Genomic DNA, 57,671 nt, shown 5'->3' on the forward strand with positions numbered 1-57,671 from the left:
AAGAGAATTCTAAGGCGCGCGGAAGAACTCTCGTTAAGGAACTCGGCAAAATGACCCCGTAACTTCGGGAGAAGGGGTGCCTCGGTAGGGTGAATAGCCCGAGGGGGCCGCAGTGAAAAGGCCCAAGCGACTGTTTAGCAAAAACACAGGTCTGTGCGAAGCCGCAAGGCGAAGTATACGGGCTGACGCCTGCCCGGTGCTGGAAGGTTAAGAGGAGTGGTTAGGGACCTCGGTTCCGAAGCTATGAATTGAAGCCCCAGTAAACGGCGGCCGTAACTATAACGGTCCTAAGGTAGCGAAATTCCTTGTCAGGTAAATTCTGACCCGCACGAATGGCGTAACGACTTGGGCGCTGTCTCAACGAGAGATCCGGTGAAATTTTAATACCTGTGAAGATGCAGGTTACCCGCGACAAGACGGAAAGACCCCATGGAGCTTTACTGCAGCTTGATATTGGACTTTGGTACGATCTGTACAGGATAGGTGGGAGCCTTTGAAGCCTGAGCGCCAGCTTGGGTGGAGGCATCGTTGGGATACCACCCTGATCGTATCGGAGTTCTAACCTGGTACCGTGATCCGGTATGGGGACAGTGTCAGGTGGGCAGTTTGACTGGGGCGGTCGCCTCCTAAAATGTAACGGAGGCGTTTAAAGGTTCCCTCAGAATGGTTGGAAATCATTCGCAGAGTGCAAAGGCATAAGGGAGCTTGACTGCGAGACCTACAAGTCGAGCAGGGACGAAAGTCGGACTTAGTGATCCGGTGGTACCGAATGGAAGGGCCATCGCTCAACGGATAAAAGCTACCCTGGGGATAACAGGCTTATCTCCCCCAAGAGTCCACATCGACGGGGAGGTTTGGCACCTCGATGTCGGCTCATCGCATCCTGGGGCTGAAGTAGGTCCCAAGGGTTGGGCTGTTCGCCCATTAAAGCGGTACGCGAGCTGGGTTCAGAACGTCGTGAGACAGTTCGGTCCCTATCTGTCGCGGGCGTAGGAAATTTGAGAGGAGCTGTCCTTAGTACGAGAGGACCGGGATGGACGTACCGCTGGTGTACCAGTTGTCTCGCCAGAGGCATCGCTGGGTAGCTATGTACGGAGGGGATAAGCGCTGAAAGCATCTAAGCGCGAAGCCCCCCTCAAGATGAGATTTCCCAGTATGTAAGACCCCTTGTAGACGACGAGGTTGATAGGTTCGAGGTGGAAGTGCAGCAATGTATGCAGCTGACGAATACTAATCGGTCGAGGGCTTAACCAAAACCCTAAAATGTTCACTTTATGTAAGTTTCGTATCTAGTTTTCAAGGCGCAAACACGCTTTGACTGTTTGGTGATGATGGCGGAGGGGATCCACGCGTTCCCATCTCGAACACGACCGTTAAGCCCTCCAGCGTCGATGGTACTTGAACCGCAGGGTTCTGGGAGAGTAGAACGTTGCCAAGCAGTTTTCCCTGATAGCTCAGTTGGTAGAGCACTCGACTGTTAATCGAGTTGTCACAGGTTCGAGTCCTGTTCGGGGAGCCAATGCTTCCATAGCTCAGTCGGTAGAGTGCATCCATGGTAAGGATGAGGTCACCGGTTCGATTCCGGTTGGAAGCTCCAGTAATTTATTAGTAAGGCCCGTTGGTCAAGTGGTTAAGACACCTCCCTTTCACGGAGGTAACAGGGGTTCGAGTCCCCTACGGGTCACCAATAATCCCCACAAAGTGACGTAAAGCTATGAAGCTTAATCCGAATACTTTGCGTGGGCACCAAATTCATTATCCCATGGAGGCTTAGCTCAGCTGGGAGAGCATCTGCCTTACAAGCAGAGGGTCGGCGGTTCGATCCCGTCAGCCTCCACCATTAACTTCATAAGCCGTTGTAGCTCAACTGGTAGAGCAACTGACTTGTAATCAGTAGGTTGGGGGTTCAAGTCCTCTCGACGGCATGTTTTCGATGGGGATTAGCCAAGCGGTAAGGCAACGGACTTTGACTCCGTCATGCCAAGGTTCAAATCCTTGATCCCCAGTTCTTCACTTGAGTCATTAGCTCAGTTGGTAGAGCACCTGACTTTTAATCAGGGTGTCGTAGGTTCGAATCCTACATGACTCACTTGCCTTATTTACAGCATGCGCGTATGGCGGAATTGGCAGACGCACTAGACTTAGGATCTAGCGGGTGACCGTGGGGGTTCAAGTCCCTCTACGCGCATCAAATCCTCAGCAGTATTCATACTCCTGAGGTACCCATGCGGAAGTGGCTCAGCGGTAGAGCATCGCCTTGCCAAGGCGAGGGTCGCGGGTTCGATCCCCGTCTTCCGCTCCATTTTATTAAGCGCCCTTAGCTCAGCTGGATAGAGTATTTGACTACGAATCAAAAGGTCGGGAGTTCGAATCTCTCAGGGCGCGCCATTTTTCATATGTTATTACCTTATCGGGACGTAGCTCAGCTTGGTAGAGCACCTGCTTTGGGAGCAGGGGGTCGCATGTTCAAATCGTGTCGTCCCGATAGACACGCGGGCGTAGTTTAATGGTAGAACTTCAGCCTTCCAAGCTGATCGCGCGGGTTCGATTCCCGCCGCCCGCTTCAATGAAAAAAGACCACCTTCAGGTGGTCTTTTTTCATTGAACGGGAAAGAAGAGAAGCCATATAGGTTCGATCGTCCGTGAATTTGTACAGGCTGTAAAAGACGTAATACATAAATTACCACGCTCTGGCGTGGCTTTTTTTTATTTTAATACTATGTGTAGAGGGCGGATTGTGGTAAAATATTCTGAAATGAGTTTTTATAACATCTAGCTTTTGTAGAGAGAAGCATTAGTGCAACATAGTGAATAGATGAGGTGGAGAGTAATGTTAGAGAATGATATTGTCCTACAGAAGCAAGCAACGAATAACCTGCTGCGCAGGGACGTACGCTTCTTGGGCCACATACTAGGTGAAGTTCTGGTTCATCAAGGCGGTAATGATCTGCTTGATGTTGTCGAGAGAATTCGTGAGATGAGTAAGTCTTTAAGAGCACACTATGTAATCGAGATATATGATGAATTTAAGAAAACGATCTCCTCCTTGGATCCGGAGATTCGTCATCAAGTGATTCGTGCATTCGCTATTTACTTCCAACTTGTTAATATTGCTGAGCAGAACCATCGGATCCGTCGTAAAAGAGATTACGAACGCTCATCTGGTGAGTCCGTACAGCCAGGTTCCATAGAGAGTATTGTGCAAGAGTTAAAGAATAATCATATTCCATATGCAGAGGTTCAAGAAATTCTGAAAGCTATCTCCTTGGAACTAGTAATGACAGCACATCCGACAGAAGCCATGCGTAGAGCTGTACTTGATATTAATCTGCGTATTTCGGAAGATATGATGAAACTCGATAATCCTATGTTGACTTATCGCGAGCGTGAACAATTGCGTGAGAAGCTGCTCGGAGAGGTTCTTAATCTTTGGCAAACGGACGAGCTGCGTGATAGGAAACCAACGGTTATTGATGAAGTTCGTAATGGTATGTATTATTTTGACGAAACTTTGTTTGATGTACTACCAGAGATCTATCATGAGCTTGAGCGCTGTTTAAATAAATATTACCCGCAAGACTCCTGGCATGTGCCGTCTTTCTTGAAATTCGGTTCATGGATTGGTGGGGACCGTGACGGTAACCCATCGGTTAGAGCGAATGTGACTTGGGAAACACTAGGTTTGCATCGTCAACTGGCTTTGCAAAAGTATGAAGAAGTGCTCAAAGAAACACTTGAGAATATGAGCTTCAGTAAAAGCATTGTGAACGTTAGCGACGATCTACTTGAATCTATTCAATGCGACCGTGAAGCTATGGGGAATATACAGGACGTTTGGCGTAATGAGAAAGAGCCATATCGCATCAAGACGACTTATATGATTGAGAAGGTTCATAACACTGGCAATCCGAATGTTCCTACAAGCCAGAAATACAACAGTCCGGAAGAGTTTATTAGTGATTTGAAAATCATCGAGGCTAGCTTGAGGATGCATTTTGCTGACTATGTAGCTGACAAATATATTAAAAAGCTTATTCGCCAGGTTGAGCTGTTCGGCTTCCACTTGGCTGCTCTGGATATCAGACAGCACAGTAAAGAGCATGAGAATGCGATGACTGAGGTTTTGGCGAAAATGGGCATCACGAGTGATTACAGTATGCTGTCGGAAGAGGAGAAAATCAGTCTCTTAACGGATGTTCTGAATGATCCAAGACCGATTACATCTACGTATTTGGATTACTCGGAAAGTACTCAGGAGTGTTTAGATGTTTATCGTACTGTAGGCAAAGCACAGAAGGAATTCGGTCGCAACTGTATTAACAGCTATCTCATTAGTATGACGCAAGGAGCTAGTGACCTCTTGGAGGTAGTTGTCTTTGCAAAAGAGGCTGGATTATATCGCAAAGAGAGCGATGGCAGTGTGACGAGTACGTTACAGTCTGTACCTCTTTTTGAGACGATCGATGACCTGCATGCGGCTCCTGGGATTATGAGCACGTTGTTAGCGATCCCTGCTTACAAAGCTAGCCTTGACCCTGTGACACAACTCCATGAGATTATGCTGGGCTACTCAGACAGTAATAAAGACGGCGGTGTGATTACAGCGAACTGGGAGCTTCGTATGGCGCTTCAGGATATTACGGAAGCAGCTAAACAATATGGTGTGAAGCTGAAGTTTTTCCATGGCCGTGGCGGAGCATTAGGTCGTGGCGGTATGCCGCTTAACCGCAGCATTCTGGCTCAGCCGGTTGAAACGCTTGGTGGCGGCATTAAGATTACGGAGCAAGGCGAAGTATTATCTTCCCGTTATTCCTTGCAAGGCATTGCATACCGCAGCTTGGAGCAAGCGACTTTTGCGTTAATTACGGCATCCAAATTATCCCGTTCTCCGCAAAGAAATCCACTTGAAGACAAGTGGGAGAACATTATGCGTGGTATTTCGGAACAAGCACAGACGAAGTATCAGGATCTCATTTTCCGAGACGAAGACTTCTTAACGTTCTTCAAAGAATCCACACCGCTTCCAGAGATTGGTGAGCTGAATATCGGTTCACGTCCATCCAAACGTAAAAATAGCGATAAATTCGAAGATTTGCGTGCGATTCCTTGGGTATTCTCTTGGACCCAAACGAGATATTTGCTTCCGGCTTGGTACGCGGCGGGTTCGGGTCTCCAAAGCTTTTATCAAGGTAAAGCGGCGAACTTAGAAACTTTGAAAGAAATGTATGAAAATTGGTCGTTCTTCCAGACGATGATTGATAATTTGCAAATGGCTCTAGCTAAGGCTGACCTTCAAATTGCTAAGGAATACGGCAACCTGGTCAAAGAATCGGCAATTGCAGAGCGTATCTTCAATCTCATTAGGGAAGAATATGAACTGACTTCGTCCATCATTTTACAAATTACGGGTCAGCAAGAGATTTTGGATAATGTTCCTGTTATTCAGGAGTCCATCCGTCTGCGTAATCCCTATGTAGATCCGCTGAGCTATATGCAGGTTGAGCTGCTTACTGAGCTTCGTGCACTACGGGAGAACAACGAGGATGATGCTATCCTGCTTCGTGAAGTGCTGCTTACGATTAACGGAATAGCCGCTGGGCTTAGAAATACAGGCTGATAAAACTTAGAGCGTAGGAAGTAAGATACAGGATGATAAAGTCGGGGGCCACGTCTAACGTAGGCAGCTCGACTTTTCCTGTCCTTATACGAAATGCCCATAGACGGGAGTTGTGCAACAACATGGGGCGATGGTTAGCAATGGTCCTTGTTATAATCGGGGCGTCAAGCTATGGCTTGCTTTCCTCTTTTATCAAGATGGCCTACGATCAAGGATTTACAGAAGGACAAATTACACCGGCACAAATGACGATGGGAACGTTGTTCGTATGGATGTTGATTCTTTTTCACAAAAAATCATGGGTCAATCCCTTTAAAGGTCCTTGGATTAAGCTTGGTTTGATAGGTATTTTTGGATTGGCTTTAACGACGGTCTTTTTCAATATTGCTTTAAAAGAGTTGAATGCTTCTTTATCGATTATTCTTCTGTTTCAGTTCACATGGATGACCATAACAATGGATTGTATCGTGAAACGAAGGCTTCCAAGAAAGGCAGAAAGCATAGCGATTGTCTTAATATTGGTGGGTACATTACTTGCTGTAAATGTGTTCGAAACGAACTGGGAACAATTTAGTTTACTGGGGATTTTATATGGGTTGTTGTCGGCTTTGACTTACAGCATTTTTCTCTTTTTCACTGGACAAGTGGTTAGTACCCTGCCTCCTCTTATGAATTCGGCTATTATGCTTACCGCGGCGATGCCTGTTATGTATATTCTGTATCCACCGACGGTTTTTGTACATGAGAATGGAAGTACGCTGCTGTTATGGGGACTTATGCTGGGCTTCTTGGGACAGGTTGTGCCTACGGTGTCGTTTAATATCGGAATTCCGCGAATCGGTAGTACGCTTGCTGCTATGCTTGGATCGGTGGAGCTGCCAGTAGCCGTTATTGCTGCTTACCTACTTATAGGAGAGCCGGTAAATGGGTTACAATGGTTAGGGATGGGACTGATCATAGGAGGCATAATTATTTCTGAAAACAAATCATAATTTCTGCGTATGTATATGTAGATCGAATTGTCGAGAAGCCGGAGGAAATCGAATTGAACTTTGTAGAAGCACGTCTGGCTAAGGTGGCCAGGAATGGGGATCGGAATGCTTTTGCAGAGCTTGTGGAGCTCTATAAGGACAAGATCTTTCATTTGGCTTACCGTATGCTGAATAATAAGCAAGAAGCCGAGGATGCTGTGCAGGAGACGTTCTTGCGGGTATTTACCAATCTGCACCGATACGATGAGAATCAGAAGTTTTCGACTTGGATTTTCCGTATAGGGACGAATCTGTGTATCGATAAGCTGCGTCGAAGAAAGAACACCTACTCGCTTGATGCGGAGATGCCGGATGGAGAGGGCAATGATTATTATGCCATGCTACCAAGTCATGAGGACACACCTGAGAAGCAAGTGATTGTGTCCGAAACACAGGAACAGATACGTCAGGCTATTGAAACGTTACCTGAAAAATATAAATCCGTTGTGATTCTGAGATATCTGCATGATATGTCTTTGCAGGAGATAAGCGACGTACTTGATATGCCAGTTACAACGATCAAAACGCGTGTACATCGTGGTCGGGAGTACTTGCGTAAAAGGTTAGAGCAGGAGGATCAAGTTGGTAGCACAAATCCTGTTCATATGTGAAACATATTTGAAATTCAAACGTATGGTATACCACAACATGCAAAAGTCTAAGAAAGGGGTGGCTGAATGATGAATTGTAAAGAAGCCCTCCCGCTCATACATGAATATCTCGACGGTGATTTGAACGGATCCGATTCTCAGCGATTGAAGGAGCATTTGATATCCTGCCAAGCATGTCATGCTCTTTTCAGACAATTGGAGAAAACGGACGCGATGGTTAGAATGCTGCCTCCCGTTAGAGTATCTGATACGTTAACTGCACAAATCATGAGCGGACTGCCTCCAGTGAAGAAGCGCAATTCCTGGATGGACTTCATTCGCAAGCATCCTGCTGTATCAGTAGCTGTTGTTTTCGCTACTGTCATGTTCGGAAGCTTCATGTCCATGTGGAATGATGATACGAATTTGATGGTGAAGGGAAGTAACCTTCAGGACGTTGTGATTGAGGGTAATACAGTTACTGTACCGCAAGGGCATACTGTGAAAGGTGATCTCGTTGTTCAGCGGGGTAAACTGAAAGTTGAAGGCGATGTAACAGGAAACTTAACCGTTATTGATGGTTCTCTCAATCTAGCGTCAACCGCGCATATCTCTGGGCACGTCACGCAAGTCGATGAAGCATTGGGCTGGGTCTGGTATAAATTAGGCGAGTTCGTAGGCATGCTCTCGCATTAGCTTGAAACGTTTTCCAAATGGCTTTTTGCCAGAGGAGGACGTTTTTTTCTTTACATACTAATAAAATGAACCAAACTCGTTTTGATAACGTCTTGTGTAGAGAGAAAAATAGAAGTATATCTGGGTTTATGTTATGATTCTATTATAGAGAGATCACTGTGTTCAGTCGCTGGGGGAGAATAATAAATGGACTTACTCACGAGCATCTCGGCTAAGGATATCGTTGATATTCTGATCGTTAGCTATGTGATTTATAAACTGATCCTGTTGGTGCGTGGGACAAGGGCTATTCAACTTATGAAGGGTATCCTTGTTGTCGTCATTACATGGGTATTTAGTATTTGGTTTCAGCTCAGTACGCTGCAATGGATGATGAACCAGACCTTTACGTTCGGGGTTCTTGGGGTCATTATTATTTTTCAACCGGAGCTAAGGCGGGCATTGGAGCAGTTGGGCCGGGGGAAGCTATTCAGCCGATCTTCCACGGAAGAGGATCAAGATGTTAATAAGCGGATTAGTGAAGTAATACGTGCTGCGAACTATTTGGCCAAAAGAAAGATAGGGGCCTTGATTGTTTTCGAGAAAGAGACCGGTCTGACTGATTATGTTGAGTCCGGTATTGCGATAGAGAGTAAGATCAGTGCGGAGCTGTTGATTAATATTTTCATACCGAATACGCCGCTTCACGATGGCGCTGTAATTATTCGACAAGGCCAATTAATGGCTGCTGGTTGTTATTTGCCCTTGTCTGAGAATCCCTTTATCAGTAAAGAGCTTGGTACACGGCATCGTGCGGCCATTGGGATGAGTGAGGTTTCAGATGGGATGTGTATCATTGTTTCGGAAGAGACCGGGCAAATCTCGCTCACAATGAATGGTCATATCGTAAGGGACATTAAAGAAGAATCTTTGATCGCCAAATTGTTCGAAGAACTGAAGCCAAAGGCGAAAACAAATGAGAAAAACCCTTTCTTGAAATGGAGGGGGCGTTCGAATGGATAAATGGTTACGTAATACGAATGTGGTGCGAATTGTTGCACTTGTGATAGGTATTTTGCTATGGGTTGTTGTTCACATGGAAGAAACCAATATATCCGGAAATTCTCCTCTCCGAGAGCGGGAGGAAACCATAAATAACGTAGCCATTACGACAAAATATGATGAAACTCATTATCACATTTCGTCCATGGCTCCTGCCAACGTACAGGTTATTGTGAAAGGGAAGGAATCCTCGGTTAAGAAAGTGACGACCAGTAATTCCTATCAAATTGAACTCGACTTGACGCAAGTGGGCAAGGGAGATCATCAAGTTACACTTAAACCGGTTGGTTTTCCTTCAGATGTGGAAGTTCAAATTGTTCCTAGAACGGTCCATGTGATTATCGAAGAGCTGCAGATGAAAGAAGTGCCAGTCGTTATTAATGTCAAAGGAACACCAGCAGCCGGTCTCAAAGCCGGACAGCCGATTGTAAAGCCAGCCAAGGTGTATATTACCGCGCAGACCAGTAAGCTCGAGCAGATCGAGAATGTTCGCGGCGAGGTCTCGGTAGATAAGGCCCAGGCTGCAGTTACGAAGCAAGTGAGACTGCAAGCTTTTGATAAAGATGGCAAAGAAGTAACTTTGAATATCAATCCTTCTGTGGTCGATGTCGAAGTGCCAATCACGAGCCCTTTCCAAACCATACCGCTGCAGATGAAGATTAGTGGAGAGCCGCCGAAAGGTTTCGCGATAGCGATGGTTACTCAAAATCCGGACAAGGTAACCGTCTACGGTACTCAAGATGTTGTAGATCGCCTAGAATTTTATCAGGGGCCGCAGCTGAGTGTTCAGGATCTGAAGGAAACAAAGGAGTTTGCACTGGACATTCCCTTGAGGAATAAAGTAACTCAACTGGATCCTGCCAAAGTTACGGTCCGCGTGGAAATTGTTCCTTCCATTACGAAGGCTTTGGAAAATGTACCGATCACGATTATTGGCCAAAACGAAAGCTATGATACGAAAGTTACATTGCCGGAGACGGCTAAGCTAAACATTACGGTAGAGGGCGCTCCTGCACTCATTGATCAAATGAAAGTGCAGGATGTACAGGCGATCCTGGATGTTAGTAATTTACCGCCAGGTAAGCATGAGCTGAAGGTGACATTAAATCTGCCGACCTATGTGAAGCTCGGTATGCCGCAAGAAGTGAAGGCGACTGTAGAAATCAGCGAGAAAACACCTAAAGTAACAAATCCATAAAATGGGTTGTAGAAAAAGAGGAGAATATAAACATGGGGAAATATTTTGGTACAGATGGTGTGCGAGGAGTCGCTAATGGCGAACTGACACCAGAATTAGCTTATAAAGTAGGCCGATGCGGCGGTTATGTATTAACGAGACAGGCTAAGCATCCGAAGGTTGTTATCGGGAGAGATACACGGATCTCGGGTCCAATGCTGGAAGCTTCACTCGTAGCAGGCTTACTATCGATTGGCGTTGAGGTTATTCGCATCGGTGTCGTCAGCACACCGGCGGTAGCTTATTTAACGAAAAAGCTCGGAGCCGATGCGGGCGTTATGATTTCGGCTTCGCATAATCCGGTTGAGGATAACGGGATTAAGTTTTTTGGGGGCGACGGCTTCAAGCTGCTTGACGAGACGGAGCTTGAAATTGAGCAGCTGCTTGACGCGGCTGTGGATGAATTACCTCGCCCAGTTGGCGGCGAGATTGGCACGGTTTCGGATGAGCCAGATGCGAAGTTCGCCTATCTGGCGTTCTTGAAAGAGACGGTATCCGAGTCTTTCGCCGGATACAAAGTCGTTCTGGACTGCGCGAATGGTTCAGCTTTCGAGCTGGCTCCTACGGTGTTCCGCGAGCTGGGAGCGGAAGTTATCACCATCGGCGCTGAGCCGAACGGTCGCAATATCAACGATCATTGCGGCTCTACGCATCCTGAGAAGCTTCGCGCAGAAGTGGTGAAACATGGCGCAGCCATTGGTCTTGCTTTTGACGGCGACGCGGATCGTCTGATCGCAATCGATGAGACTGGTGAAGAAGTCGACGGCGACTTCATCCTTAGTATTCTGGGCGATGCGCTGAATCGCACTGGGAAGCTGAACCACGGCACGATTGTGACGACGGTGATGGCGAACATTGGCTTTTTCAAAGGGATTGAAAAAGCGGGTCTTAAAGCTCTGCAAACCGCTGTAGGCGATCGCTACGTGATGGAAGAGATGCGTAAAGGCGGTTATAACTTAGGCGGAGAGCAGTCGGGGCATGTTATCTTCCTTGATTACATCTCGACCGGGGATGGCATTCTGACGGCATTACAGCTGGTGAACACCATTGTCCAATCAGGGCGTAAGCTTAGTGAGTTAAAAGGAATTATGCGTAAGTTCCCGCAGCTATTGGTTAATATTCGCGTTGCGGATAAAAGCAAGCTCAAGGACAACGCAGTGATTGAGGAAGCCATTCGTAAAGTGGAGGAAGAACTCGGAGATAACGGCCGCGTACTGGTGCGACCTTCGGGAACGGAATCGTTAATTCGCGTTATGGCTGAAGGTCCTGACAAGGAGCAAGTTGAGGCTTATGTTCATGATATTGCTAAGGTTATTCAAGAGCAATTAGTATAAAAGGCAGGGACATGTGGATCCCCCTTTCGTGCTTATTGCTAATTGGGGGATTTTCCAAGAAAAAATAAGTTGCAAGCAAGCTTTAAAATGAATATGATGTATTTGACTCAAGAAGGAAAGGCAGGATAGAGGTTAATTAAGCAGCAAATAGCGCCAGAACTCGCAAGCGGGACGGAAATGTAGTGAGATTGCTACTACTACGCAGGTGAGTTGACGAGGTGAAGGTGTTCGAAACATTCGGCGGGGACCTTCCGGCATGAGGAGTGCCGTTAAGTTGGAGAGCAAAAACGTTTGGGCGACCAGGCTGACAAGTATCCAACATCTACTTAAATTATTATTTATGAACGTAATGATCGTCCTTATATATGGTTTATTTGATTTGCCGTTTTTCTTGTGTATTTGATTGATTGTTAAACCAGGATCTTTGAAAAATAGCCCTTATAAAAGAGGCTTATAAAACTATGGAGGTACTACTATGTGCGGAATTGTTGGTTATATTGGAAAGCGTAATTCTCAGGAAATTTTATTGGAAGGGCTCAAAAAGCTCGAATATAGAGGATATGACTCTGCAGGTGTAGCTGTGTACACGGCTGATGGTTTACAAATTAAGAAAGCAAAAGGCCGCATCGCGAATCTTGAATCCAAGCTGGATGAGACTCCACTGAACGGAAGCGTTGGAATCGGACATACGCGTTGGGCAACACATGGTAAGCCTTCGGATGTGAACTCTCATCCTCATACGGATAATTCAATGAAATTTTCGGTTGTGCACAACGGTATTATCGAAAATTATATTAGTCTCAAAGAAGAGTTGACTGCGAAAGGTCATGAATTTGTATCTGAGACGGATACAGAAGTAATTTCTCACTTAATCGCTGATTTGTACGAAGGAGATATCCTCAAAGCTGTCCAAAAAGCTGTAAAGTATATGACAGGTGCATTCGCGCTAGGTGTACTGACCGAATATGAGCCGGATCGCCTTGTAGCTGTGCGCCAGGCTAGTCCTTTGATTATCGGTATTGGCGAAGGCGAGAACTTCATTGGTTCGGATATCCCTGCTATTCTTGAATATACACGTAATGTGTTTATTTTGAATGATGGCGAAATGGCGCTGTTGACGCGTGATGGTGTCGAATTAATGACTTTAGAGGGGAATTTTATTTCCAGGGAAATGTTTCATGTCGATTGGGACATTGTAACTGCCGAAAAAGCCGGATTTGATCACTTTATGTTGAAAGAAATCTATGACCAACCCAAAGCTTACCGCGACACAATGGGCAGCCGTATTTCCCCTGATGGTCTTAGCGTGACGCTGAATGAGCTTACGATTACAGCTGAAGCGATTCGCAACATTAGCCGTGTTCATATTATTGCTTGTGGTACAGCCTATCATGCCGGTATGGTTGGTAAGTATGTTATTGAGAAGTTGGCGCGTATTCCGGTGGAAACGGATGTTGCTTCTGAATATCGTTATCGTTCACCCATTATCACGAAAGATACGCTTGTTATCGTAGTAAGTCAGTCAGGTGAGACGGCGGATACGCTGGCTGCGCTTCGTGAAGCTAAACGTTGTGGTGCGCATGTACTGGCCATTACGAATGTGGTAGGAAGCTCGGTAGCGCGTGAAGCTGATGATGTTATCACAACTTGGGCGGGCCTTGAAATTGCAGTTGCGTCTACGAAAGGATACACTTCACAGTTAATTGCTTTCTATCTGCTCGGCTTGCACCTGGCTCAAACGCTAGGGACACAAACATCGGATGAGATTAAAGAAGCGGTTAAGGCATTGAAAGAGCTGCCGGCTCAAGTGGAAGAAATTTTGGGGCAAGCGGAAGCCATTAAAGCAGTCGCTGAGGAGATGGCTAAGCATGATAATCTCTTCTTCATCGGAAGAGGCTTGGATTATGCTGTAGCCATGGAAGGATCTTTGAAACTGAAAGAGATTTCTTACATTCATTCAGAAGCTTATGCAGCAGGTGAATTGAAGCACGGCACACTAGCGCTAATCGAGGATGGTGTTCCGGTTATCGCGTTGGCTACTCAGCATGAACTGCTTGAGAAAACGGTAAGCAATATTAAAGAAGTTAAAGCGCGCGGCGCAAATGTACTTGGGATTGCCGTAGAAGGTGAGCTGGAGCTGCAGAAGTCTGTAGATAGCACCTTCGTTATTCCTAAGACGCTGGATGTTTTATCACCTGCGTTGTCGGTAATACCGCTGCAGCTGCTTTCGTATTACGCGTCGTTGGCGCGTGGTAATGATGTTGATAAGCCTCGTAATTTGGCGAAGAGTGTGACGGTGGAGTAGGTTTGGATTATTTAGACACTACATTGTCTGGTGATATAAAAGTGTGGAACCAGTAACAAAAGTATGGAACCAGTAATAAAACTGTGGAACCAATAATAAAAGTGTGGAACCACAATAATAACTTCTTGTCAAAACTAACGGCTTTTATTCAGGTGACCCGATCAATAAGATGGTCGGGTCACTTATTATTTAATTGGATGTGAAAAAATGATAAATATCGGGTCCAATATTCGTAGATTACGAAAATTAAATAATATGAATCAAGTGGAGTTTTCGAGTAGAATAGGCATCTCTCAAGGGAATCTAAGTGAGATTGAGCAAGGAAATTGCAATCCATCCTTTGATACCTTATTAGCAATAAAGAAACAATTTAATTGTAATATAGATGATTTAATAATAATTGAGAATGATTTAATTAAATCTAATGTTTCTTCTGTTCTATCAGAAGGAGAGTTAAGCATGATTTCTAACTATAGGTTGTTAGATGGGTTTGATCAAAAAGAAATCGATGAAATCATTAAAATAAAAATTTCTTTAAATAAAGGTAAAATCAGATCTGATATTAAGTCGTGAACACTTAGTTAGTCCCGGTGAGCTATTACAGCCATCGGGACTATTTTTTTTAAGTGTAGAATAACGAACTGTTTTTAAGCTTAACGGGAGACATTAGCTTAATATCAAACTCACGACGGCAGCCGGGCATGAACTGCACCCTCTCAAGTAGACAGTACAAAAAATAAAATCAATTAAGCGGCCTTAGTCCTGTTTTCCATCGGGCTGAGGCCGTTTTTCGCTTGTAATCATTCGTTGTTGTAAAAGCGGATATAGGCCTCAATGTCCCGCTTGAGCTCCTCAAAGGTATGGTACGTGTGTAAATAGTATTTCTCGCATTTTAGGGTCCCCCAGAAAGATTCCATGGACCGTTATCGATGCACCGCCCAACTAGGGACATGCTCTGAGACAAACGAAATGAACAACAAAAATGGACTTTACAACAAAGTAATGACAGGCAGATCGTGGTATCGTTTACTGATAGAATCAAAATGATGATATCAAGACAAACTCAGATTGGAATTGGCTCTCTTGTTAAAGGTTATTCAGAGTATTAGCAGGCAACCAGAAACAGCCGAAGCGGCTGAGGAGACGATCTTCCGGCTTAAGCACCAAACTCTGAATTTCATATTGTTCTTCTGTTCCGATGATTACGATTTTGAAGAGGTGTCGGAGCATCGTTTCATCATCACTTCCCGGATACGCAATGTATAGGATACGTAGTGGCGGGAGGAATCTCCAAAGAAGGATTTACCGATCGCTGTATCGTTGCCATCGGGCTATCCTCCCTAAATCTGCAATTAAATGTGGCTGTGATCGAGGGGATTTGAACGATTCCGATGCGGTTCAGAGAACGCGAATCAAGTGCGTTTGAAGGATTGGCCCTATATGATAACAATACGTTTGGTATTTTGCTCGTTGACGGCTTGAGGAAAGCGGAGGAAAAAGTATTGTCGGTTATTCAATCCCTATTTCCCAACAAAGACTTCCCTCTTATTGGGGGAAGCGCCGGAGATAACGGGAAGTTTGGCATGATGCTTAGCTGCAACGGCAGCTTATACTCAAATGCAGCCATTCTGACAATCGTAAAAACCAAACATCCATTTTACTTGTATCGAGAAAATATATTTGTCCCAAAAGGTGAGTCGTTGACGGTGACTAAAGCAGATATAAGAGAACGAAAAATATACGAGAATAATCATGCTCCTGCAGCGGACTATTATGACCAAGCAAATAGGTGTTCCGGTGGATCAACTTTCCGAATATTTCATGTATCATCCGTAGCACCTCACCTGAAATCTAGCGGGTATATTACATGACGTGTTATTTCTTATAATGTTTACAAAGTCCAGCAATCACACGAAAAACAGCGAACCGGCCAAGCTGAGATTTCTTGAACAGGACCGGCCAGCCAGGCGAATATAGGTGAAGTCAATTCTAAGAGGTGCACATTGCTCTCAATGAGGCAGTGCTTTTTGTTTGAAATATCTTTGCAGCGGGGGATACACTATGGAATTGCGCCAGCTTGAATATTTTATTCAAATATGCAAATCGGGAAGTTTCAGCAAAGCTAAAGAAGAATTAGGTGTGACTCAGCCTACACTAAGTCAGCAAATTCGGGTTTTGGAAGATGAGTATAATATTCCATTGTTCGATCGGGTAAGTAAGGGAGTTGAAGTAACGGAAGCGGGAAAAATTCTCTTGAATAAGGGAAACGCTATTATGAATCTTCTTGAAGAGACGCGAAATGAAATATATGGCCGAAACAATATATCTGGAGAAACAACTTCTATTGGATGTTGTCCTGCTGAACTTGAATATCTTGCTCCTTATTTCATGAGATTTCGCGAGAAGTACCCGAATATTCTATTAAAAATTATCGATGCAAAGGATGCAGAGAATAAAGTTTTGGAGCAGAGGGTAGACATTGGAATCACTGCAAATCCGATTTCTGATGCTTCGGTCATTTCGACTCATTTGTATAGACAAGATATGGCGCTATTGATTCACTCAGAACATCCTTTAGCCGATAAATCTTCGATACCTTTTCGATCCTTAAAGCAAATGAATTCGATCATGTTTTGTAAAGAAAACAAATCATTAATTGATATGTATTGTTTCTCTTGTGGGTTTACCTTGAAGTCGATAATAGAAACGTCCTCCACTTCAGTATTGATTCATTGGGTTCGTCATGGACTTGGAGCAGCTCTTATACCAACATCTTTGCTCGAAAGTCTAAGGGACGATTCTTTGCGTATTGTAAGATTAGAAGGCCATGTTCCTTGTTGGGATATATCTCTTGTATATCTTAATTCCGTTACTATGAGGTCTACTGCACGTATATTCATTAAAGAGATGAATTCATATGTCCAAGCGGTTAAATGCGTTTAACGAAGATGTGGCGGCTAAAGCGAGGCAGCTGAGCGATTATACGGACATCCGTCTGCAGTCTCCGCAAGAGATCGGTTTGATGCTGGGCGTTTCCGAGTACACTCGGAAGTATTTAGGCGAATATTTGACCAACTATGAGAAGCTCAAAGTTTCCAGTTTCGTCAACGGCATTAATGGGATAGCTTCTAGCCAGAGCCATGCGATCGTTGTCACCAAATATACGGATAATTATGTCATCTTGAATAATCGGACCGGGAACCTGGATTTTTTCCGATCGGAATTTTTCATGACGGAAGAGCTGCTGAATACGATCATCTCCCGCTTTAACGAAGATTGCAGCGAGCTGGTTCTGGTGCATACCGTAAAGGATTTCGATCAAAAGAATCTGTATATCATTGCACGGCAGGAATGCTAAGGCGCCACCAACTATGAGTTTCGCTGCACGCATATTCATTCAAGAGATGAATTCATATGTAAGTACAGGACGATCATATTAAACAGTACGATCTATTGGGAAAAGGGGGTAAATCTTTCGTGTTCAGGCAACTAGAATGTTACGTTCAAATTTGCAAAGAAGGAAGCTTTACTAAGGCTGCAGAAGTTTTAATGATCTCTCAATCTAATTTAAGTCAACAGATCCGATTTTTAGAGAGAGAAGTTGGAACTCCATTGTTCGCGAGAGTTGGTAGAGGGGTAAAGATTACAGCTGCTGGTGAAATACTTTACGAAAAAGCTCTTTTCATGATGAGGCTCATTGAAGAATCGAAGAAAGAAACTTACGAGTTACGCAATGCTCGAACAAATAATCTTTTAATAGGCATCTCGCCTATGGCCTTTTTTTGTTTAATACCCCGTTTTTTGGAATTCCATGAACAGTATCCTGATATCACATTAAATTTTACCAGTGCAGAGGATACATCACAGCAATTATTGAATAGTAGTATCGATATTGGCATTACCGACAAACATGAACCAAACAAAGAAATTCATATGATGCACCTATATAAAGAAGAACAAGCATTGGTCGTTTATGCGGATCATCCATGGGCAGATCGAACCGTTATTTCTTTTCATGAGCTAGAGGATTTAGAATCTGCCTTATTTGTTAAGGATATAAGTTTAATCGAGCAACTTCATAAATTAAGCCATAAGATCGCCAAATCTTTGCAATCAAAGTTTAAGTCAACTTCCACGGAAATTCTTCTTTTTATGGTACTGCATAAGATGGGGGTAGCTATTTTACCTGCTTATTTAATTGAAAGCAGCTTTTTTGGTCAGCAATTAAAAATGATCCGACTCGTAGATCCAACGCCTGTTCGTGAGATCAAGCTTATTTTTAAAAAGCATCATTACAATAATCCTTCGGTTCAAACATGTATCGATTTCTTTTTAGAACAATCGAAAAAGTAAGCAGACTATAGCCATCGCAAATAGGGCAATTATGAAGCTTAAACGCTTCCTCGATTTACCCTTCAACCCATATTGAAAAAAAGACATTAACTACTAGCTGTCGGTGATCATCGACAGCTCGGGTGGCCAATCGCTGGTGCTGTTCGGGCAGCTGGAGCAGCTGGACCTACCTTTACGATCCTGCCGCACGTACGAGGAGCTGCATCAGGCAGCTCTCGATACGTTGGCGGCGCTGGACCACTGGTTCTCCCAAGAGCGCGAGAAGTCGAACAACAGCCTGGCCGAGAATATGCTCTCCTTTATTCATGATAATTATAACAAGGACATCAGCCTGTTCAGCTTAGCCGATTACCTGAACCTGTCTCGCAACTATGTGTCCACCTTGTTCAAGAATATCGTGGGCCGCAACTTCAAGGACTATTTGGGCGAATTCCGCTTCCAAATGGCCTGCAAGCTCGTGGAAGAGCAGCCGAAGAAAAAAATCAAGGAAATCGCCGAACAGGTCGGCTGCACTACGGAGATCTTGACCCGCTTGTTCGTCCGCCACTCCGACCTGTTATCGAGCGAATATCAGCAGCGGCTATGGCAAGACGAGTTGAATGGGTAAATCGCGTTGGCGGTTAATTGAACTAACGTTCTCCGTCGTATTATGAGGTCAACCGGTTTTTACTGGTTGACCATTTTTGTCTTGGTGGTGTATTTCTTAGTAGCCGGGGCCGATCGGATGTTCACCTGAGTCTGTGACCCATCGTTAAAACTATTAAGTCTCGCATAATAAGCAATGTTGCGGAACTATATGGAAGGCTTAGAGGTTTCGGCTAGTGAATAGGTTTTTATTAGAATTGATCATCTCAAACACAGAATCATTTTGACGTTCGAACATGTTACCGACCAACAACAAAAAACCCCGTAAATAAAATACGGGGCTGTTATTTTCACTTTACATCGGAAAAGCTTTCTTCATAAACACATACGCGGCTACGTCCCTGCTGCTTCAGTGGCAAGCCTGGTCCCCCTGCGTTATATCCGTAGGTATAACCGTGAATGCCTCACCGCCCTACCTAGTCATGCGATGCAATGTACGCGATATTCTAGCAAATTCAAATTTATTCTAAACATAGCACCCACTCATAATTAGAGAATGGTTAACCGGAGCATAACCTGCTTCGAGACATTACCGCTTGTGTAACCAACGAGGGTCCCTCTCCACGAAACAACCCCCACATCGTTTATCGACAGAAGTCTTGTTTTGTGTCTCGATATCGGAAGAGGAGCGGGACTCGATCGCGATTAGGGCCAGCGCGGTCGCGGTGACGCCCAGTGCGGCGTTGTAGATAACCCTAGTGCAGGTCTTGAGCATGGAAAGCGGCAAATTTCTTTCTAGCAAGAACGGGCGGCACCCACTTGAGGTACCGCTCGGTGGCTAGGTTGAGATCAGATTCGGTTTTCCCAAGCGGCGAGCTGATGGTTCTTCAGCATGTCCTCGACCACCTGGGGGACGACGTTTCGGAACTTGCCTTCGTCGGCGGGGACGATGTCGATCATGCGATCGATCATCTCCTGCGCATCCATCTTGCCTTCAGGCGTGGCGAAGAAATCGTCGAAACCTTTGCGCAGATCGGCGCGCTTTGTGAAGTTGACCTGGTCGTCGAGCCAGCGGAACGGATTGTCCGCCATCGTCTCGTTATAACCCGTGTAATAGGCGCCCGGATTGATGGTCTGGACCTTGATCCCATACTGGGTCAGCTCTTGTTGCATGGCTTCGGCGAATGCCTCCAGCGCATGCTTGGTCGAAACATAGGTGCCCCAGTTGGCGGGGGTGAACAGGCCGCCCATGGACGAAGTGAAGACGACCTTGCCACGCTTGCCCTCGCGAACCCATTTCTGGACAACGCCCTGGGTGAGGGTCAGTGGCAGGAAGACGTTGACCTCGTAATTCTTGCGGACGAGATCGACGGGGATTTCCCAGACCGGGCCGGCTTCGCCTATGCCCGCATTGTTCCAGAGTACGTCGAAGTCCCAGGACTGCGCCTGTTTGATATCATAAGGGTCGGTCAGATCGAGCCGCTCGACGCGCAGGTTGGTAAGGCCGAGTGCTGTGGCTTCCTCGCGCAGCGGGGTCACCTGCGAGGATACGTGGACGGTGGCGATGATGTTGTGGCCATTCTTGGCCATGCCGATGGCCGCTGCCTTGCCGAAGCCCGAGCCAGCGCCGGTGATGAGGATGGTTTTAGTGGTCATGATATATACATTCCTTTCACATTCAGATGGGTTGATGGTTGTGCTTGGGTTGGTGTTCAGTTGCTAACCCTGGTGCAGGTCTTGAGCATGGAAAGCGGCAAATTTCTTTCTAGCAAGAACGGGCGGCACCCACTTGAGGCACCGCTCGGTGGCTAGGTTGAGATCAGATTCGGTTTTCCCAAGCGGCGAGCTGATGGTCCTTCAGCATGTCCTCGACCACCTGGGGGACGACGTTTCGGAACTTGCCTTCGTCGGCGGGGACGATGTCGATCATGCGATCGATCATCTCCTGCGCATCCATCTTGCCTTCAGGCGTGGCGAAGAAATCGTCGAAACCTTTGCGCAGATCGGCGCGCTTTGTGAAGTTGACCTGGTCGTCGAGCCAGCGGAACGGATTGTCCGCCATCGTCTCGTTATAACCCGTGTAATAGGCGCCCGGATTGATGGTCTGGACCTTGATCCCATACTGGGTCAGCTCTTGTTGCATGGCTTCGGCGAATGCCTCCAGCGCATGCTTGGTCGAAACATAGGTGCCCCAGTTGGCGGGGGTGAACAGGCCGCCCATGGACGAAGTGAAGACGACCTTGCCACGCTTGCCCTCGCGAACCCATTTCTGGACAACGCCCTGGGTGAGGGTCAGTGGCAGGAAGACGTTGACCTCGTAATTCTTGCGGACGAGATCGACGGGGATTTCCCAGACCGGGCCGGCTTCGCCCATGCCCGCATTGTTCCAGAGTACGTCGAAGTCCCAGGACTGCGCCTGTTTGATATCATAAGGGTCGGTCAGATCGAGCCGCTCGACGCGCAGGTTGGTAAGGCCGAGTGCTGTGGCTTCCTCGCGCAGCGGGGTCACCTGCGAGGATACGTGGACGGTGGCGATGATGTTGTGGCCATTCTTGGCCATGCCGATGGCCGCTGCCTTGCCGAAGCCCGAGCCAGCGCCGGTGATGAGGATGGTTTTAGTGGTCATGATATATACATTCCTTTCACATTCAGATGGGTTGATGGTTTGCTTGGGTTAGTGTTCAGTTGCCGAGCGCCGCTGCCGCGGCTTGGGCGATGTCGAGGTCCTGAGCTACTGCGCCACCGGATACGCCGACTGCGCCGATCAGGATGCCGCTGGTGTCTAGCAGGGGGAGGCCTCCTGCGAAGACCACCAGACCGCCATTGGTCTGCTCCAGGCCGGGCGAGGTGCCGCCGGGTTTGGAAAATTCACCGATTGCCTCGGTGGGCATGCCGAACAGCGCGGCTGTCCGGGCCTTGCCGAGAGCGATGTCGATGGAGCCCAGAAGGGCACCGTCCATCCGGCCAAAGGCCTTCAGGTTCACGCCAGCGTCCAGGACTGCAATATTGACCGGAACGCCTATTTCTGTGGCCCGCGCCTCGCCGGCGGCGATAATCTTGCGGGCTTGATCTGCTGTAATCATCTGTATTCTCCTGCCTTTTAGAGTTTTACGATGGCATTCAAAATAACTAGTTATGAAGCCTCTCGCATGTCTTATAATACTAATACCGAAATATATCGATCAATTCTATATTTTCTATACATTCAATCTGTTTAAGCTATAGGGCCGTTCGACTACAACATATAAGTACTCCCTATATGTTGGTTGATACTTTGTTTACTAATAGAATTAGTTCAAGGTCTTATAATAAAAGGAGGCATATTTATGTGGTCTATATTTTTTCATTATTACTGAGAATGAAATGTTCAAGTTAGGCTGAATCAATCTTTAGAGAATTCCGAGAATGGGAGGGGTTATGGTGAAAACATTGGTACTTGTCGCTCATCCTAATTTGGACATACTCGAGTGAATAAGGTTTGTTTGAGGAAGTAATAAAAGCCCATTACGCTGAGCTCAAAGGCGTGGTGATGTCGATGGAGCAGCTTCTTCAGTACCCGATCTCCTGTTCTCGCGGAACAGCCGGGTCCGGATGCCATCACGGAATTGTTCGAAATCGAGGTCGGCAGCATCGACCTGTTGATCTTATTCGCGCGCAAGGGCCTGGGCGTTTCGTACGTGACCCGGGAATTCAGCTCCACGTCAACATGCCGTCGTCCCAGGTAGGATTCATGATCATGGGCAACATGCCGCTCTCCACCACAGCGCATAAGTTTATGGAATTGGTCAAATAGCGATGAGTACGCTGAAAAGGCCCGCGATGCGCAAGGATAATTGCAGAGTTTTCAGCCAAAAGTAGATCTGTCTTGCCGTCAGACGTTTCAAAAGTTTTATTAAGTTTTTGCATAAGCGATTCCTATGGCTGTTATAGAGAAAGCCTTATTACTAGTAAGAATACTGACTTTTAGACTTATAATTTCGGACATAGCTTGTTAAAACAATTGAAAGGATTGAGGAGATGAGTAAGTGAGGTATGGTAAATTATAGAAGTGCATCCAAGGGAAGGGCCGCTATGTAAGAACATGTAAATCCGCGGCATAGAAGATGAGAGCCCACCAGGAAATGGTGGGCTCGTTGTTTAGGTATTATTTGGGGTCTGCTACTGTTACCGTCTGCATCTTTACCCGTGCTAAGCGTGGCAATGGATAGACTACACGACCATACGCCTGATTTACAACCTGTGCTGAACAGAGGTACACTGCAACAACGCCTGAAGCAAGCAGCGCCCATGCAGAAATTTGTTCAAAGCCTTTTGCCAGCACACCAAGATCAGTCAGTGCAATAAACGGAAGGGCAACATCCAGTAATATTACTATAACAGAGAGCAGGCTGAATGATTTAAAAAATGCAGGCGTCCACAGCAACAATATAATTGCCAACACCGACCATGCATAACCGTCAATCCGAGAATCCAAAGGTATACCTGCTGTTATCGCGTCGTATTTGAGCAACATTTCCAGGCCACCCACCAACATGAAGAACGCACTGAAAAATAGAAATGTATTTCCTCCAGTATCATTTTGTCTCTTTAAATCCAAGATGCCGACGATCAATTGTACTACAAAGCCGCCTAGCAGCCAACAGGCGATAAGAGGCAGCGCAGAAGATTCCACGCGACCGGTCAGCAAAGCGAAAAAACATGCGCAGGCAACTGCCAGTGCCACTAGACCCGCGGGTGTCGGATTTGCCCATTCTTTACTTGTTTGATTATTCAGCATACTTTTTCCTCCTAAAATTTAATTGCAGAGTTTTCAGCCAATAGTAGATCTGTCTTGCCGTCAAACATTCAAAGATCCCAACTTTCCATATTTGATTGAACAGGTCCATAAAAATGGACATTCTGTGCTGCTGTCTCAGTCTAATGAAATTTAACTGTACAAACAATATTCTGTTTTCTATACAATGCTTTAAAAAAAACTATACCCTTTAAAAGTTTTATTAAGTTTTTGCATAAGCAATTCCTATGGCTGTTATAGACAAAGCCATATTGAAATACTGACTTTTAGACTTATAAATAGGGACATTATTAACTCATATCTACTGGTAGTGCACCCCCTGGAATGGACGTTGGAGTAACCATCCTGGTTTATCCGATGAAATTTTTAATGGGTGCATTTTCTTTTCTAAAAACGGGTATGAGCTAAATGAACAAATAGATCGGACCTTACAGAAAAGCGAAAAGCCCAAATATACGTTAAAGTTAATACATCCGGAATTCATAAACAATATATACAAGGCAAATACGGAAGGAAGTAAAAATATGAATTCCGAAATAGGAGGGGTAATCGTGAAGACTTTGGTACTAGTCGCTCATCCTAATATGGGCAAATCTCGAGTGAACAAGGCACAAATGCAATGCCCCATGTCCCTTTAGCTGAGTTTGGACGCTTAAGTAGACGTAACTTGTCAGTCAGCATACGTTCTCCTAAGTAAAGTATCCCTATGAGCAGTGAGAGATGATAGAACAATATAAAAATAACTAAATTATTAATATCGACTTATTTTCAACTTTATAAAATCAATAATTTCTTCCTGATCGGCAGCCTTTAATTTATCGAAATGCAACAATATGTTGGCCTCTTTTGCATTAATGTCCTTAATTCCAAAAGCCTTGCCTTCTGCACTCTTCATTGGATGGAAAATATATTGCTGACTTTATTCGTTTCGTAAGGGGGACAATTACATCATGAAGAAATCAACGGGTGTCCAAACGGCTTTATTGATCGCATACCTCGTCATCGTCTGGGGAGTCAACTGGCCCTTATCCAAATATGCTTTGGCTTACATGCCGCCAGTGCTGTTTTCCGGTATTCGAACCCTGCTGGGTGGACTATTGCTTTTGGGGGTTGCCATTCCGAGATTCAAGAACCTGCAATTCAGGCGAACTTGGCGCATCTATGCGGTTTCCGCCATCCTCAACGTCGTGCTGTATTACGGCTTGCAAACGATCGGACTAGGGTACCTGCCGTCAGGCTTGTTTTCGGCGATCGTCTTTCTTCAGCCGGTACTGGTCGGTTTGTTCTCGTGGTTATGGCTGGGCGAATCGATGAACGGGCTAAAAATCATTGGTCTCGTTCTAGGATTTGCCGGTGTGGCCGTCATATGCAGCGGCGCGGGAGGTATCTCCGGCCATATCTCTGTCGCGGGGATATTGCTTGCCTTGGGATCAGCGCTCAGCTGGGCGCTTGGCATCGTGTTCGTCAAAAAATCTAGCGCCGTCGTGGATCCGATATGGCTCGTGACGCTTCAACTGCTGATCGGGGGGGGATTCATGACAGTGCTCGGCACCTGCGTCGAGAACTGGTCCGACGTGGTTTGGAGCGCCGGCTTCATAGGGAGCCTGTTATTCATATCTGTCTTCGTCATCGCCTTGGGCTGGCTCGTGTTCTATCGGTTGATTGGCTCCGGAGAGGCGAGCAAAGTAGCGTCGTTTACGTTCATGATCCCTCTTGTGGCTATCCTCACAGGCTGCCTTATCTTCAGCGAACCGTTTACGGTTTCCCTGTTCGCGGGACTCGTTCTGATCCTGCTCAGCATCTATTTCGTGAGCCGGCAGCCATCTCGGCAAGCAGCCCGTATGGTTGCGTGATAAATGGCGGGGAAACAACTCGCGGGCAGTTCATCTGTTGCTGCTAAGCTGCAAATTAAATCATTAAAGGAGTTAATGGTAATGGATCATTTATTTAGTACTTTTAAGAAAAAAGGCTTGAATAAAAAACCGCGTCGTCATGCCTCCTATGTGTCAATTTTCCGTCAGAAATAAAGATGGGTTTCCTACCAAGTGGCATTACATGCACTATGTAAGTCGAGCTATTGGAGGAGCGGGCCTCATTGCAATATACATTAACTATGTAATAACACTCAATTTGAATAGAACTGCTGAAGTATAGCAGTGGTATAAAAAAAATCAAAATAAGGATTTCTTCAAACAAACACTTGTGATTTGTTATAAATAAAAATATACAAATATTGTTATGAATATAGAAAACGGGTGAAGAGGAATGGGTGGAAAAGAAGGGGCGAGAGGATACCTCCTACCAGTCGGTTGTATCAGTTCTTAATTCTGATCGAATCGGCAAAGATAGACGGCGCGGGAGATTTCCGGACGTTCGTCTCGGTAGTCCTCCCGCTCTGCCAGCCGGTTCTGGCTACCGTGGACTGTTTATCGCGGTCGTGCAGTGGAATTCCTGGTTCGATACCTTCCTGTTTACGTCATCCAAGCAAAATTTGAGTACGCTGCAGTACGAGCTGATGAAGCTTCTGTCTTCTTCCATGAACTCGAACAGCAATCCGGCCGTCGCAAACGGAGCCGATTTAAGCGCCATACGCAACATGGTAACACTGATGTCGATCCGGGCGTCGATTACGATCGCCTCGGTGCCGATCCTCGTCGTCTACCCGTTCCTGCAAAAATATTTTGTGCATGGTCTGCAGCTCGGCAGCGTCAAGGAGTAACTGGCCGACAACAAGATCCTCGAAATCCGAGGCAGGGAAAGCTCCGAAGGCATCTACGCGCCGACGCAACGCTATCATGACGGACCTACTTTAACTTATCACGACCGACGACGTCTGGGGCATCGGCAATCCGGCAGGACTATGGTCCGCCCCAATCCGTTTGCCGTCGTCTGGGAGAGCGATGAAGGCCCATGGATGGAAGGTCACATCTTTACAAAATCAACGGCTCATATTGCGCATTGGGCGGAACGGGAAGTGTCCATCGGGAGTCGTTGCGCGGGAGGAGATGGATCGACGAAAGAAATGTTCGAGTTTGGATATTTAGCGGTGCTTTGGATCTATCATCTTACGCTGGATCCTACACTCATATCCAAGCAAAATCAACTTTTTGGAACTAATACATTTGATAAAACGAACGGAAAACAATTAAGACACAACGGCAGCTGACAAAACGATCGGCTGCCGTTTCTCAATTAACGGGCAGATTACGCTGGTCGTGCAATAAACCCAATAACCAAAAGAAAATTGGGAGGGAGTGTGTTTGTTATCGAAGTTCCCCGAGCAAAAGCTTTCGATGTTGCCTACACAACGTTTCTTCAAATGAACTAAATCGTCTGTCTGAAAACCCAATCCCTGGGGGTAAAAAGATTGCTGGATGAAATTCAGCAATCACTCATGGAATACGGTTATTTGGCTTAACAACATCATGGAGCAATAGGTTTCTCAACTCCCGCGGTATCCCCTTGCATACCTTCAAAACTTGAATGCAAACATAGTATGTTGGTTATTCCGGCTCTAGAAAAAAAGACTTAGCAATTGATTAAAAAAGGCGCATAGGATGAAATGGGAATATAACCTCCTGGTAGTACACCCCCTAGAATGGATGTTGAATAACCACCTTGGTTTATCCGATGAAATTCTAGTGGTGCATTTTTCTTTTCTAAAAACGGACATGAGCTAAATGAACAAATAGATCGGACCTTACAGAAAAGCGGAAAGCTCAAATATACGTTAAAGTTAATACAGGAATTCATAAACAATATGAACAAGGCAAATACTGAAGGAAGAAAAAATACGAATTCTGAGAATAGGAGGGTAATCGTGAAGACTTTGGTACTAGTCGCTCATCCCAATATGGGCAAATCTCGAGTGAACAAGGCTTGGATTGAGGAAGTAAAGAAGTATCCGGATCAGATTACCGTGCATGATTTATATGCATCCTATCCAGATTGGCGGATTGATGTTCAAACAGAACAAGAACTCGCTGAAAAGCATGATCGGATCATTTTCCAGTTTCCGTTCTATTGGTATAGTTCACCTCCGCTTCTTAAGAAGTGGTTGGATGATGTCCTGACTTACGGTTGGGGCTATACGTCGAAAGGAGGAAAGCTGCGAGGGAAGGAACTTGGGTTGGCAATTTCTATGGGTGGCTCGGAAATTGATTATCGGCCTGGAGGCGGTGATCTTTATACGATTCATGAGCTCCTCAGCCCTTTCCATGCTACGAGTAATTTAATCGAAACCGACTTCTTGATGCCTTTCACAATCTTTGATACCGATGATAAAAGCGATGAAGAATTAGTTTCAAGCTCTAGGCATTACGCAGAATATCTGCTTGCTGATGAGATTATGAGGTTCCAAGCAAATAACGTACTTCAAAAATAAGATAAAGGAAGAAGGAAGCAATATGACAAATCAAAAAGCTTGGTTTATTACCGGTGCAGCAAGAGGCATTGGTTTTGAAATCCTGAAGGCTGTGTTGGAAACTGGGGATCATGTAGTTGCAACGGTCCGGAGTTCGGCGGAGTCTTTAGCTGATAAATTGGGAAATCCTGAGAATCTTCAAGTTGTTCTTCTGGATATTACCGATGAACAACAGGCGATAGCGGCTGCAAATCAAGCCGTACAGAAATTCGGCAAAATTGATGTCCTTGTTAATAATGCAGGATTTGGATTGTTGAGTGCCGTTGAAGAAGCCACTGCTGAAGAGGTGAGGAAAAACTTCGAAACCAACGTTTTTGGCTTGTTGAATGTGACCCGAGCGGTCCTGCCCCATATGCGTCAAAGACGTTCTGGACATATCATCAATTTCTCGTCAGTTGGCGGATTGAGCGGTTATATCGGATGGGGCGTGTATGGTGCAACGAAGTTCGCTGTTGAAGGATTGACGGAGTCACTTGCATTGGAATTGGCCCCGCTTGGGATTCATGCGACCGTAGTGGCCCCGGGCTTCTTTCGTACGGAATTTCTGGATGCTGCGTCGCTAACGCGGTCAGGTAACATCATTCCGGATTATGCGGAAACGGTAGGAGAAATGAGAAAATTTGCTACCCAAGCAAATAAGAAACAACCGGGCGATCCCGTCAAGTTGGCCAAGGCAATCGTGCAGGTTGCAAACGCGGAGAAGCCGCCGGTCCACTTGCCGCTTGGCAAGGATTCGCTGCAAAGATACCGGGAAAAGACGGCTAATTTTGAAAAAGATATACAGGCATGGCATGACGTTATTACAGGCACAGATCATGATGATGTCTAATTTCTAAGTCGAATACATCCAATTGAACCGGGGGCGTTCGCACTCCGGTTTTTCAATTCCGATCGTTATACGCCGAGCAACTTCACCTGTGGATGGCGCTTAAGTTTGGTACCTTCATTCTGCTTTTCGCCTAGGGTCGATTCGATAGGTCTTTATTAATATGATCATCCTGGTCACATTTATTATGACTGTTTGTATCTCTTTCAAAGGGAGGAAATAAATTTATGACAATTCATGCAAACCAACAGACCCCGCAACAACCTTTGCACACCGAATACAGACCATGTACGACTGCGGAAGAAATCATACAAGGAGTAGATTTGGCAGGCAAGGTTGCCATCGCGATTGGCGGATATTTCCGGTATTGGCTTGGAGGTATCGAGGCTATTAGCCAAGGCAGGCGCCCAAGTATCGTTCCGGCCCGCTCACGAGACAAAGCCATCGTCGCATTGGACTCTGTTCAATGAAGCGTAACTAGGTGAGACTTAAAGAACTATTCGGCTTAGAACCGGATAAGCGTGGCAAGCCGAATCATGTACGAGCGTTCTCCGTACACCCCGGTACAATTGTCTGGTGTGCTTTAAGCAACCAACTTGACTGGAAAGATGGGCGTTGATTGCCAAAACATCGATATGGCTCCTTTGGTTCCGATACAGGAGTTATTTTTTTATCTGGAAATTATCTTAACGAGTGGAATTTTATAAATGCGGAGGCGGTAGGATCAAACTACTCGTAAGTATGGTCCTTGTTACCATGGAGCTGTTCCTAGCAGTTGAACAATAAGGAGGAAATACAGTTGTTTTTGCGAGCCGAAAAAGTAATAAAGGTTCCTCACGGTCTGGCCAGAGAACCGCTTAATCAAGGGATCTTGAAGATGAAAGGACTTACAGTTGTCGAGTCTTGTACCTTTACAAAAGGTTTAAAGGGAACCATGTTTTTGGAGGATCATCTGCTTTTGTTTGTACTAGAGGGAACCTATAAGGTAAGATTCGGCAGTCATGAATATATCGTGCGAAAGAATGAAATGGTTTTACTGCAGAAATTGATCAGGGTTGAATATGAGAAATCGGGAGAAGAAGGTTCTGACTATGTTTTGGACTATATGATGTTCTTTCTTAAAGAAGAGCTCCTCACTGAATTTATCAATATGGCATATCTCGAAAGTAACTATCCATCAGCGTTAGTACCGGTATCTGTCAAAGCGATCAATGAACGATTAATTAAATATATCTATTCGTTGAAACCGTATTTCAAGGAAACCAATAACATTAGGGATGGATTAATTAAAGTAAAATTGTTGGAATTATTGTTTGATGTTGCGGATGCTGACGAACAGTTTATATTCCAGTTTTTACAGCTCAATCGTTCAAAGAGGAAGAGCATAACGGAGGTTGTGGAGCAGAATCTAACCAACCCTGTCTCGCTAAATGATCTTGCTTACTTATCAGGCAGAAGTTTATCAGCTTTTAAACGAGATTTCCAAGCGATCTATTATACAACATCACCTGTACGCTGGATCCGTAATCGCCGGTTGGATATCGCGAAAGAAATGCTGCTTAACACCTCTTTATCCGTTACGGATGTTTGTTTTTCGACAGGATTTGAGAGTGTGGCTCATTTTTCCAAGGTGTTTAAAGAAAGGTTTGGCGTGGCTCCATCCACATGCAAGCACCCCCTGCAAAAGCCCAATCATAAGTCTCCCCTTAAAATCTGATTCAAATCTTTGAAGACGGAGCGGATGGCAATCACGGACTATCCGTTCTCCCCATCTTCCGAACTTTCCCACTTGGACAATACATTGTAAGGTAATCTTTCGTTCTCCCAAATTTGTTAGTACAGTGTTTAGAAAACAAATAAAAAAATTGTGGAACTGCTGATGGTTCCTGGATAGTAATATTGCGTATCCGCTTTATTGCTTCCCAATTCGTATTTTGACTGGAATGTCCCTTTGCAAGGATTGTGGGCAATTTTAAGGGTGTAAAGATGTAATTTAAGGTTTCGCAAATCGATAGCCTAGACCCCATACCGTTTGGATATATTTCGGCTTTTTGGGGTCTATCTCGATCTTCCTCCGTAGATTCGTAATATGAACGTCGATGGAACGATCATTAACATGGTAATTAATGCCTCGAATAATCGTAATTAATTCATCGCGTGTGAATACTCGATATGGATGTTCATAAAAAACCTTCAAGAGTTCGAATTCTGAAAATGTTGTCTCAACCCTATCACCATTGACTGAGATATACCGACGAACCGGGTCCAATTGCAATTGCAGAAAATGTTCAGCTGCGGGAATTTCCGGACTGTTTTCCGTAGAAGGTAGCTGTATTGATTTGCGGATCGCTATCATGATTCTTGCTTTCAATTCCTGCATACTAAAGGGTTTTGTTAAGAAATCGTCAGCCCCTGCAGTAAAAGCCTTGATGATTTCACTTGCTCTGGAATTGATAGAAACAACTATAATAGGTGTTTGCGTTTGCTGTCGCAAAGTTTTACACAACGTAATCTCGTCTACATCCGGAAGCGAGAGGTCGAGCAATACAACATCCGGTACAAAGGAATGAAATGTCCTGAGCCCGTCCCGAGCCGTTGAAGCGGTTTGAACAGTAAAGTCTTCTTCGGCAAGATACATTCGAACCATTTCGGCAAAGATGACATTATCATCAATGATCAAAACCTTCATGATTTGTCTACCCTCCTCCGGCTTTACTATGTAATCTTAGGATTTAATTAGATAATTTTTTGTACTTGTGTTGTTCGATTACAATCATTCCTACTAACACTAAAATCTGAATTGTCATCATTTGTAAAGTTCCAATCCAACTGAAGGCGTTGAACATAAGAATGAATAAAGATAGAGCGGCTGAACCAAGTCGCGTTCCAGCTGGTCCGATGCGAACCAGTCTTCTGAATATTGCGGTTCCGACAAGGTATAAGGTAATGCCGCCATTTAAATACCATGAAAAAGAGTGTACAGATTCGCCGTTAAGTTGTTTAATGGCTACTTCGATACCTGCAGCAGAGATGACAATGCCAGATATCATAATTAAATGAGCATGCCAATAAGCCTGCATAGCTAGTCGAGCACGTTTCTCAGGTGATGCCTGCAACATATAATCTTCAGCCAGTAGCGTATCCTTGTCAAAATAGCTCCACCATAAAGTGATGACGATGGCCAATCCTAAAACTATAGACACAAATAGCGTGAAGCTGAAATATAAATGGCTGGAACCTAAACCCATGGACAGAATGGTTTCGCCTAGCGCAATGAGCACAATCAAGCTGTGCCTTTCAACAAAATGCCGAGTGTTAATAACAAAAATATCGCCTTGATTTTTAAACGAAGCGGTCAGAATAACCAAGACAGCTGCAACCGTCAACCACCAGCTCCATGTATACCAGGTATTCAATATTCCGGAGGCAAGAACCAAAAGAGCTGCTGAAAGGTTAAAAGGAGCCAAGTATGTAATTGCCTTGATCGATGTTACATGTGGTGAACGTCTGAACAGAAGGATATGAATGACCGTAACCAGTAGAAAAGCGATGCCGAACGGAACTCCACCCGTCCCAAAAATAGATGGGATACTAATGGCCATACTAAGAAAACCGGCCATACCACAAAACATCAGCATCCTATAAAGAAATCGGTCAGTTCCAATATTATTTGCCAGCCAAGCATATCCGCTATACATCCACCAGGTTACAGTCAGAACCATTAAAGCTTTAAACACATCCAATACGGAGTGAGTATCGATGACTAAATGGGTTACCTGAGTAATGGTGAAAACAAATACCAAGTCAAAGAAAAGTTCAAGGTAGGATACTTTGGTTCTCGTATCAGCTTTTTCAGAGTCTCCGCGCCGCGATTGATGCATAGTGAGTCACCATCCGTTATTATTTTTGTTTGTTCCTGTCGATGATAAGCTTACTATACCGAATTTTTACGGGGTTTACTTTTCCAAAAAGTTCTAACTTATTGTTCATTTAGCTCATGCCTAAAAATTAACATTGCAAAAGTGTTGGAAAGTTAAACTAAAGGTATGGAAAACAGAAAAAAATCACGGAATTGGCGCTGCGGCTCCTCTGGAAATGAGAAGAAAGGGGATTTAGGTATTTCGTTTCTGATCGTATCAAATAAATCCTCAATCTGTATCAAAAAGCGGTTACCTGATTAATTTGGTAATAAAATTTTTGAAATGCTGATTTCGGCCGCCTGGGCGAGCCTGAAAATACTTCAAGAAAAATAGACGATCCTGATCATCTTTCTCAGGATCGTCTTATTTTATTTGTGGTGTTATTGACGCTTGGGGAAGCCGAATTGCCGCCTTTGGATTTCTGCGGCTCGGGGTGACGGGTAAATCCATCGCTTTAGGTTATAATGTATGTAAGAATGTAATCCTTTGAAAAGAGAAGACCCGGATCGCTGGTAACGAATTCAAGGCCGCGTCAATAGTTATCCGTTATGGGGGCAGCTATTACCGACCTACGGGTATTGATATATCGGTAAAGTATCATGTTTTAGATTTGTTAGAACATTAATTGAAAATCTTAAATAGAAAGGAGGAATCATATTGCTCATAAGGTCCAGTAAGGTTGTAAAGGCGCCTCTGGAATTGACAACTGCCCCATATAATCAAAGTATTTTAAAAATGAACGGGTTATCTGTCATAGAATCGTGTACGCATACGCAAAATAACACAGGAACCATGTTTCTTGAGGACCACTTGTTTTTGTTTGTACTCAAAGGTAAGTACACCGTTCGCTACGGAAACCAGTCATACACTGTAAAGAAGAATGAAATGGTTCTCTTGCAGAGGTCAATCACTGTCGAGTATGAGAAGTCGGGGGAGAAGGAAGAGGAATATTTACTCGACTATATGATGTTTTTTTTAAAGGATGATTTACTTAACGAGTTTGTCAAGATGGCCGATCTCAAGCCCTCCTACCCCGAGGCTCTTGTTCCAGTATCGGTTAAATCAGTAAATGACCGCCTTATTAGTTATATTGAATCTCTAAAGCCTTATTTTAATCAACCTGAGGAAGTAAGAAATGGGCTTATCAAGATTAAACTGCTTGAATTGCTATTTGATGTGGCAGACACCGATGGAAATTTTTTAATTCAGTTTTTGCAACTGAAACGGAAAGAAAGAAAAAGCATTACGGAGGTTATTGAAGAAAACATTTTTAATCCCTTATCTTTAAATGATCTCGCCTATTTGTCTGGGAGAAGCTTATCAACCTTCAAGCGGGAGTTTAAGGAAATTTATAATACTTCTCCTTTACACTACATACGTAATCGAAGATTGGAAAAGGCAAAAGAGCTGCTGACTCATACTTCACTATCTGTAACTGATGTCTGCTTTTCTACGGGATTCGAAAATATAGCTCACTTTTCAAAGGTATTTAAGGAGAGATTTGGTATTTCTCCATCACTGCTTAAAAAACCGCTAAGATTAACATAATAGATTTCTATCAGAGGCTCATGCAATTCGCATGGGCTTATTCTATTGTAACAAAACAGAAATGAGCTAAATGAACAAATAGTTCGGACTTTGCAGAGAAGTGAAAGCTCCAAAAGTTCAGTATAGTTAACTTATCGGCCGGCAGGACATAATAACAATAATCATCAAAAGGATGGGATTATATATGGCAAAGCAAAAAATTTGGTTCATCACTGGGGCATCCAGAGGTATTGGATTTGAAATCGTAAAGGCAGTGCTGGATACAGGAGATAAAGTCGTTGCGACTGTCCGTAGCTCGGCGGAGTCATTATCTAATAAATTAGGAAACCCCGAGAATCTTAGTGTTGTTCTTTTGGATATCACGAATGAAAAACAGGCGGCTGAAGTCGCTAATCAAGTTGTTCAAAAACTCGGAAGAATCGATGTATTAGTCAATAATGCCGGATTCGGACTTCTGAGTGCAGTTGAGGAAGCCACTGCTGATGACGTGAAAAAGAATTTCGATACCAATGTGTTTGGTTTGCTCAATGTCACCCGGTCGGTACTGCCTTTTATGCGAAAAGAACATTCTGGACATATTATCAATATCTCATCCGTTGGAGGATTAAGCGGTAATATTGGGTGGGGAGTATACGGTTCTACTAAATTTGCTGTCGAAGGATTGACGGAATCTCTTGCATTGGAGTTGGCTCCGATTGGGATTCATGCGACCGTGGTAGCCCCAGGCTTCTTCCGTACGGAATTTCTGGATGCTGCGTCGTTAACGCGGTCAAGTAACATCATTCCGGATTATGCGGAAACAGTAGGAGAAATGAGAAAGTTCGCTACTCAAGCGAATAAGAAACAACCGGGCGATCCCATCAAGTTAGCCAAGGCAATCGTGAAGGTTGCGGGCGCGGAGAAGCCGCCGGTTCACTTGCCGCTTGGTAAGGATTCGCTGCAAAGATACCGGGAAAAGACGGCTAATTTTGAAAAAGATATTGAGGCATGGTACGACGTTATTAGAGGTACAGATCATGAGGATGTTAGTGCTCAATAAAAGAGGAAAAGATAAATCTAAGCTTTTAAGGTAAAACCTAGTAACGGCAGATTCATATAATGAATTCTGCCGTTACATCATCTGACGTAAGATAAAATGGATTGCAAAGGCTTGAGTTCCCCCGTTGGCATAATTTTTGCTATGTAAAAAGATAGATTTTTTATTTTTATGTAAGCCTCCGAAAAATCAAACATGAAATCTTATTGCAACTCGTCAATAATCAATGCAATAACCTTATTCAAATCAAGTGGATGATGTACAATGATGCTTCCCCAAAGAACTCCACCCACTGTTGTCACCCCGATGAAAATAAGTAATTCCTTTCTAATCAACTTTCGTACCCGGTTAAGAACCATCAAACCTCCGATGAGAAATATTGTGTACAGGATTAGCATACTGATCATGCCGTGGTTTCACTCCTCTGTTTGTTCCGCAGCCAGGAACCAATAATTAGAATGGCCGGAACGATGACGGCGTAAAGCATATAGTAGCTAAACAAATACTTTTGAACCCACTCAACGTTCTCTATAACGTTTGCGAATAAGAGGGAGTACGCGGAGATGATCCATACTAACGGATAGGCAACTACAGAGCGTCTGTCCACTTTGAACAGCTGGCATATCGCTGTTACCGCACAATAAAATAACAAACTTAATTTGATACAGACTAACAGGAAAATATTTATAGAAAGAATCGATTCTAAATGTTCTACGAAACCGGAAAACTTCATTTCACGAAAAATGGTGTAAACCGGGTATAGATGATGGGAGCTGCGCTCTAATCCTAAAATACCAATTGTCATATACATAGAAATAGAAAGGATAACCCCGGCTGAGCCGATTCCTAAAAGAAATGAAGTTTTTAAATTGCGTTTTACATATGGAAAAAGCATCATGAACATAACCGTCTCCATATAGGGAAATGCAAGCGCATATTTGGTTTGAAGAATTGTGGTCCAAAGCTGAAAATGATAGGGTGTACTGAATGCCCGCCAGTCCCAGACCTTAAGCATGACCGAGAAAGGAATCCAGAAAGCGACTACAATATACGGCGTAACAAGCTCGCAAACCATTGCAATCGACTCAATCCCTTTCACAACAGCATAAGCGCACACGAGCAACACCACGATATTGAAAATGGAAATGGGAGTTCGCGGCATCAGATTGGTATGCATAAAGTCACCTAAATTACGTGTTACCCAGGATGCAACTTGGATGAAATAAAGGATGTAAAGCAAAGTGACGATTCCTCCAGCCCATTTCCCCAGAACTTGTGTCGCAATTTGTACGATACTTTTCCCAGGGTAACGTTTGGATAAATACAGCCACAACACCGCCAAAACTAACCCGTACAAGAACGACCACACACAAACAAGCCAACCGCACTGTTTTGCATCAGCGATAAGTTTTCCCGGTAACAAAAGAAACGTAGTACCGCAGACAAAGCAAAAAGTTAATGTGACCAATTGCCATCCGCTTAGCTGGGCATTTTCCATTTATCAATCACTCTTTTCTACCTTGTATGAAGATCCTGTATTCCCGATCGTTGTGACCTTGGAGTTTACGAGAACCAAGACCTTAAATTGATGCCATGCTGCAGGATCAACGTCTTTATCCTGAATGCCTAGCAGATCCCAGTCTTTGTTTTTACACAATTCATCGAAAGACTTTGCTTTCTGTTTTAGGGATTGATTAAATGCCGTTTCTATATCATGAAGATTCTGAACGGTCATTTCATTTTGTTTATTGCTTAATATCCGAAGATCAGCTCGGACCTGTATAGTAAGACGAGAGGAAGAGCGGTCATATTCCCTATGAACTCGAACATTCTGTGCTTCAACATCGACCTTTTCTCCATTAACTACAATGGGTTCTACAAATTTCTCGAGCTTGCCATTCAAGATGTAGAATACCGTTTTTGTTTCCACACCTAAACGGCCAACCATGCGAGCATGGATAAACACAGCTCCATCATCAAAACTCATCGACTCTTTACTTGCATTGATGCTTTCCAATTTATCTGCCTTAGAAGCAGGTTGCTTGCTGCTGTATTCGAGAATGGGGATGATGGTCGGTTGGTGGAAATTGATACCTTTCGCTAAATCGTTTAACCGGCTAGGGAATACACTCATATGAAAATTACGCGCATGAAGTTCAAACAAAGAGCGAATATACCGGCCCGGTACTCTTTCCAGAGAGGTAAAGCTGTTCATAACAACGGATAACGGTGCGTCGGAAACGATAATATCCACATTTGTCCGATGTTCCGGATCTCGCTCCAGAAAATTAATTAAATCTAAAATACCTTGCCGGGCATACCGTTCCGAAACAATATAACACTGTATTTGAGGTGTATAAAACAACCTTGGCATTACCCTGCTTGTCTTATCCGCAAATCTCCCCGAACTATATTCCTTGAAATCATACGTATATACGGCTGCGCCTCCTGAGCCGCCTTTTTTCGTTGAGACACCGGAGGGATTTATTACTTGATAATAAGAGGTGATCATACCCGTTTTCGGGTCTTTGTCGGCTGCAGCGATGTTGACAATCGCTAATTGATTAATTTCCTTCATATCCCAGCATCCTGAGCAGAACAGCAGAAGAAATAAGGCAAGACATGATTTTCTCACGATTCTCACTCCATTTTATTTCTTTGAATAAAACGCACGCGGAATTCGTTTCATTAAAAACCGGGGGACCCTAACCAAGGTGTCCTTCAAGTCGGAAAGCGCTACGGGAGCTAGTGGAGTCATATATTTGACACCGAACGAACGTATCGACACCAAATGAACCAGTAGAAAAAAAACGCCGGACATGATGCCAAATAATCCCAGTGCCCCGGCCAATAGCATAAAAGAAAACTGAATGATTCTTTGAGTAATACCGAAACTGTAGTTAGGAGAAGCGAAGTTCGAAATAGCTGTAAGGGATACAACAATAACCATCGCTGCCGAAACGAGCCCGGCTTCCACTGCGGCCTGGCCTAAAACGAGAGCGCCTACGATAGATATGGATTGGCCGGCAATACGCGGCATACGAAGTCCGGCTTCACGTAAGATCTCGAACGTTACCGTCATGATAATCGCTTCAATAAACACAGGAAACGGCACTTCTTCACGTTGAGCCGCCAAACTGATTAGGAGGGAGGTAGGCAATAATTCCTGGTGATAGCTTACCACCGCTATATAAAGAGAGGGTATGAATACGGATAACAAAAAAGCAAGCATACGCAACCATCGCGTAAGAGTGGCAATATCCGCTCGTTGGTAATAGTCTTCTGCCGATGAGAACATTTGAAAAAAAGTGACGGGCCCCAATAGAACGATCGGTGTTCCGTCTGTAATGACCGCGACTTGTCCCTCGAGTAATTTAGCGACAATAATGTCTGGTCGTTCTGAACTAACTAGTTGAGGAAACGGCGAGAATGTTTTATCTTGAATCCATTCTTCAATATATCCACTCTCCAAAATGCTATCGGTTTGAATGGCATGAAGACGACGGCGGAACTCATCAATAACTTGCACGGAGGCCACATTATTGAGATAAGTCAGGTATACTTTAGTCTTTGTTGCTGACCCGATCGTCATGGATTCAAACACTAGATGTTCGTTCTTCAGTCTTTTCCGGATTAAAGCGACATTCCGCGATATATCCTCAACGAAGCCCTCTCTTGGACCACGAACAGAAGCCTCCGATGTGGGTTCCGAAATAGTACGATATTCCCCTTTTGAGACATCATAACTTAGAATTGTATTTCCCCAGGTTGGAATGAGAAGACAATGACCTTCAAGAAGTTCGTTGATACCTTCTATGGATCCTGACAATTCCTTCCGCCCAATAAGAGGGATTCTATTTGTCAACCAGTGAACTGGATGATGTGTAGATGCTTCTATGCTTGGATTTCCTTCAAAAATGGGCTTCAATAGCATTTCATCGATCTGATTCGTCGTTACGATCGATGCAAGATAAATGCAGTAAAGGTTCAATTCTTCATTGATTACCAGTTCTTTACAAATAAAGTCGGGAGATTGTCCAAGACGTTCCGTGATTTGTTCAACAATGAGACTAGTTGTGTCAGCCCTTAACATGGAAAATCCCCCACTTCCCACTAATACTAGCCATATTGTTTGCTGTGGTGGAATTTTTATACATATGCCAATAATCTGTGGAAAATTAACCTTACAAAAGTTTAATCCCTTTAATGAACAGAAAAATCAAATCACGGCTTTGGAAAGAAATATTGAAAAGCAACTTGCACGATTGAACTAAATGAACAAATAGTTCGGACTTTACAGCGAAGCGAAAGATCAACAAGTTCGGTATAGTTAACTCAACAGGCGGAAGGAACAAAAAAGTATCGGCTGCGATGATCTGATCTATTGGAATCATGATGAAATAAGCTCAGATTCTTAACAGAATCGCAAACTATTTTGAAAAGGATGGGATTTAAATTGGCAAAGCAAAAGTTTGGTTCATTACTAGAGCATAGAAGAAGCTTTGGTTTGGAGATCGTAAAGGCAGTACTGGAATCTGGAGATAGAGGAAATATAGTTTATAGTTAAATATTTTATAGAAAAAATAAATTGAATTTTGGAGACGAGATATGATGAGTTCAACTACCGTAACACTGCAAGAAGTGTTGAATAAACAAATAGCAAACTTGAATGTGCTGTATACCAAGCTGCATAACTACCACTGGTATGTGAAAGGACATCAGTTTTTTACGCTTCATCTCAAATTTGAAGAGTTATACAACGAAGTTGCGCTTCACAGTGATGATTTAGCAGAACGGTTACTTGCAATTAAGGGGCTGCCGATGGCGAGAATGGTAGATTATTTAAATTATTCCTCAGTGAAAGAAGCAACCGGGACAGAAAATGCGGATCAAATGGTGAAAACCATCGCTCAAGATTTTGAAATTATGATTGTAGAATTAAGGGGCGGGATGGTATTAGCAGAATCTCTCAACGATGACACAACGGCAGATATGTTGCTGGCTATTCACACATCCTTGGAAAAGCATGTTTGGATGTTAAATTCATTTCTTGAGTAAGCGAAATCTTTGGCTTTATGTTTAATCACTTCTAATTGGTAATACAATTACGCAACTCTGTTACCGGACGTCCGTTGTTATATTCGTCGACAAATCAAATAAGTTTTGAAGTAACAATATAGAGTCTTGAAGTAATTAGGCGTTCGCTCTACTGGGTGAACGCTTTTTTTAGCAGGATGCTAGTTAGACGAACGAATCTTTGTCATTAGGTGGGGGATAAATTGATTGAGGGCCACTCCGGCGATTAAGCTAACGAGGAACGATAGCTCCATGAGTACATGACGAGGCTACCGGGTATCAGAGTCGCAGGGGTTTTACGTAATGGTGATAAAATTCTTTTTCAAAGAAACAAGAAAGGTGACGCTTGGGTCTTACCTGGTGGAAGAGCTGAGGTGAATGAGCCGACGGAGGAAATCGTCGTCCGTGAATTCTTGGAGGAGTTAGGATTTCAAGTTGTCATCGATCGACTTATCGCCATAATTGAAAATTTTAATGCCTACGAGTATGAATCACTTCACGAATTCGGAATGTATTACGAGGTCAAGTTGCTGGGACAATTACCACATAACAGCTGAGTTCTCATTTTATGAGGACTCAGCTTTTCTAATAAAGGGAGGGGCAATCATGGTAGTACAGAAACGTCTCATTTATTATATTTTATTAGGAGTTTCGGCTCTTATATTATTGTACTTTTTTATCACTTTGATCTCGAATCGAATTGATCCAGTCGGTAGTAGTGTGACAGAAGAGGCTTTGATACATGACCTCAAGATTATTGCAGCAGATAAAGTATCAGTTGAACGAATAGACGTAATTAGCAACAATAAATCAACTAAAGAGGCTATCCCCGAGAGGGATGGAACAATTGATGAAACAGCAAAGGTTTTATACGTAATATCAAAAACCAAAGATAACAGAAAGCTGAACCATGTCTACGCCGCCATGGAGATGTTTATTTATATGAATGAAAGACAGGTTCCTTTTAAGGTGAAAGGAATTCAGTTGGGAACCACTCGTAAATATATGGTTGATCAGTTATGGAAAATTACTGTTACTCAGGAAGAATTCAATGAATTATATGCAACTGTAGATAAGAAAAATCTCACAAACGAGCAAGTCGTACAATTATTGGGTGATCAGTGGACCAAAAAACATAATTACAAGGGCTGGTTGAAGTAACGCAAATCGTTCAAAGCGGGGATTCCCCGCTATTTGTTCTTCCAGACAGAAAAGATCAGGCGAAAACATATTGTGATCCCTTCGATTTGTTCCAATACACGTCTAATATGAAACTTTTTAAGGGAGTTGGCAATGGTGAGCTTCGCAGGTACTCCCCTTCTTCTTAGAGCATTTTCACAGAAAAGAACAAAGTGGAATCCCTTAATAAATATAGGATTCCACTTTTTGAGTTTTTCCTTTTAGGATTAAGTGGTTTAGAAAAGGTGCTGATATTTTTGGCTTTATCGGATAGAACAATTCAGATGGAGTCACTGAAAAACTTAACGCCATCATATATTTGGAATATTACCAAACAAGTTATTAATCAATGCCCTCGATGCGACATTAATTGTTTCAATCGAAGAAAAAGAAATCGCACGTTTTGACCTTTCTAAATCTAAATGAATGTAAAAAAACGTTGAACTAACGGATAACGATAGCTCAATAAAGGACATTTGAACAAAACACCCGATTTTGTGTGCATGTATCCAAACAAAACTTAGACCGAATGCTTTTACTTACAAAACAAAGCCAGAGTGCATTAACACGCATTCTGGCTTTGTTTTATTCAACTCCCAAGCGACGGACTGCCTGAACATGAAGGCAGCGGGCGAGCATGTTGCCGGGTCTACCATCAGCGACTTACGCTTTCCTCCGGCTGCTTCGCGGTCAGATTCGTATGGAAGAACTCCGCAAGCTTCGAAACCGCAGGCGACACATACTCGTCCTTGTCGTATAGGGCGACGTGGCTGGCCTCATCAATCCAAAACAGTTCCTTGGGCTCTCGCGCGTTCGCAAACGCTTCGGTCGTCATCCATGACGTGACCGCTTGAGTTCCAACGATCATGAGCAGCGGGCGAGGCGCGATCAAGTCGATGAACTGAAATGCGTCGAAATATGCAATGCGGTCTATACTGTTCCAGGTGAATTCCTTAGCCGAGCACGGGTGCTGAGCGCGATCGGTGCAGTAATATTCCCAACCCTCGAATCCGTGCTGGCCGAAGGCGTGGGCCTGTTCCTCGGTCTCCGGGAAAATCGGGAATGTGCCGACGCCTTCGCCGCGGGCTTCGGCGGTGCGGGCCGCCGCTGCGGCGTCAAGCATGCCCTGGATGATGGCGGGGTCCTGTTTGCCATCACTGCCGTTACGGAATTGACGGCCGATGTCGGCGGCGCTAACTGTGGCGACGGCTTTGATGCGGTGGTCTGTCACAGTGGCGGGGATCACATAGCCGCCAGAGGCGCAGATGCCCAATGCGCCGATGCGGTCCGGGTCGACCTCGTTGTGCACGCTGAGAAACGAGACGGCAGCCTTTAAGTCCTCGACGCGGTGGGCTGGGTCCTCCAAATTGCGCGGCTCGCCCCCACTTTCGCCCTGAAAGGCAGCGTCGAAGGCAAGGGTAACAAAACCTTGCTCGGCCAGGCGCTTCGCGTAGAGGCCTGCAGTCTGCTCCTTGACGCCGGTGCCGGGATGGCCGACAACGATCGCAGGACGCGGCCTGATGACCTCTCCGTTTGGTGTGTAAAGGTGACCAGCGAGCTTCACGCCGGCACTGTCAAATGTGACGTCCGTCTTAGTATAATATTTCATGCATTATCCCTCCAAAATTTTATTTTATCTTCGAACCGATATTTACAATCTTGACATATTTAGTTCCAAATGTCAAGTATGAAAATTAACAAACTTGACATTTGTTGATCTGTTCGTTAACCTGAGTACATGGATAAAAAAGAATCGGCAAGACTGGAATACGTTCTTGAGACAGCTCTGAATATTTTTGCGCGGTACGGCTATAAAAAAACATCCATTGAGGATATCTCGAAAGCCGCGGGCATCACACGTCAGGGGATTTATCTTCATTTTAAAAATAAAGAGGAGATTCTTAAGGCTTCCATTCAAAAAGCGTTGGACGACGGTTTGCAAGCAGTCGATCAGATACTTGAGAATGACAGCTTAATGCTGGAAAAAAAACTGTTTCAAGCTTTAGACGAGTGGTTTGGCCGTCACGTAGGTTTCCTTCATCCTGAAGCGTCTGATCTTGCGGCCCAATGTGAACGCGTTCTCGGCGACGCTGTTGAAAACAGCAGTTCATCATTTCAAAAGAAACTCGAACAAGTCATTCTAGCATCATCTGGGAAACAAACAAAAGACGCGGAGACGCACGCTGCAACCATTGCCGACATGCTTTGTACATGTGCATTGACTTGGAAGCATCGTTTATCATCGCGGCAAGAATTTCAAGAGAAGTTGTGTGGCGCCATCCATTTGTGTTGTCAAAATCTTCGAGACTAGTTTTTGAGATTAGACGGAAAAATGAGCATCCGATAAAAAATTTAAAGATGCTAACGTTATTTAAATGAACTAAACAAACGAGGAAACGATAGTTGAATGAAACGGGAGTTGCGATTGCGACTCCCGTTTTTTTTAGTGAATTGAAACATTTCTTTGCAGCGGATTCTTTGAAGCATATTTTTGACGCAGCGGCAAAAATATGCTTCATGTCTCAGAAATTGCCATTAAAGAATGCGTTAATTTATCAATAATTCAAGTACTAAATTATTTAGGAAATGATGGATGGGAGTTTGCGGGTAGTATAGGAACAAACGGATACATTATGAAAAGAAATCGAAATTATTGAGAGTTAACAGAAAACTACTACCATTGTTGATTAAGCTAACGAAAACTATAGCCTAATAAACAACAAAGACGCGGCTGCCGGCATGGATCGGCAGCCGCGTTATGCTAAACGGGCAGGTTAGTTCCAATATGTGTTAATATAGTTTATGTAAGACCAATAAATTAACACGGGCTAACCCAGGTGATTTGTATTAGTTTAACCCACGAATTTTTCCTTCTAAGCAACGATCTTGATTTGAATGACAGATATGAGATTATACGGGGTGTAAAAAAACGCCGGTGACCTTAAGCAGGTGACCGGCGTTTCCATATTAGCGTTTCGGCATTTTGCTCTCATCCATGTACAGCAGGTTCCAGCGGTGACCGTCCAGGTCGGCAAATCCTGCGCCGTACATCCAGCCGTCAATTTCACTCGGCTTGCCAAAGATGCTTCCTCCGGCAAACTCTACTTTTTGAATAAAGGCATCTACTTCTTCTCTGCTTTCAGCGCCAATGGAAAATATTACTTCTGCGCTATGGGAAGTATCTGCGGTTTTTGAACCTGTAAATTTCTCAAACGCCTCATCCGGGAACAGCAGAATCGTTGTTTGGCCTATGGCAAGCTTGGCTCTCTCGTTACCAACGCTCACCGCATGGAATCCAATCTCATTGAAAAAGGCAGTTGACCTCTCAACATCTTTGACCGGCAGGTTAATCCAAATCTCCTGTGACATGGCTGTAGCCTCCTGGAATATATTTTCAACTACTCCTACTATACTCTACTTCTGGCATCAGAAGCGAATCTTATAAAAGAAACCGTAAGGTATGACATTCCTGTCATGCATCCTGCGTTACAGGCCCCCTTATGGAGCCGGTTCAGGCAACCTATGGAATAACAGGTAACGGAAAAACAGCTGTAATTGAGGTGGCGGCTGCCTGTGGATTGCCGCTAGTGCCTGAGGCAAGCAGGAATCCGATGCTTACAACAACCCAAGGAGTCGGCGAGCTCATTGCACATGCGATAGGGCAAGGCTGCTGTGAATTTATCATTGGACTCGGCGGAAGTGCGACGAACGATGCGGGTGTGGGAATGCTTCAGGCTTTAGGCTACCGTTTCAAGGACCAAGAGGGCAATGATGTTGGTCCAGGCGGGAATGCCCTAGGCAAGATTCATCGTATTGACTCTGCCCATGTACATCCGGAATTAAGACAATGTGAGTTTAAGATTGCCTGCGATGTCAACAATCCGCTGTACGGACCTAATGGAGCGGCTTACGTGTTTGCCCCTCAAAAAGGAGCGAGTCCCGCAATGGTGGAGGAGCTGGATTATGGTTTATACCTGTTTGCCGGTGTCGCCCGGAGGGAACTTGGTGTAAACCTTCAAGACATCCCTGGAGCGGGTGCGGCTGGTGGACTTGGAGCGGCATTTGCTGCTTTTTTAAAGGCGGAGATGCGATCGGGTGTTGGGCTGGTGCTGGAGAAGATCGGATTAAAGGAGAGTTTGGCAGGGGCTAATTTCGTGATAACAGGAGAAGGGAAGCTTGATGGACAAACGTCGATGGGCAAAGCTCCATTGGGAGTTGCTGCGCTTGCACATGCCCAAGGCATACCGGTTATTGCGTTAGCTGGTGGAGTACCAAAGAGGCCTCGGTACTGAACGATCTAGGCGTTACTTCTTTTCATTCCATTATCAGCGCTCCTATGTCTCTTGAACAAGCCATGGATCCAGTTGAAACGCGATATCATCTTAGAAGTACAACCAAGCAATTATTCAGATTAATTCAAGCAGTGAAAGCTGTGGAAAAATAGCGAAATGTAGTATACCGATAACTCCTGATCTGGGGAGGGGTTGGTATATTTGCATGATAGGAAGGGGAAAAACCTTTATGACGAAATTTAAGGTGGTATTAACCAAAGAAACATGGCCTGCTGCTATGGAAAGAATTGAACAGCATTGTGAAGTGAAGTGTTGGAAAGAAGCGGAACCGATCCCACGAACATTATTACTTGAATGGTTAAAGGATGCGGAGGGTTTATTCAGCACAGGTGATGTACAGGTAAATGAAGATTTGTTGGCTAATGCTCCTCAATTAAGAGTCGTAGCACAATCATCGGTAGGGTACGACAATATTGACATAGGTGCTTGCACGAGAAGGGGAATCCCCTTTGGAAATACACCTGGCGTGCTTGTCGAAACAACGGCAGATTTAACCTTTGCCTTATTGCTGAGCGCAGCTCGCCGAATTCATGAATGTTGGGATTTTGTCAAATCAGGCAAATGGGCAAGTACGAACAACATTCCTTTCGGTGTAGATTTGTATGGGAAAACGCTCGGTATCGTAGGCATGGGAGATATCGGCTGCGCTGTAGCTAGAAGAGCTAAGGCGTGTGGGCTAAACATTATTTACTATAATCGTACAAAGCGTATAGATGATCATGTACTCGAAGCGAGATATGTTGACTTTAGGGACTTGCTGCAAGAGTCCGACTTTATCATTACCCTCGTTCCTTTATCGAATCAAAGCCGGGGAATGTTTGGAGCTGAGGAGTTTGCGCAGATGAAACCATCGGCCTATTTTATTAATGCGGCACGTGGGTCTATCGTGAATACCCAGGCCCTTTACGAAGCATTGAAAAGTAAACAAATTGCATACGCCGCATTAGATGTGACCGATCCAGAACCCCTTACGGGAGACCATCCTTTACTCAGTCTTCCGAATATCTTAATAACCCCGCATGTAGGAAGTGCAACTTACGAAACGAGAAATCGCATGGCACATTTAGCTGTGGATAATTTATTGGCAGGTCTTGGTAGACAACCGCTTCCAACTTGTGTAAATCCAACGGTTAATTATCCGAAGTAAGCCCTTTAAAGGTTGTCCCCTTTAGAAAAAACCAAAAGTAGAGAAGATGACATCTGAAAGAAAGTCCCGATGAAGAACACACTCATCGGGACTTTTTTTATATTGAAAATCATATATGAAATGATATACTTAGTATATTAACTACAAAGGTGTTAGGGTGAATTGGATGGAAGGACATTTATATGAACAGCTTTATAAGCATATCCTTCATGAGATTAAAGAGGGACAATTGAAGGCAGGAGATCGCGTATCTTCCGAAAAAGAACTGGCCGAACGGTTTGGCGTCAGCCGCATTACTTCCAAAAAAGCGCTGGAGAAGTTGGCCGAAGCGGGAGTCATCAAACGCATTCAGGGAAAAGGTTCGTTTGTTGCGGATGGTATCAGAGGGGGATTGGAGCACAAACGTCATTCGGAGGAAAAAACGAGTCTGGAATCCGATGAAAATGAAAGACCGTTGATCGGGTTCATTATTTCGAATTTTTCCGACGAATTCGGCTTGCAGCTGCTTCGATCGATTGAAAAGCAGAGCGCTGAGCACAACTATGATTTGATCATCAAACGAACTCGTGGGAGTAGGGACGAAGAAGAACGTGCTATCCAACTGTTTGTTAGTCTAGGCATCAAGGGTTTAATCGTGACTCCAATCCATGGACAACATTATAATGCTGAACTGCTTCGCCTCGTATTGGACAAATTTCCCATTGTATTCGTCGATAGATACCTAAAAGGAATTCCGGTTTGCTCCGTTTACACGGACAATAAGAGAGCCGCTCAGGATCTTACGATTCATCTGATTGGGAGAGGCCACGATAAAATCGCCTTCTTGTCTCCACCGGAGGAAAACACATCAACTTTGGAGGAAAGGCTGCTGGGGTATACTTTGGCTTTTACGCAAGAGGGATTAAAGCTAAATCAGGACTATTGTTTGACGAATTTAAAGGGTACCCTCCCCATGAACCTGGACGGAACCGCAATCGATAGTGATAAAGAGATGATTCAGCGCTTTTTGGAACAATACCCTGATGTAAAGGCATTTGTCGCCTCGGAGTTTCTGGTCGCAACAATGCTGGCTCAGGTCATCAATTCGTTGGGGAAATCACTGAACGAATACGATATCGTTTGCTTCGATTCACTCAACGATTACCTAGGAAAGCCGATATTCACTCACATTCAACAAGATGAGAGGCGGATGGGCGAAGAAGCGGTGGACTTGCTCGTCTCGCAGTTAATCGGAGAAGCTGTCCCCGAACAGAGAATTATCGAACATCGGATCGTCATAAAATAACCGGTAGCGGTGATTGAATAGCGATTGGAAAAAAACATGGTAAAGCCATGTTTTTTTGTTTGGCTTGCCTTATGCGGACAATATCTCTTCAAAAAAAGTCTGGAATAGGTGTATTTTTAGACAATCATGTCGCGAAATTGAAGTTGACATGATATGTGTGAGATATTAATATACTCAGTATACATAAACATACTATTTTATGGAAATGAGGTGAACTGGCTCCCTCCCAAGGATTCAATAACGTGTATTCAGCAACGATGTAAACGCATACATAATTGGCGCGTGATATCAATTGACTTTTGATCTCATGTACATCTGAATTTTATAGGAGGTGAGTTAGGTTTACAGGAAGTGAAGATGAATAACAAAACTTACCTTAAGGGGGATTTATGCATGAGCAAATCCAAAAAACTCACATTTCCAACACTGGTATCTGTTCTCACTATTTCAGTTCTTGCAACCGCATGTTCATCAACTACTCCAACTACGGGAGGCAGTAATTCAACCACTCCATCAACCACTGCAGCCTCGAACGATAAAGGCGGACAAGGTAATGTAACTGTCACTATGTGGCACGGCCTAACCTCAATCGATTTGGACAATATGAATAAAGTCGTGAAAGCATTTGAAGAGAAAAATCCAACGATCAAAATCAAATTGGTATATACAGAATCCAATGAGGGCGCCGATCAGAAGCTGCTGACTGCAGTCGCAGGTGGCAACCCTCCAGATATTGCCTATTTCGACCGATTTAAGGTCGGCTCTTGGGCAGCCCAAGGTTCATTGACTGACCTATCTACTATGGCTGCTGGAGCTGGAATAAAAAAGGACTCGTATTATCCATTTGCATGGGACGAGTCCAGTTATAAAGGCAAGCTATATGCCATTCCGTTAGGTACGGACTCACGTTTGCTGTTTTACAATAAGGATCATTTCAAAGAAGTTGGGCTCGACCCCAACAATCCGCCTAAAACGCTTGCCGAGCTCGAAGCGGCTTCTGAAAAGTTGACCATCAAGGATGGCAAACGTTTCAAACGAATCGGTTTTATTCCATGGTATTCACAAGGTTGGCTTTACAGCTGGGGATGGTCATTTGGAGGAGACTTCCAAGATAAATCAACAGGCAAAATCACTGCGAATGATCCTAAGGTCGTAGATGCGCTTCAGTGGATGACCGATTTCGGTAAAAAATACAATGTCGAGGACATTGCAGGATTCACAAGCGCAGCCGGTACGGATGAGATGGATCCATTCATTTCCGGTCAAATCAGTATGAAGATAAGTGGAAACTGGACGGTAGCCGGTATCAAAAAATTTAAACCTAACCTGAATTACGGTGTTACACCGATACCGACACCTACTGGATCAAACTTTTCGACGTGGTCGGGCGGCATGTCCCTTATTATTCCTAAAGGCTCCAAGAACATTGAACCCGCTTGGAAGTTCCTTGAATTCTTGGGTAAAGAAGAGGGGCAATATTTGGTGAACGCCCAGTCTGGCATGTCGGTTATAGATTCCGTTAACGCCAAGTTCGGGTACAAGGACGATCCAATAATGAAAGAATTCGTCAATATTCTTCCGAAATCACACAACCGTCCGGTCATTCCTGAAGGACAGCTGCTTTGGAATGAATTAGCTTCCGCAACAGAAAAGTCCACTCGCGGTAACGGCAGCCCTAAAGAGAATCTCGATAAAGTGACAGAAACTGTAAACAAAGCACTAGAAAAATATAATAAATAGGATACTCCATAGGCAGGGAGAGTCTCTCTCTCCTTGCCTATTCATATAGGATATTCGGAAGGAGGATGCACATGGCAAAACCAGCTGAGTCTATTCATGTATTAAAACATACAGCAGCAAGAAAAAAGAGATCATTTCGTACGACAAACTTGATTGGGTGGCTCTTTGCTTCACCTTGGGCTTTAGGTCTCATTTGCTTTTATGCAATTCCTATGTTTGCATCCATCTACTTCAGCTTCACCACTTACAGCATCCTGCAGCCTGGTGAATTTATCGGGCTGAATAATTATAAGGATCTTTTTAATGATCCTTTGTTTTGGAAGTCCATCTACAACACGATTTATTTTGCTGTTTTTTTCGTTCCGTTAAGTATATTTTTCGGTGTGGTGCTCGCTATGATGCTAAATATGAAGGTCAAGGGTATGGCTGTATACCGAACGATCTTCTTCTTACCGACCCTTGTGCCGCAGGTGGCTTTGGCCGTTCTGTGGATGTGGTTGTTGCATCCAAACTTTGGTTTGGTGAATGGCATGTTAGCAAGCCTAGGTATCGATGGGCCCCCTTGGCTGGGTGGTGAATCGTGGTCTAAACCCTCTCTCATCCTTATGTCGTTATGGGGTATCGGTCATGCTGTCGTTATCTACCTTGCTGGATTAGGAGACATTCCCGATGAGTACTATGAAGCAGCGGAAATCGATGGGGCTAATTGGTTTCAGAAAGCGAAAACAGTAACGCTGCCTTTGCTAACTCCTGTTATTTTCTACAATCTGGTCATGGGAACGATCGGTGCCTTTCAACAGTTCACCCTCCCGTACACAATGACCAAAGGGCAAGGAACTCCAGCAAATTCCATGACATTTTACGTCATGTATTTATACGAGAACGGATTTAGATATTTCAAAATGGGCTATGCTTCCGCCATGGCATGGATTTTATTTGTTATCGTTATGGCCTTAACTGCGTTGATTTTCATATCGTCTAAACGCTGGGTTCATTATCAAGGGAAATAAAGGAGGCAATAAAGGAATGAATCCTCTAACTATTAAAAAAATGAACCGAACGTTAGCTCATTTATGCCTAATTATTGCTTCATTTTTTTTCATTATCCCGTTTATTTGGCTGGTCTCAACTTCCTTGAAACCGCTCACACAAATCTTTACATTTCCCCCAGAATGGATTCCGCATCCCTTTCAGTGGAGTAACTATTCCCGTGCAGTTGAGTATATCGCTTTCTGGACCTATCTGAAAAATACAGCAGTTATTACTATAGTTAGTACAATTGGTGTGATCATATCTTGTCCGTTGGTCGCATATAGTTTTGCCAAGTTGGAGTGGCGAGGTCGCGGCGTGTTGTTCTTCATTACCCTCGCTGTTATGATGATTCCCGGTCAAGTCACCATGATTCCCCTTTTTCTTTTGTTTACTAAATTAGGTTGGGTTGGAACAGCTCTTCCGCTCATTATCCCGCAATTTTTTGGAGTACCGTTTTACATTTTCTTATTAAGGCAGTTTTTTCTTGGGCTGCCCGATGCCCTTCGCGAAGCGGCACGCATAGACGGCGCTAGTGAGTTCCGCATTTATCTACAGATCATGTTCCCGTTAGCCAAGTCCGCCGTTTTAGCTGTGGCACTGTTTCAATTTATGGGAAGCTGGACCGATTTCATTGGTCCCTTGCTCTATTTAACCAATGAACCTACCTATACGGTCTCACTCGGATTGCAGCAATTCCAAAGTCAAAAAGGTTCTGAATGGGGCTTATTAATGGCCGTATCCACCTTAATGACATTACCCGTTATTATCCTGTTCTTTTTTCTCCAGAAAACGTTTATTAGCGGAATTACCTTTAGCGGTATAAAAGGTTGAGTGAAAATGAAGGATTAAAAAGCAAAAGCTGCCATTGGCTTAGTCCGAGGCAGCTTTATTGCTTTGTCAGTCCACCAGTGTTTCGCCGTGTTTTAGCAGTTTAAGACGGCTTGAGTCGAGTTCCCCTCGCTGCCAATCAGCCAGCAACCGGTCAAGTGCTTCCTGCGGCGTATCATCGGCAAGCCGGAAAGCGCCATAATGCATGGGGATGAACGTTTCGGCTCCAACATCGAGGAACGCCTGAACCGCCTCCTCCGGCGTAACGTGCTGCATCCCCATAAACCACTCCGGCTCGTAAGCGCCGATTGGCATGAGCGCATAGCGAATACCCGGAAACCTGGCTCCGATGTCGCGGAAGCCTTGGAAATATCCCCTGTCTCCGGCAAAATAAATCGCGTCTTTATTCTCCGCACCATCTACTGAATTCTCTGCTGATCGATTGATCACCCAGCCTCCCCAAAGCGAACTGTTCGTATCCGTCAGCGTTCGCCGCGTCCAATGCTGCGCTGGAACGAAATGAAACTCCAGCGGCCCGAGCGTCGTCTTCCCCCACCAAGGAAGCTCGTGGACCGTATTCAATCCAAGCCGCCTCATCTTCATGCCAAGTCCTTCAGGCACAAGCGCGACAGGCGAGCCTTTCAGCTTGCGCAATGATCCGACGTGCAGGTGATCGTAATGCGAATGAGACAGCAAGACGATATCAACCGGCGGTATTTCATCGAGTGTAAGTCCTGGCGCCTCTAGTCTGCGGGCAAAGCCCATCCGGTTAGCCCATACCGGATCCGTAACGATCGTCAGGCCCGCCATCTGCAACAGGAAAGTCGAATGTCCAATCCAAGTGATCGTTGTTTCGCTGCGGTTATGCATAAGCAGCTCTTGCTGCTTATGCTCCGCTTGACCGATACGTAAGGTGAGATCCTTGACTTTCCCTTTCCGTTCTTGCTGCCATCGGCGAATTTCCTTCCATGTTTTCACCTTCGCAGCTGGATCTGCATTGCTATAACGTTTGCGTGCCATCAATTTGTTACTCCCCTCGCCAAACCACCATAAGTACCTTCATACACATAAAGATGTAGAATATTCAAGCATTTGTCAATGATGAGTAGAGATAAGCATACATGGTCAAATGATGAAGTGGTTATGGGGAAATCGTTACGCGGAGATTTATTCTAAACCCTTAGGAATTAAATTGCTCGACAAACAAGCCATATCCTCTTGCTTCAAGGTCACTTTTCGGAATGAATTGTAAAGCTGCAGAGTTAATGCAGAAACGCAGTCCTGTTGGCTCAGGTCCATCATTGAACACATCGCCTAGAAAGGAATCGGCATAACGGCTCCTTACCTGAGTAATCACCGAGAATAAGTCATGTTTTTCTTTAAATATAATATGGTCTGGCTCCAACGGTTTAGAAAAGCTTGCCCAACCCGTACCCGCATCAAATTTGTCTTTTGAGCTAAATAAAGGCTCACCCGAAACAATATCCACGTAAATACCTTCTTTTTTGTTATCCCAATATTCGTTATGAAACGGCTGCTCGTCCTTATCATGCTGAGTTACGTCGTATTGGAGCTTAGTCAACGTTTTCAACTTTTCTTCTTTGTTAAAATCTTTATACACATTTATCTTTTCGGGAATCACGACCCGATCATTACCCCAAGTTTTATTTAAAAATGCACCCCGACCAGAGCCAAGTTCATTTACCTTGTAGCTGATTGGATTTTTTTTGTAATAGTCCTGATGTTCCTCCTCCGCTTTGTAAAACGTTGATGCGAGTACAATCTTCGTTACAATCGGTTTATCAAACTGTCCGGATGAATTTAATGCATCTTTGGATGCTTCGGCTATCTCTTTCTGTTCATTACTATTGTAAAAAACGACGGAACGATATTCTTTGCCGCGATCAACGAATTGACCATCTGCATCCGTAGGATCAACGTTCCGCCAGTAAACTTGAAGCAGTTGGTCATACGTAATCTGACTCGGGTTAAAGCGAACTTCCACCGATTCTAGATGGCCTGTAGTTCCAGTAGACACCTCACCGTAGGTCGGATTTTCCTTTTGTCCTCCTGTATACCCGGTTACAACACGCAAGACACCATCAAGCTTTTCGAAGGGCGCCTCCATACTCCAGAAACAACCTCCAGCAAAAATAGCGGTATCGTAATTGGTGCTCGATTTTTCACTAATCGTAGTTAAAACCTCTTGAGCCTTCGTTATTCCATCCTTGTTAAATGAAGCGTAAATGGTATAACCCAAAAAGACGAATAGGGCAATGGGCAACACAAATATTTTTTTTTTGAAATTCATTATTCCTTTCGCCTCCGTAATAGATTTATCGCATCTTCAAGCTAATTGGCTAATTCCATACCTTTCTGCATTTTTCTTAAAAAGTAGTAAGAAAGCAGAACAAACAATAAGACTACAACAGACTTAATACTTCCCATCGGATTTCCGACAGCGTTTTCTGACCAAAATGCAGAGATACAATCAATAGTAAAACCGGCATATGCCCATTCTTTTAGTCTGTTAAATTTTGGAACAAGAAGAACAATGATACCTATGAGTTTGGCTACTCCAAGAATAGTCAGAAAGTAGGCTGGATAGCCTAACAGTTCAGTCGATTCTGCCAATGTTTTTGGGGTTTGTAAAAGCTCATTGACGGCACTGAGTAAGAATCCTATGAGCGTACAAATCGTGATTACCCAGTAGGTGATTTTTACTTTCTTCATTTTAATAACTCCTCGTATCATATTTTTAGTTTTGTCCGAAATCACGGCCATACTCGCCTGATTTCTTACACTTTGATTTTATCAAGATCAAGACGTAAGCAAATCTGTGAAAAGTCATGTCTTCACAAAGAAAAAGGCAGAACGTTTGATCACTAAAGCATGATTAATCTCATACTCTATGCCAAAAGTCATGCCCTTTAATTATATTTGGTGACGAACTGAGAACACGGCTGCTTGTGTTCGGTCTCGTAATCCTAGCTTAGCTATGAGGTTCGAGACGTGATTTTTCACTGTACCTTCCGTGATAATAAGCAAGCCTGCAATCTCTTTATTATTTAATCCTTGGCCCAATAAAGCTAGGACCTCTTTCTCTCGCTCCGTCAGTTGACTGAGCTGGGCAGGCTCATTAATATGTAAAGGATGAGCGTTATCCGGGTGCCATTCCGACATTTTTTTCAACTCGTTAAGAAGTGTTGCTGTGATATCTGGTTGAAGGACAGTCCCGCCGTTGTATACCGTTTGAATCGCACTTATGATCGTCTCCGATGGCATATCCTTCAACAAATAGCCATGGACGCCTTTTTCCAAAACTTTTAAAATTAACTCCGCGTCATCGAAGGTGGTCAGAATCAGTACCTTCGTCTCTGGTAAAGCCCTAAGAATCAATTCCGTTCCTTCCACGCCATCCATGCCAGGCATTCGGATATCCATCAACACAACATCCGGTCGCCATTCGAGCGCTTTGGTATAGGCATCTCTCCCATCCACCGCTGTTCCAACGACTTCCATGCCCTGTTCCAACCCGATGATGGTCGCAAGTCCCTCTCTCATGAGCCTCTGATCGTCTACTATGAGGATTTTCAATGATTTACACGCTCCATTTCCGTTAATGGATAAGGGAATTGCACTTCAACAGCAAACCCCTCTTGCTGATCCATGTTAAAATGCACCTGTCCGTTCCACTCCTTGACTCTTTCTTGTAAATTGATTAAACCAAACCCCGGCTTCAGGTCAGCAGGGACCTCTCCGTCATTACGTATGCACAGAGAAAAATTGCTCTCCGAATAGGTTAACAAGATTTTCGCATTTTTCGCATGGCCGTGTTTATGAGCATTCGTCAGTGACTCCTGTACGATTCGATAAGCAGTTAATTGAAGATCACCTGGCAGTGGGACGGTTATCCCATTTACTTCAAAAGAGGTTTGAACCTCGGCAAATTTGGTAAACTCCTCAGTAAGCTTCCCAAGGCTATCATTTAAGGAAGTGGACTTAACAGGTTCATCTCGAATAGCCCTTACCGAAAGCCGGACCTCTTGCAAAGATGATCTTATTAAATCTTCACATTCAAGATAGGTTTGTTCACTGCGTAAAGGATCCAGACTACTTAGCTTGCGAGCCGCTTGCATTTGAACCAATAATGCCGTCAGTTTATGACCTACCGTATCATGAATTTCTCGTGCAATGCGCACTCTCTCCCTTGTCGCTGCCCACTCCTCCGTTTTGAGAGCATAGTCCTGAAGTCGCTCATGGGATTGCATCAATTGTGCATACAACTGCATCGTATCCCGACGTGCGCGTTGATAAAAATTGATTAGAGCGCTCACAATACCTGCGAAAATAATGAACGAACAGGTAATAAAGTAGCCAATTTCATCGATTCGTTTAAATAAATACCAATCAATGCTTCCCATCGTAATAATATACACGACCAGCAGCAGTAAGCATGTAATAATTAGCATTCGGGTGTTCTTTAAAAACATTAAAATCGCTAAGGCTGTAATTCCAATAAATAGATGATTCGGGAAATTTCCACCTATATATACATAACCATAGGAAGCGGATACCAAGAAATCTAAGATGAGGATGTGAAATAGCCAAGTGTGTTTTTTTGGCATCTTTAGATAAAATAAATGAACTAAAAGAAAAACCACCAATGAAAAGACAACAAAACTTAGTCCCCAAAAAATTGTAATTGAATTTTGAAAATAAAAAACACCGGTTAAAGCCAAATCAAAAGCAAGCTTTATACCAAAAAACAGCCTCCATGAAAGGGGGTTCTTGCTTATTTTATCCGTTTCTTGGATCATTCTCTTTTATTCACCTCATCTTGTGTTGGATCTTATTGGAGCGAATTCAAAAGCATCTAAGGCTTTAGGATGGAGCCATCCATGCTTTAGAGGAAACCTCATCCAAATGGAGATCCTCGTAGGTGGAGGGTACGACATTTTAGGCAGCAGATCGGGTTCGGAAATGAGGGGTCTGGGTTCCAAGTGATGCTCTTACATACATGATCTCCACTAAATTCGTCCGTATCTCATTAGCTAAAGAGAATGGTACACAGTTTCGAGGAATTGTGCAAAAGAAACGTGGAAAAAGGAAAGTGATAGCTAAATTTCCCTGTAATAATAGAAGGAAATTAAGTTGCTCACTAGATCTGGGAGGAAAGGGGGAAAACAGTATGAAGCATCTGGCATTTTTTCATAGATAAGCACTTCCCCTAATATAACTATTCTATTTAAGTACATGACCTATGCAGTTTGATCCATTTACTGGTAAAACAGACTACAATCCAGTGATTAACGTGAAAATATACCTGTAATTGGATTGCAGTTACCACTTCGATCAAATCACATGGAATTTCTCCCGTTAATTTCAGTCATTTTCTTCGAAATCACCAAAAACAGTTGTTTTTACGGTAGGTTTTCCATCTAAAATGTGTTTTCAAAGAGGAAAGGGTATGATTAGAAGCAGTTTTTCCAGTTAAATTGTGTCGACCACTCCCATGGAAAACCATTTATCTGGACAATCACAGTAAATGGGGTGAACTGCATAGGTCATGCAATTTATTAGTAGAGGTGTCTGGATTTAATTGGAATCGTTAATTGACATGCGGATGCCGCCATGCTAAACTGTAACGAAATTGATTATAGATAATTAACTTCAGCATATAGTTTAGCAGCCT

The 57,671-nt window shown here is 44.1% G+C and carries 51 protein-coding genes, 12 tRNA genes, 2 rRNA genes and 2 pseudogenes (1 of these 67 running past the window's edge); 49 read left to right on the top strand and 18 right to left on the bottom strand.

Annotated features, from left to right (window positions below; all coding sequences use genetic code 11):
- From QFZ77_RS06960 to QFZ77_RS07070, 23 genes are all read left to right on the top strand, one after another.
- A 23S ribosomal RNA gene (locus tag QFZ77_RS06960) occupies positions 1–1,254 on the top strand (it extends 1,666 nt beyond the left edge of the window).
- Positions 1,255–1,321: 67 nt separating this feature from the next.
- Positions 1,322–1,438, top strand: a 5S ribosomal RNA gene (rrf, locus tag QFZ77_RS06965).
- A 5-nt stretch (positions 1,439–1,443) separates the two neighbouring features.
- Positions 1,444–1,519 (top strand) — tRNA-Asn (locus QFZ77_RS06970).
- A gap of 2 nt (positions 1,520–1,521) precedes the next feature.
- Positions 1,522–1,597: transfer RNA gene (locus QFZ77_RS06975), tRNA-Thr, on the top strand.
- A gap of 15 nt (positions 1,598–1,612) precedes the next feature.
- Positions 1,613–1,687, top strand: a tRNA-Glu gene (locus QFZ77_RS06980).
- 77 nt (positions 1,688–1,764) lie between these two features.
- A tRNA-Val gene (locus QFZ77_RS06985) sits at positions 1,765–1,840 on the top strand.
- 12 nt (positions 1,841–1,852) lie between these two features.
- A tRNA-Thr gene (locus QFZ77_RS06990) sits at positions 1,853–1,925 on the top strand.
- Positions 1,926–1,934: 9 nt separating this feature from the next.
- Positions 1,935–2,006: transfer RNA gene (locus tag QFZ77_RS06995), tRNA-Gln, on the top strand.
- A gap of 10 nt (positions 2,007–2,016) precedes the next feature.
- Positions 2,017–2,089, top strand: a tRNA-Lys gene (locus tag QFZ77_RS07000).
- 19 nt (positions 2,090–2,108) lie between these two features.
- A tRNA-Leu gene (locus QFZ77_RS07005) sits at positions 2,109–2,188 on the top strand.
- A 39-nt stretch (positions 2,189–2,227) separates the two neighbouring features.
- A tRNA-Gly gene (locus tag QFZ77_RS07010) sits at positions 2,228–2,302 on the top strand.
- Between the two features lie 9 nt (positions 2,303–2,311).
- Positions 2,312–2,388 (top strand) — tRNA-Arg (locus QFZ77_RS07015).
- A 23-nt stretch (positions 2,389–2,411) separates the two neighbouring features.
- Positions 2,412–2,485, top strand: a tRNA-Pro gene (locus QFZ77_RS07020).
- A 7-nt stretch (positions 2,486–2,492) separates the two neighbouring features.
- Positions 2,493–2,563, top strand: a tRNA-Gly gene (locus tag QFZ77_RS07025).
- A gap of 267 nt (positions 2,564–2,830) precedes the next feature.
- Positions 2,831–5,617 (top strand): phosphoenolpyruvate carboxylase, encoded by a 2,787-nt coding sequence (ppc, locus tag QFZ77_RS07030; protein ID WP_307437919.1) that lies wholly within the window; start codon positions 2,831–2,833, stop codon positions 5,615–5,617.
- 122 nt (positions 5,618–5,739) lie between these two features.
- Positions 5,740–6,609, top strand: coding sequence for a DMT family transporter (locus QFZ77_RS07035; protein WP_307437921.1), 870 nt, complete (start codon positions 5,740–5,742; stop codon positions 6,607–6,609).
- A gap of 53 nt (positions 6,610–6,662) precedes the next feature.
- Complete coding sequence (gene sigW, locus QFZ77_RS07040) at positions 6,663–7,259, top strand: RNA polymerase sigma factor SigW (protein ID WP_307437923.1); 597 nt, start codon at positions 6,663–6,665, stop codon at positions 7,257–7,259.
- Positions 7,260–7,325: 66 nt separating this feature from the next.
- Positions 7,326–7,934 carry a zf-HC2 domain-containing protein gene (locus QFZ77_RS07045; protein ID WP_307437925.1) on the top strand — a complete coding sequence of 203 codons (609 nt, stop codon included), beginning with the start codon at positions 7,326–7,328 and terminating at the stop codon, positions 7,932–7,934.
- Positions 7,935–8,120: 186 nt separating this feature from the next.
- Entirely contained in the window at positions 8,121–8,936 is an 816-nt protein-coding gene (gene cdaA, locus QFZ77_RS07050; protein WP_307437928.1) for a diadenylate cyclase CdaA, read from the top strand.
- Positions 8,929–10,173, top strand: coding sequence for a CdaR family protein (locus tag QFZ77_RS07055; RefSeq protein ID WP_307437931.1), 1,245 nt, complete (start codon positions 8,929–8,931; stop codon positions 10,171–10,173). Before cdaA ends, QFZ77_RS07055 begins: the two co-directional genes overlap by 8 nt.
- Before the next feature lie 32 nt (positions 10,174–10,205).
- Positions 10,206–11,546, top strand: a complete 1,341-nt coding sequence (glmM, locus tag QFZ77_RS07060; RefSeq protein WP_173193434.1) for a phosphoglucosamine mutase — start codon at positions 10,206–10,208, stop codon at positions 11,544–11,546.
- A gap of 475 nt (positions 11,547–12,021) precedes the next feature.
- A complete protein-coding gene (gene glmS, locus QFZ77_RS07065) occupies positions 12,022–13,851 on the top strand; it encodes a glutamine--fructose-6-phosphate transaminase (isomerizing) (RefSeq protein WP_307437934.1) in 1,830 nt (609 codons plus the stop codon).
- A gap of 207 nt (positions 13,852–14,058) precedes the next feature.
- Entirely contained in the window at positions 14,059–14,424 is a 366-nt protein-coding gene (locus QFZ77_RS07070) for a helix-turn-helix domain-containing protein (RefSeq protein WP_307437936.1), read from the top strand.
- A 227-nt stretch (positions 14,425–14,651) separates the two neighbouring features.
- Here QFZ77_RS07070 and QFZ77_RS07075 read toward each other — a convergent pair whose 3' ends face one another.
- Entirely contained in the window at positions 14,652–14,768 is a 117-nt protein-coding gene (locus QFZ77_RS07075) for an IS3 family transposase (RefSeq protein WP_307437938.1), read from the bottom strand.
- 474 nt (positions 14,769–15,242) lie between these two features.
- On the opposite strand from QFZ77_RS07075, the gene QFZ77_RS07080 reads away from it, so the two are divergent.
- The 5 genes from QFZ77_RS07080 to QFZ77_RS07100 all read left to right on the top strand — a co-directional run bounded on the left by QFZ77_RS07080 (position 15,243) and on the right by QFZ77_RS07100 (position 18,811).
- On the top strand, positions 15,243–15,722 hold the full coding sequence (locus QFZ77_RS07080) for an FIST N-terminal domain-containing protein (RefSeq protein WP_307437941.1): 480 nt from the start codon (positions 15,243–15,245) through the stop codon (positions 15,720–15,722).
- 190 nt (positions 15,723–15,912) lie between these two features.
- Complete coding sequence (locus QFZ77_RS07085) at positions 15,913–16,794, top strand: LysR family transcriptional regulator (RefSeq protein ID WP_307437943.1); 882 nt, start codon at positions 15,913–15,915, stop codon at positions 16,792–16,794.
- Entirely contained in the window at positions 16,769–17,209 is a 441-nt protein-coding gene (locus tag QFZ77_RS07090) for a hypothetical protein (RefSeq protein WP_307437945.1), read from the top strand. Before QFZ77_RS07085 ends, QFZ77_RS07090 begins: the two co-directional genes overlap by 26 nt.
- Before the next feature lie 119 nt (positions 17,210–17,328).
- Positions 17,329–18,204, top strand: coding sequence for a LysR family transcriptional regulator (locus QFZ77_RS07095; RefSeq protein ID WP_307437947.1), 876 nt, complete (start codon positions 17,329–17,331; stop codon positions 18,202–18,204).
- Between the two features lie 136 nt (positions 18,205–18,340).
- A complete protein-coding gene (locus QFZ77_RS07100) occupies positions 18,341–18,811 on the top strand; it encodes a helix-turn-helix domain-containing protein (RefSeq protein ID WP_307437949.1) in 471 nt (156 codons plus the stop codon).
- Between the two features lie 827 nt (positions 18,812–19,638).
- On the opposite strand, the gene QFZ77_RS07105 is transcribed toward QFZ77_RS07100, so the two are convergent.
- The 4 genes from QFZ77_RS07105 to QFZ77_RS07120 form a co-directional block, all read right to left on the bottom strand.
- Positions 19,639–20,445 carry an SDR family oxidoreductase gene (locus tag QFZ77_RS07105; RefSeq protein ID WP_307437951.1) on the bottom strand — a complete coding sequence of 269 codons (807 nt, stop codon included), beginning with the start codon at positions 20,443–20,445 and terminating at the stop codon, positions 19,639–19,641.
- 163 nt (positions 20,446–20,608) lie between these two features.
- Positions 20,609–21,415, bottom strand: a complete 807-nt coding sequence (locus QFZ77_RS07110) for an SDR family oxidoreductase (RefSeq protein WP_307437953.1) — start codon at positions 21,413–21,415, stop codon at positions 20,609–20,611.
- Positions 21,416–21,470: 55 nt separating this feature from the next.
- Positions 21,471–21,872, bottom strand: a complete 402-nt coding sequence (locus QFZ77_RS07115; RefSeq protein ID WP_307437955.1) for a GlcG/HbpS family heme-binding protein — start codon at positions 21,870–21,872, stop codon at positions 21,471–21,473.
- A gap of 1,061 nt (positions 21,873–22,933) precedes the next feature.
- Positions 22,934–23,566, bottom strand: a complete 633-nt coding sequence (locus tag QFZ77_RS07120) for an acetate uptake transporter family protein (protein WP_307437957.1) — start codon at positions 23,564–23,566, stop codon at positions 22,934–22,936.
- A gap of 968 nt (positions 23,567–24,534) precedes the next feature.
- On the opposite strand from QFZ77_RS07120, the gene QFZ77_RS07125 reads away from it, so the two are divergent.
- From QFZ77_RS07125 to QFZ77_RS07160, 8 genes and pseudogenes are all read left to right on the top strand, one after another.
- Positions 24,535–25,437: a DMT family transporter gene (locus tag QFZ77_RS07125; protein ID WP_307437960.1), complete on the top strand. Its 903-nt coding sequence runs from the start codon at positions 24,535–24,537 to the stop codon at positions 25,435–25,437.
- A gap of 81 nt (positions 25,438–25,518) precedes the next feature.
- Positions 25,519–25,687 (top strand): annotated as a pseudogene (locus QFZ77_RS07130) (oxidoreductase); the annotation flags it as partial.
- 224 nt (positions 25,688–25,911) lie between these two features.
- Positions 25,912–26,303, top strand: a pseudogene (locus QFZ77_RS07135) (ABC transporter permease family protein); the annotation flags it as partial.
- Positions 26,304–26,444: 141 nt separating this feature from the next.
- The gene (locus tag QFZ77_RS07140) at positions 26,445–26,750 is read left to right on the top strand and encodes a hypothetical protein (RefSeq protein ID WP_307437962.1); all 306 of its coding nucleotides are present in this window, start codon (positions 26,445–26,447) and stop codon (positions 26,748–26,750) included.
- Positions 26,751–27,404: 654 nt separating this feature from the next.
- Entirely contained in the window at positions 27,405–27,968 is a 564-nt protein-coding gene (locus tag QFZ77_RS07145) for an NAD(P)H-dependent oxidoreductase (RefSeq protein ID WP_307437964.1), read from the top strand.
- A 22-nt stretch (positions 27,969–27,990) separates the two neighbouring features.
- A complete protein-coding gene (locus QFZ77_RS07150) occupies positions 27,991–28,836 on the top strand; it encodes an oxidoreductase (RefSeq protein WP_307437965.1) in 846 nt (281 codons plus the stop codon).
- 224 nt (positions 28,837–29,060) lie between these two features.
- Positions 29,061–29,303, top strand: coding sequence for an SDR family NAD(P)-dependent oxidoreductase (locus QFZ77_RS07155; RefSeq protein WP_307437966.1), 243 nt, complete (start codon positions 29,061–29,063; stop codon positions 29,301–29,303).
- Positions 29,304–29,632: 329 nt separating this feature from the next.
- The gene (locus tag QFZ77_RS07160) at positions 29,633–30,550 is read left to right on the top strand and encodes a helix-turn-helix domain-containing protein (RefSeq protein WP_307437968.1); all 918 of its coding nucleotides are present in this window, start codon (positions 29,633–29,635) and stop codon (positions 30,548–30,550) included.
- 276 nt (positions 30,551–30,826) lie between these two features.
- Here QFZ77_RS07160 and QFZ77_RS07165 read toward each other — a convergent pair whose 3' ends face one another.
- Both QFZ77_RS07165 and QFZ77_RS07170 read right to left on the bottom strand, forming a co-directional pair.
- Positions 30,827–31,522, bottom strand: a complete 696-nt coding sequence (locus QFZ77_RS07165; RefSeq protein WP_307437971.1) for a response regulator transcription factor — start codon at positions 31,520–31,522, stop codon at positions 30,827–30,829.
- A 43-nt stretch (positions 31,523–31,565) separates the two neighbouring features.
- Positions 31,566–32,714, bottom strand: coding sequence for a low temperature requirement protein A (locus QFZ77_RS07170; protein WP_307437974.1), 1,149 nt, complete (start codon positions 32,712–32,714; stop codon positions 31,566–31,568).
- 738 nt (positions 32,715–33,452) lie between these two features.
- Between QFZ77_RS07170 and QFZ77_RS07175 the strand changes: the two genes are divergently transcribed.
- Complete coding sequence (locus QFZ77_RS07175; protein ID WP_307437977.1) at positions 33,453–34,301, top strand: AraC family transcriptional regulator; 849 nt, start codon at positions 33,453–33,455, stop codon at positions 34,299–34,301.
- Positions 34,302–34,485: 184 nt separating this feature from the next.
- On the top strand, positions 34,486–35,340 hold the full coding sequence (locus QFZ77_RS07180) for an oxidoreductase (protein ID WP_307437980.1): 855 nt from the start codon (positions 34,486–34,488) through the stop codon (positions 35,338–35,340).
- Positions 35,341–35,540: 200 nt separating this feature from the next.
- Here the strand turns inward: QFZ77_RS07180 and QFZ77_RS07185 are convergent, their stop codons facing one another.
- Genes QFZ77_RS07185 through QFZ77_RS07200 form a run of 4 tightly spaced genes read right to left on the bottom strand, consistent with a single transcriptional unit; the run spans position 35,541 to position 39,430 of the window.
- Positions 35,541–35,744 (bottom strand): hypothetical protein, encoded by a 204-nt coding sequence (locus tag QFZ77_RS07185; protein WP_307437982.1) that lies wholly within the window; start codon positions 35,742–35,744, stop codon positions 35,541–35,543.
- Positions 35,741–36,835 (bottom strand): GerAB/ArcD/ProY family transporter, encoded by a 1,095-nt coding sequence (locus tag QFZ77_RS07190; protein WP_307437985.1) that lies wholly within the window; start codon positions 36,833–36,835, stop codon positions 35,741–35,743. Before QFZ77_RS07190 ends, QFZ77_RS07185 begins: the two co-directional genes overlap by 4 nt.
- A 3-nt stretch (positions 36,836–36,838) precedes the next feature.
- Positions 36,839–37,972 (bottom strand): Ger(x)C family spore germination protein, encoded by a 1,134-nt coding sequence (locus tag QFZ77_RS07195; protein WP_307437987.1) that lies wholly within the window; start codon positions 37,970–37,972, stop codon positions 36,839–36,841.
- A gap of 15 nt (positions 37,973–37,987) precedes the next feature.
- The gene (locus QFZ77_RS07200) at positions 37,988–39,430 is read right to left on the bottom strand and encodes a spore germination protein (RefSeq protein WP_307437990.1); all 1,443 of its coding nucleotides are present in this window, start codon (positions 39,428–39,430) and stop codon (positions 37,988–37,990) included.
- Between the two features lie 515 nt (positions 39,431–39,945).
- Here QFZ77_RS07200 and QFZ77_RS07205 point away from each other — a divergent pair.
- The 3 genes from QFZ77_RS07205 to QFZ77_RS07215 all read left to right on the top strand — a co-directional run bounded on the left by QFZ77_RS07205 (position 39,946) and on the right by QFZ77_RS07215 (position 41,574).
- Positions 39,946–40,395, top strand: coding sequence for a Dps family protein (locus QFZ77_RS07205; protein ID WP_307437992.1), 450 nt, complete (start codon positions 39,946–39,948; stop codon positions 40,393–40,395).
- A gap of 278 nt (positions 40,396–40,673) precedes the next feature.
- Positions 40,674–40,970, top strand: coding sequence for an NUDIX hydrolase (locus QFZ77_RS07210; protein WP_307437994.1), 297 nt, complete (start codon positions 40,674–40,676; stop codon positions 40,968–40,970).
- Between the two features lie 49 nt (positions 40,971–41,019).
- Complete coding sequence (locus tag QFZ77_RS07215; protein ID WP_307437995.1) at positions 41,020–41,574, top strand: hypothetical protein; 555 nt, start codon at positions 41,020–41,022, stop codon at positions 41,572–41,574.
- A gap of 673 nt (positions 41,575–42,247) precedes the next feature.
- Here QFZ77_RS07215 and QFZ77_RS07220 read toward each other — a convergent pair.
- Entirely contained in the window at positions 42,248–43,201 is a 954-nt protein-coding gene (locus tag QFZ77_RS07220; protein ID WP_307437997.1) for an alpha/beta hydrolase, read from the bottom strand.
- A 129-nt stretch (positions 43,202–43,330) separates the two neighbouring features.
- Here QFZ77_RS07220 and QFZ77_RS07225 point away from each other — a divergent pair, with 129 nt between their 5' ends.
- Positions 43,331–43,903 carry a TetR/AcrR family transcriptional regulator gene (locus QFZ77_RS07225; protein WP_307437998.1) on the top strand — a complete coding sequence of 191 codons (573 nt, stop codon included), beginning with the start codon at positions 43,331–43,333 and terminating at the stop codon, positions 43,901–43,903.
- Positions 43,904–43,995: 92 nt separating this feature from the next.
- Positions 43,996–44,154 carry a hypothetical protein gene (locus QFZ77_RS07230; protein WP_307438000.1) on the top strand — a complete coding sequence of 53 codons (159 nt, stop codon included), beginning with the start codon at positions 43,996–43,998 and terminating at the stop codon, positions 44,152–44,154.
- A gap of 405 nt (positions 44,155–44,559) precedes the next feature.
- Here QFZ77_RS07230 and QFZ77_RS07235 read toward each other — a convergent pair whose 3' ends face one another.
- Positions 44,560–44,961 carry a VOC family protein gene (locus QFZ77_RS07235; RefSeq protein WP_307438001.1) on the bottom strand — a complete coding sequence of 134 codons (402 nt, stop codon included), beginning with the start codon at positions 44,959–44,961 and terminating at the stop codon, positions 44,560–44,562.
- A 131-nt stretch (positions 44,962–45,092) separates the two neighbouring features.
- On the opposite strand from QFZ77_RS07235, the gene QFZ77_RS07240 reads away from it, so the two are divergent.
- The 6 genes from QFZ77_RS07240 (at position 45,093) to QFZ77_RS07265 (ending at position 51,979) form a co-directional block, all read left to right on the top strand.
- On the top strand, positions 45,093–45,884 hold the full coding sequence (locus QFZ77_RS07240; RefSeq protein ID WP_307438003.1) for a glycerate kinase family protein: 792 nt from the start codon (positions 45,093–45,095) through the stop codon (positions 45,882–45,884).
- A 229-nt stretch (positions 45,885–46,113) separates the two neighbouring features.
- Entirely contained in the window at positions 46,114–47,091 is a 978-nt protein-coding gene (locus QFZ77_RS07245) for a 2-hydroxyacid dehydrogenase (RefSeq protein WP_307438005.1), read from the top strand.
- A 166-nt stretch (positions 47,092–47,257) separates the two neighbouring features.
- Positions 47,258–48,376, top strand: a complete 1,119-nt coding sequence (locus QFZ77_RS07250) for a GntR family transcriptional regulator (RefSeq protein WP_307438006.1) — start codon at positions 47,258–47,260, stop codon at positions 48,374–48,376.
- A 393-nt stretch (positions 48,377–48,769) separates the two neighbouring features.
- The gene (locus tag QFZ77_RS07255; RefSeq protein ID WP_307438007.1) at positions 48,770–50,116 is read left to right on the top strand and encodes an ABC transporter substrate-binding protein; all 1,347 of its coding nucleotides are present in this window, start codon (positions 48,770–48,772) and stop codon (positions 50,114–50,116) included.
- Positions 50,117–50,187: 71 nt separating this feature from the next.
- The gene (locus tag QFZ77_RS07260) at positions 50,188–51,126 is read left to right on the top strand and encodes a carbohydrate ABC transporter permease (protein ID WP_307438009.1); all 939 of its coding nucleotides are present in this window, start codon (positions 50,188–50,190) and stop codon (positions 51,124–51,126) included.
- 16 nt (positions 51,127–51,142) lie between these two features.
- Complete coding sequence (locus QFZ77_RS07265; RefSeq protein WP_307438010.1) at positions 51,143–51,979, top strand: carbohydrate ABC transporter permease; 837 nt, start codon at positions 51,143–51,145, stop codon at positions 51,977–51,979.
- Between the two features lie 66 nt (positions 51,980–52,045).
- Here QFZ77_RS07265 and QFZ77_RS07270 read toward each other — a convergent pair whose 3' ends face one another.
- The 5 genes from QFZ77_RS07270 to QFZ77_RS07290 all read right to left on the bottom strand — a co-directional run bounded on the left by QFZ77_RS07270 (position 52,046) and on the right by QFZ77_RS07290 (position 56,448).
- Positions 52,046–52,996 carry an MBL fold metallo-hydrolase gene (locus QFZ77_RS07270; RefSeq protein WP_307438013.1) on the bottom strand — a complete coding sequence of 317 codons (951 nt, stop codon included), beginning with the start codon at positions 52,994–52,996 and terminating at the stop codon, positions 52,046–52,048.
- Between the two features lie 160 nt (positions 52,997–53,156).
- A complete protein-coding gene (gene msrA, locus QFZ77_RS07275) occupies positions 53,157–54,287 on the bottom strand; it encodes a peptide-methionine (S)-S-oxide reductase MsrA (RefSeq protein ID WP_307438015.1) in 1,131 nt (376 codons plus the stop codon).
- A gap of 41 nt (positions 54,288–54,328) precedes the next feature.
- A complete protein-coding gene (locus tag QFZ77_RS07280; RefSeq protein ID WP_307438017.1) occupies positions 54,329–54,709 on the bottom strand; it encodes a DoxX family protein in 381 nt (126 codons plus the stop codon).
- A gap of 201 nt (positions 54,710–54,910) precedes the next feature.
- A complete protein-coding gene (locus tag QFZ77_RS07285) occupies positions 54,911–55,573 on the bottom strand; it encodes a response regulator (RefSeq protein ID WP_307438019.1) in 663 nt (220 codons plus the stop codon).
- On the bottom strand, positions 55,570–56,448 hold the full coding sequence (locus tag QFZ77_RS07290) for a sensor histidine kinase (protein WP_307438021.1): 879 nt from the start codon (positions 56,446–56,448) through the stop codon (positions 55,570–55,572). Before QFZ77_RS07290 ends, QFZ77_RS07285 begins: the two co-directional genes overlap by 4 nt.
- Positions 56,449–57,671 lie beyond the last annotated feature (1,223 nt).

The organism is Paenibacillus sp. V4I3 (genome assembly GCF_030817215.1).
Lineage (GTDB): Bacteria > Bacillota > Bacilli > Paenibacillales > NBRC-103111 > Paenibacillus_E.

Excerpts from the sequence above, each read along its gene's own strand:
- QFZ77_RS07255 (WP_307438007.1), top strand. The coding sequence starts at position 48,770 with ATGAGCAAATCCAAAAAACTCACATTTCCAACACTGGTATCTGTTCTC.
- QFZ77_RS07205 (WP_307437992.1), top strand. The coding sequence starts at position 39,946 with ATGATGAGTTCAACTACCGTAACACTGCAAGAAGTGTTGAATAAACAA.
- msrA (WP_307438015.1), bottom strand. The coding sequence starts at position 54,287 with ATGAATTTCAAAAAAAAAATATTTGTGTTGCCCATTGCCCTATTCGTC.
- QFZ77_RS07110 (WP_307437953.1), bottom strand. The coding sequence starts at position 21,415 with ATGACCACTAAAACCATCCTCATCACCGGCGCTGGCTCGGGCTTCGGC.
- QFZ77_RS07045 (WP_307437925.1), top strand. The coding sequence starts at position 7,326 with ATGATGAATTGTAAAGAAGCCCTCCCGCTCATACATGAATATCTCGAC.
- QFZ77_RS07155 (WP_307437966.1), top strand. The coding sequence starts at position 29,061 with ATGACAATTCATGCAAACCAACAGACCCCGCAACAACCTTTGCACACC.
- QFZ77_RS07085 (WP_307437943.1), top strand. The coding sequence starts at position 15,913 with ATGGAATTGCGCCAGCTTGAATATTTTATTCAAATATGCAAATCGGGA.
- QFZ77_RS07260 (WP_307438009.1), top strand. The coding sequence starts at position 50,188 with ATGGCAAAACCAGCTGAGTCTATTCATGTATTAAAACATACAGCAGCA.
- QFZ77_RS07225 (WP_307437998.1), top strand. The coding sequence starts at position 43,331 with ATGGATAAAAAAGAATCGGCAAGACTGGAATACGTTCTTGAGACAGCT.
- QFZ77_RS07165 (WP_307437971.1), bottom strand. The coding sequence starts at position 31,522 with ATGAAGGTTTTGATCATTGATGATAATGTCATCTTTGCCGAAATGGTT.
- QFZ77_RS07125 (WP_307437960.1), top strand. The coding sequence starts at position 24,535 with ATGAAGAAATCAACGGGTGTCCAAACGGCTTTATTGATCGCATACCTC.
- cdaA (WP_307437928.1), top strand. The coding sequence starts at position 8,121 with ATGGACTTACTCACGAGCATCTCGGCTAAGGATATCGTTGATATTCTG.
- ppc (WP_307437919.1), top strand. The coding sequence starts at position 2,831 with ATGTTAGAGAATGATATTGTCCTACAGAAGCAAGCAACGAATAACCTG.
- QFZ77_RS07150 (WP_307437965.1), top strand. The coding sequence starts at position 27,991 with ATGACAAATCAAAAAGCTTGGTTTATTACCGGTGCAGCAAGAGGCATT.
- glmM (WP_173193434.1), top strand. The coding sequence starts at position 10,206 with ATGGGGAAATATTTTGGTACAGATGGTGTGCGAGGAGTCGCTAATGGC.
- QFZ77_RS07210 (WP_307437994.1), top strand. The coding sequence starts at position 40,674 with ATGACGAGGCTACCGGGTATCAGAGTCGCAGGGGTTTTACGTAATGGT.
- QFZ77_RS07090 (WP_307437945.1), top strand. The coding sequence starts at position 16,769 with ATGTCCAAGCGGTTAAATGCGTTTAACGAAGATGTGGCGGCTAAAGCG.
- QFZ77_RS07180 (WP_307437980.1), top strand. The coding sequence starts at position 34,486 with ATGGCAAAGCAAAAAATTTGGTTCATCACTGGGGCATCCAGAGGTATT.
- QFZ77_RS07220 (WP_307437997.1), bottom strand. The coding sequence starts at position 43,201 with ATGAAATATTATACTAAGACGGACGTCACATTTGACAGTGCCGGCGTG.
- QFZ77_RS07105 (WP_307437951.1), bottom strand. The coding sequence starts at position 20,445 with ATGACCACTAAAACCATCCTCATCACCGGCGCTGGCTCGGGCTTCGGC.
- QFZ77_RS07170 (WP_307437974.1), bottom strand. The coding sequence starts at position 32,714 with ATGCATCAATCGCGGCGCGGAGACTCTGAAAAAGCTGATACGAGAACC.
- QFZ77_RS07185 (WP_307437982.1), bottom strand. The coding sequence starts at position 35,744 with ATGATCAGTATGCTAATCCTGTACACAATATTTCTCATCGGAGGTTTG.
- QFZ77_RS07290 (WP_307438021.1), bottom strand. The coding sequence starts at position 56,448 with ATGCTAATTATTACATGCTTACTGCTGCTGGTCGTGTATATTATTACG.
- QFZ77_RS07245 (WP_307438005.1), top strand. The coding sequence starts at position 46,114 with ATGACGAAATTTAAGGTGGTATTAACCAAAGAAACATGGCCTGCTGCT.
- QFZ77_RS07080 (WP_307437941.1), top strand. The coding sequence starts at position 15,243 with ATGCGGTTCAGAGAACGCGAATCAAGTGCGTTTGAAGGATTGGCCCTA.
- QFZ77_RS07240 (WP_307438003.1), top strand. The coding sequence starts at position 45,093 with ATGGAGCCGGTTCAGGCAACCTATGGAATAACAGGTAACGGAAAAACA.
- QFZ77_RS07070 (WP_307437936.1), top strand. The coding sequence starts at position 14,059 with ATGATAAATATCGGGTCCAATATTCGTAGATTACGAAAATTAAATAAT.
- QFZ77_RS07200 (WP_307437990.1), bottom strand. The coding sequence starts at position 39,430 with ATGTTAAGGGCTGACACAACTAGTCTCATTGTTGAACAAATCACGGAA.
- QFZ77_RS07280 (WP_307438017.1), bottom strand. The coding sequence starts at position 54,709 with ATGAAGAAAGTAAAAATCACCTACTGGGTAATCACGATTTGTACGCTC.
- QFZ77_RS07075 (WP_307437938.1), bottom strand. The coding sequence starts at position 14,768 with ATGGAATCTTTCTGGGGGACCCTAAAATGCGAGAAATACTATTTACAC.
- QFZ77_RS07250 (WP_307438006.1), top strand. The coding sequence starts at position 47,258 with ATGGAAGGACATTTATATGAACAGCTTTATAAGCATATCCTTCATGAG.
- QFZ77_RS07055 (WP_307437931.1), top strand. The coding sequence starts at position 8,929 with ATGGATAAATGGTTACGTAATACGAATGTGGTGCGAATTGTTGCACTT.
- QFZ77_RS07120 (WP_307437957.1), bottom strand. The coding sequence starts at position 23,566 with ATGCTGAATAATCAAACAAGTAAAGAATGGGCAAATCCGACACCCGCG.
- QFZ77_RS07190 (WP_307437985.1), bottom strand. The coding sequence starts at position 36,835 with ATGGAAAATGCCCAGCTAAGCGGATGGCAATTGGTCACATTAACTTTT.
- QFZ77_RS07035 (WP_307437921.1), top strand. The coding sequence starts at position 5,740 with ATGGGGCGATGGTTAGCAATGGTCCTTGTTATAATCGGGGCGTCAAGC.
- QFZ77_RS07115 (WP_307437955.1), bottom strand. The coding sequence starts at position 21,872 with ATGATTACAGCAGATCAAGCCCGCAAGATTATCGCCGCCGGCGAGGCG.
- QFZ77_RS07235 (WP_307438001.1), bottom strand. The coding sequence starts at position 44,961 with ATGTCACAGGAGATTTGGATTAACCTGCCGGTCAAAGATGTTGAGAGG.
- QFZ77_RS07270 (WP_307438013.1), bottom strand. The coding sequence starts at position 52,996 with ATGGCACGCAAACGTTATAGCAATGCAGATCCAGCTGCGAAGGTGAAA.
- QFZ77_RS07140 (WP_307437962.1), top strand. The coding sequence starts at position 26,445 with ATGGTCCGCCCCAATCCGTTTGCCGTCGTCTGGGAGAGCGATGAAGGC.
- QFZ77_RS07265 (WP_307438010.1), top strand. The coding sequence starts at position 51,143 with ATGAATCCTCTAACTATTAAAAAAATGAACCGAACGTTAGCTCATTTA.
- QFZ77_RS07215 (WP_307437995.1), top strand. The coding sequence starts at position 41,020 with ATGGTAGTACAGAAACGTCTCATTTATTATATTTTATTAGGAGTTTCG.
- glmS (WP_307437934.1), top strand. The coding sequence starts at position 12,022 with ATGTGCGGAATTGTTGGTTATATTGGAAAGCGTAATTCTCAGGAAATT.